Below are 56,412 nucleotides of genomic sequence, written 5' to 3'. Positions count from 1 at the left end.
GAGCAACGCGATCGACGCCGCACTGGAATCGCTCCGCGCCATGGAGGCCGAGCTGGACCGCCTGGAAGACGGGCTTGCCGGCGCCGAAGCCGACGATCTGGAGCGCTACGGAAACCTGCAGACGCAGTACCAGCTCAGGGAAGGCTACGCCGCGGAATCCCGGGTGGAGGCCGCGCTGGACCGGCTTGGCCTGGGCGGGCTGGACCGGATGCGGACACTGGGCTCGCTCTCCGGCGGGGAACAGGAGCGCGTGGCACTGGCCTGCGTACTCGCCGATCCCGCGGACATCCTGCTCCTGGACGAACCCACCAACCACCTTGACGCCAGCGGCACGGCCTGGCTGGAGGCGCGGCTGGCGGCGCACCGCGGAACCGTGGTGGTGGTCTCCCACGACCGCGTGCTGCTGCGCAAAGTGGCCTCAATCGTGATTGAGGTGGATGCCGAACGCCGGACGGTCAACCGGTATGGCAACGGCTACGAAGGCTACTTGCGGGAGAAGGCTGCCGAACGCCAGCGCTGGGCGCAGCAGTACCACGGGTGGCTGGACGCGATGGCTGCCGAACAGCTCCAGGCGGACACGGTCGCAGGGAAGATGGGCTACGCCCGCCAGCGCGACGGCGACAAAATGGGCTTCGACTTCAAGGCCGGCACGTGGCAAAAGGCGGCCACCAGCAAGGTCCGCAATGCCCAGGAGCGTCTGCGCCGGCTGGAGGCAAACCCCATCGACCGTCCCCCGGTGCCCCTGAAGCTGGCGACGGACCTGCGGGCAGACGTTGCGGCGGGCCCCGCCCTTGAGGCGAAGGGGGTGGCAGTGCCCGGCCGCCTGGAACCCACGGACTTCCGGGTGGAGGCGGGCCAGAAAATCCTCATCACGGGCCCCAACGGTGCGGGCAAGTCCACGCTGCTCTCCGTCCTGGCGGGCACACTGGAACCGGCCAAGGGCAGCGTGGTCAGGCACGGCCGGATCGGCTACCTGCAGCAGGAGCTGGAACTCTCGCAGCGCCCGGCGCTGCGTCTTTTGCCCGCTTTTGCTTCGGGCCTGGGCGGCAACATCGATGAGCACGCCGAGGCGCTGCTGCGCCTGGGCCTCTTCCGGACCAGCGAATTCCACGTACCGGTGGGCAGCCTTTCCGCGGGGCAACAACGCAGGCTGGCGCTGGCCCGGCTCCTGCTGGGCGGCTTCGGGACGATGCTGGTGGATGAGCCCACCAACCACCTGGCGCCCGTACTGGTGGAACAGCTTGAGGCGGCCCTTTCCGACTTCGAAGGGACATTGGTCATGGTCAGCCACGACCGCGCGCTGGGGGAGTGGTTCAGCACCTGCGCCAAGCGAAGCGAAACCGGGCACGGGGCCGGCGCCGGAAACTGGGTCCGCTACGCCATGCGGGACGGCGCTCTGGCGTAGCAGGACGATAGGCCAGGATTTGCGGAGCCCCCATAGAACATTGTTCGGCCATTTTCCAGATCAGACGCCATTAATTAGGCGTAGTACCCATCTGGTGTTGCCCGCGTCACGGACAAGTCAGGAATTCTAGTACGATGGATGAGCCGCGCGAAGCTTTCACTTTGTGAGGTTCGGTACACGTTGCTACCCCACCGGGGCAATAGCCGAATGCTGTGTAACCGAATCCCGGTCCCGTCCCGGCCATAATTCGACCTACAAGGAACCGTTGTGCCATCAATTACCCCCACAGAACTTAAGAGCGCGCCGGCGGAATCCGCCGTTGACTCGACCCTCAGCGCCGAGGGCTACAAGAAGACCCTGAGCGGCCGTCACGTGACCATGATTTCGATGGGCGGCGCGATCGGCGTCGGCCTCTTCATGGGAGCCGGCGGGCGCCTGGCGTCGACCGGCCCGGCGCTGATCTTCTCCTACGCCATCGCGGGCGTCATCGCATACCTGCTGATGCGTGCCCTGGGCGAACTCATCATGTACCGCCAGACCTCCGGCTCCTTCGTCAGCTATGCGGGCGAGATGTTCGGCAAGAAGGGCGCCTTCATCTCCGGCTGGATGTACTTCATCAACTGGGGCATGACCGGGATCGCGGAACTGATCGCAATCGGCCTTTACTTCCAGTTCTTCTTCCCCAACGTGCCGGTCGAAGCGTCCGCCATTGCCGCGCTCGCGCTGTTGGTCGCCGTGAACCTGCTCAGCGTCAAGGCGTTCGGCGAGTTTGAATTCTGGGCCTCCTGCCTCAAGGTCGGCGCCATCGTGATCTTCCTCGCCGTCGGCACCTTCATGGTGGTCACGAATGCCCAGGTCGGCAACGGGCACGCCTCCGTGGCGAACTTGTTCCACGACGAAGGCGGCATGTTCCCCAAGGGTGCCCTCGTGATGGTGCTCGTCCTGAACGCCGTCATCTTCGCCTACAACGGCATCGAACTCGTCGGAATCACCGCCGGTGAGATGCAGAACGCCAAGCGTGAAGTGCCCAAGGCAATCCGCGCCGTCGTCCTGCGCATCGTGGTGTTCTACGTCGGTTCCGTCCTGCTGCTGGCCATGCTGCTGCCGTCCGACCAGTACAAGGCCGGTGTCTCGCCGTTCGTCACGGTGTTCGGCCAGATGGGCCTCGGCTGGGTGGGCGACGTCATGAATATGATCGTCATCACCGCCGCGCTGTCCTCCTGCAACTCCGGCCTCTACTCGATCGGCCGCGTCTTCCGCACCATGGCCAACAATGGGCATGCCCCGCAGTGGCTGACCAAGATGTCGTCGCGCCACGTGCCTTACATGGCAATCCTCGCCATCGCCGCGTTCTACCTCGTGGGCATCATGCTGAACATTTGGCTGGGCGGCTCGCACGCCTTCGACCTCGCGCTCAACACGGCGTCCATCGGCGTCATCTTCACCTGGGGCGCCATCTTTGCCAGCCAGATCGCGCTGCGGCACCAGAAGGGCAAGGTCTCCAGCCTTCCCATGCCGGGTTCGCCGTGGACCAGCTGGGCCGGGCTCATCGCGCTGCTGGCCATCAGCGTGCTGATCGGTTTCGACACGATGACCAGCAAGACCGGCGAGGTGTTCCACCTGGGCCTGTGGACGCTGGCCACCATCCCGTTCTTCGTTGTCGTGCTGTGGCTCGGCTGGCAGAAGGTCAAGAACAACGAGCCCAAGAGCGAGCTCTTCAGCTAGCTTCTGGAACCACGACGACCGCGGCGGTCACCTTCTGCAAGGTGGCCGCCGCCGTCGAATAAGCCTCAGGCCAACAGGAACTTGGCGAAGTGGTCCTCGATCCGCCGCCACGCCTCCGGGGTGGACTGTGGATCCGGGCCGATGCCCATGACCCGGAAGAGCGGTCGGAGCACCTTGGGTCCCGTCTCCACATCGTTGAGGAAGGCGTGCCCGGCCTGCGGGAACTCCTTGACGTCGTTCTCCACGCCCATCCCGCCCAGGACGGACTCAAGCTTGGCTGCGGCGCCGGGCAGCGTGCGGTCCTTCGCGCCGAAGTTTGCCACGATGGGGCAGGCGCCGGACAGGGCCTGGACGGGGTTCCGGGGGAGCCTGCCATAGTTCACGGCGGCGGCATCGAAGCCGTCGTTCGCGAGGAGTAGGGCGAAGCCGCCGCCCATGCAGAAACCGATGACGCCGATCTTGCCCGTGCTCCGGCCGGAGTCCTGCAGCCAGGCCCGGGCAGTGGACAGATCGGTGAAGGCACGGCCCTCACCGGCGGCAAGGGACCGCATCGTCGCCACGAGGCAGCGGCGCGCCCCGCCGTCGCTGAACAGGTCCACGGCCAGCGTCAGATACCCGGCGGCGGCCATCCTGTCCGCGTGGCGCACCGTGATGTGGTCCAGGCCGAAGGCCTCATGAATCATCAGGACCGCCGGGAATGGCCCCTCGCCCACAGGTTCGGCGAGGTAGCCGCGTAGGGTGTGCGAGCCGCCGGAGGCGACGCCTTCCGCGCTGAGATCGACATTGCTCACACCGGCATTGCCTAAGGCAGTACCGTCGCGGCCGGTGCTGTTGTGATCGGCGCTGTCGGGCCTGCCGGATCCTGCATTCTTGCTGGTCATTGCATCCTCCCGGTTGGTGTCTTCCGGTCAGTCTTGCAAACCTTTCCGGAATCCCGAGCTGAACGGGCGGGATTCAGGCACAAAAAAGCGGCGTCGACCATCCCCCAAAGGAAAGTCCGACGCCGCCATCTGCAGGAAAATTAATCCTTCTTGAAGGCGTCCTTGACGTTTTCGCCGACCTTCTTGGCGTCCGCGACGACCTGGTCCTTCTGGCCCTCGGCGCGCAACTGATCGTTGTCAGTGGCGTTTCCGGTAGCTTCCTTGGCCTTGCCGCCGAGGTGCTCCGCTTCGTTCTGAATCTTGTCTCCGATACCCATGGTGTGAACCACCTTTCGTTTCCGACTGAAATTCAATGTATTTCCAGCCTAACACAAAGCATGCTTACTACTTTAAGGGTTCCTAAGGGTTCCTAAGGGTTCCTGAGGGTCCCAGGGGGTTCCCAGCGGGGATCTTCCCGATAGGCTCGGAAGTATGGACCACAAAACCACCCTGATCCAACACATCAACGCCCCGGCGGACAAGGTGTGGGCCGTCATTTCTGACATCCCGGGATCGGCCGCGACGCTGTCCGGCGTTGACTCCATCCAGATGCTCACGGAGGGGCCTTACGCCGACGGTACCCGCTGGAAGGAAACCCGCACCATGATGGGGCGCGCGGAGACCGTGGAGATGTGGGTATCCCAGTCCGAGCCGCCATCGGAGAACCGTGGCGGCAGCACGACGGTCAAGGCCCTGCAGGGCGGCGCCGATTACACCAGCCGCTTCGCCTTGACCGAGCGCGACGGCGGGACGGACCTTACCCTGACGTTCGGCGCCGAAGTGCTCAAGCCGTCGCGGCTCAGCAAGGTCATGATGGCGGTCTTGGGCCCCATCGGCATGCGCATCACGCGCAAGGCCCTTGCCCGGGACCTGGCGGAAATCGCGGCCAAGGCCGAGTCGCTCTGATGGCGCCGCCCACACCGGCACCGCGGGCCGCGAGGGCGCCGAAGGTCACGCCGCCGCGGCTCGCACCCGTCCGGCTGCAGGAGCTGCGGGAGGACCCGTCCCCGGATTTCCAGCGCGGGGAGCGCTACGACGGCGTCCGGTACTGCCGGGCGGCCGCCGACGGGCTGGAACTGAGCGCAACGGATTTCGCCGAATGCGAGTTCGCCGGCGTCTCCTTCAATGACACGCAGTTGCGTGGCGCCACCTTCCGCGACTGCATCCTCTCGGAGATGTACGCCCCGGTGTTCACCGCGGCCAGGAGCAGCCTGCGTGACGTTGAGATCGGCAATCCCCGCTGGGGCTCCGCCGAACTCTATGAAAGCGGCTGGCAGTCGGTCCGGATCGACGGCGGCAAGCTCGACTACGTCAACCTGCGCGGCTCCAAACTGACCGACGTCCAGATCAGTGACTGCATCATCGGCGAACTGGACCTCGGGTCCGCCACGGCAACCCGGGTGGCGCTGAAGAACTGCACGATCGGCACCCTAGACGTGAGCGGCGCGAAGCTCAAGGACGTCGACCTCCGCGGCACGGATTTCCGGATTATCAGCGGGCTGGGCAGCCTCGCCGGCCTCGTGATCGACGACTACCAGCTCACCCTGCTGGCCCCGCTGCTGGCGAGCCACCTCGGCGTCGTCGTCGTGTAATCCGGCGGATTGGTTGACCCCCTTGCCGCGCCGTGTAATCTTTATAGAACGAACGGTCGGTAAATTGGTGCTCCCGAAGCCTGGTGCCGCCCGGACGGAAGTTCTTATCGATGACAGCGACGTGTATCGCGTGAAGGGTGTACCCATGGCATCAGCAGTTGCAGGACCACAGGCATTTCTCGTAGGCGGTGCCCGCACTCCCGTCGGCCGCTATGGCGGCGCCCTTTCCGCGGTCCGCCCCGATGACCTGGCCGCCCTCGTGGTCCGCGAGGCTGTGGCCCGCGCCGGCGTCGACCCGGACAGCATCGACGAAGTGATCCTGGGCAATGCCAACGGCGCCGGCGAGGAAAACCGCAACGTCGCCCGGATGGCCACCATCCTGGCCGGGCTGCCCCTGCGCATCCCCGGCATCACGGTAAACCGGCTCTGCGCCTCAGGCCTGAGCGCCATCATCATGGCCAGCCAGATGATCAAGTCCGGTGCCGCTGACATTGTGATCGCCGGCGGCGTCGAATCCATGAGCCGCGCCCCCTGGGTCCAGGAGAAGCCGCAGACCGCCTTCGCCAAGCCCGGCCAGATCTTCGACACGTCCATCGGCTGGCGCTTCGTCAACCCGCTGTTCGCCAAGGGCGGGTTCTCCCGCGACGGCAAGATGACGTACTCCATGCCGGAAACGGCGGAGGAAGTCGCCCGGGTGGACGGCATCTCCCGGGAGGACGCCGACGCCTTCGCCGTCCGCTCCCACGAACGCTCGCTGGCCGCCATCGCGGCCGGCCGCTTTGCCGGGGAAATCGTCCCCGTGACCGTCAAGACCCGCAAAGGCGAAACCGTCGTGGACACCGACGAAGGACCCCGCGCCGGCACCACCATGGACGTCCTGGCCGGGCTGCGGCCCGTCGTCGCCGGCGGTTCGGTCGTCACGGCGGGAAACTCCTCCACCCTCAACGACGGAGCCTCCGCGATCATCGTCGCGTCCGAAGCCGCAATCAAGCGCCTCGGACTCACCCCCCGGGCCCGCATCATCGATGGGGCCTCCGCCGGCTGCGAACCGGAGATCATGGGCATCGGCCCGGTCCCGGCGACCCGGAAGGTACTGGCCCGGACCGGGCTCAGCGTCGACGATCTCGGCGCCGTCGAACTCAACGAAGCGTTTGCCACCCAGTCGCTCGCCAGCGTCCGCCGGCTCGGCCTGGACCCGGAGATCGTGAACCGCGACGGCGGCGCAATCTCCCTGGGGCACCCGCTCGGTTCGTCCGGCTCCCGGATCGCCATCACATTGCTGGGGCGGATGGAACGCGAAGACGCCAGGATCGGCCTCGCCACCATGTGCATCGGCGTCGGCCAGGGCACCGCGATGCTGCTGGAGCGCGTCTAGTGGCGGCCGCCGGCTCCGGGCTCAACCCGGGCGAGTTCAGCACACTGAAAATCGAAGAGCGCAGGGACCGGCTGGTGGTCCTGCTCAACCGCCCCGAGGTCCGCAATGCCATCGACCAGCAGATGGTCGACGAACTCCACCTGGTCTGCGCCTACCTCGAGCAGACCCCCAAAGTGCTCATCATCGCCGGCACCGACGGCGTCTTTGCCTCCGGGGCGGACATCGGGCAACTGCGTGTTCGCCGCCGCGACGACGCCCTGCAGGGCATCAACTCCACCATCTTCGTCCGGATCGCCAAGCTGCCGTTGCCCGTCATCGCGGCCCTCGACGGCTTCTGCCTGGGCGGCGGGGCCGAGCTGGCCTACGCGGCGGATTTCCGGATCGGCACACCCGGCGTGCGGATCGGCAACCCGGAGACGGGACTGGGCATCCTCGCCGCGGCCGGTGCCAGCTGGCGGCTCAAGGAACTCGTGGGGGAGGCCGTGGCCAAGGAAATCCTGCTGGCAGGGGTTGTGCTGCGGGCCGAGCGCGCCCTCGCCGTCAACCTCATCACCGAGATCCACGAAGCTCCGGAGCTGATGGACGCGGCACACGTCCTTGCTGACCGGATCTGCCGGCAGGATCCGCTGGCCGTACGCATCACCAAGTCCGTGTTCCACGCCCCGGCGGAGTCGCATCCCCTGATCGACCAGCTGGCCCAAGGCATCCTCTTTGAGTCCCAGGCCAAGTTTGACCGGATGCAGGCGTTCCTGGATAAGAAATCAGATAAGAAATCAGATATGGCGCCAGCCGAAAGGCCAGCCGCGCATCCATCAACCACGTCAGACCGGAAGAAGTAGCCATGAGCACCTCCGCACTCCCCGCGAACCTTCCCGACGCTGGCCTTCCCGACGCTGTCGGGGTGCTCGGCGGCGGCCGCATGGGGGCCGGCATCGCCCACGCCTTCCTGATCAACGGGGCCAACGTCCTGGTGGTCGAGCGCGACGAGCAATCGGCCGAGGCTGCCCGCGAACGGGTGGAATCGGCGGCAGCCAAAAGCATCGAGCGCGGTGCCACGGACGGCAACCTCGACGAGATGGTCTCGCGGCTCTCGGTGACGGTGGACTACGACGATTTCAAAGACCGCCAGCTGGTCATCGAGGCCGTCCCCGAAGACTGGGACCTGAAGGTCTCCTCCCTGCAGGGGATCGAGCAACGACTCGCCCCCGACGCCTACCTCGCCTCCAACACGTCCTCCCTGTCTGTCAACGGCCTGGCCCGCGAGCTGAAGCGGCCGCAGAACTTCCTGGGCCTGCACTTCTTCAACCCGGTGCCGGCATCGACGCTGATCGAGGTGGTCCTCGGTGAACACACGTCCGGGCCATTGGCCAGCGCGGCCCGCGGCTGGGTCGAGGCGCTCGGCAAGACCGCCGTCGTCGTCAACGACGCCCCCGGCTTCGCGTCCTCGAGGCTGGGCGTCGCGATCGCCCTCGAGGCGATGCGCATGGTGCAAGAGGGAGTGGCCTCGGCCGAGGACATCGACAACGCCATGGTCCTCGGCTACAAGCACCCCACCGGCCCGCTGCGCACCACCGACATCGTGGGCCTCGACGTCCGCCTCGGCATCGCCGAATACCTTACTTCTACCCTGGGCGAGCGCTTTGCGCCGCCGCAGATCCTGCGGGACAAGGTGGCGCGCGGCGAACTGGGCCGCAAGAGCGGTCAGGGCTTCTTCGACTGGACCGACTGACCCCTCACAGGCACCTAAGATGGGTCCGTGACTTCCCCGAACGGATCCGTCCTTGAACCCATCACCCTCACGGGACGGCACGTCGTCCTCGAACCGCTGAGCCAGGACCACCACGACGGCCTGGTGGACGCGGTCCGGGACGGTGAGCTGTGGAGGCTCTGGTACACCGGTGTCCCGGCCCCGGAGCAGATGGCCGCCGAGATCGGCCGGCGCCTGGCGCTCCAGGAACGCGGTTCCATGCTGCCCTTCACCACGAGGCTGATCGATCCGGCGACCGGCGGCCCCGGCAAGGTGATCGGCATGACCACCTACATGAACATCGACGCGGAAACGCCCCGGGTGGAGATCGGCTCCACCTGGAACGCGGCCTCGGCGCACGGCAGCGGCAGCAACCCGGACTCCAAACTGCTGCTGCTCTCCCACGCCTTCGACACGCTCGGCTGCCCCGCCGTCGAGTTCCGGACCCACTGGCTCAACCACCAGTCCCGCGAGGCCATCGCGCGCCTGGGTGCCAAGCAGGACGGGGTGCTGCGCAGCCACTCCAGGACCAGCGACGGCGCGCTCCGCGACACCGTGGTGTTTTCCATCCTGGAACACGAATGGCCGATGGTCCGCAACGCCCTGGAGTTCCGGCTCGCCAAGCGGGGATAGCCCCCGCTTGGCCGCACAGCACGGTCCGCCGGGCTACGGGACCCGCGCCGCCGCCAGCGCCGCCGCGTAGCCGTCGGAATAACCGGCCGCGGTGGGGTGGAAGGCGTCAAACGGGCTCAGGCTGCAATTGGCCAAAGGACTGCACAGCCCCGCCGGCGCCACGATCCACGGGGTAGCGGCCCCGATTCCATGGCCAACGAACCGCTCCGCGACACTGACGTACCCGACCCGGTTCGCCAGCGCCGAATAGGCGATGGTGGCGTTCAGCAGGTCGGCCGCTGAATTCATCGTCCTCGCCGTCTGGGCCTGCTGCGCAGTGAGCCCGGCGCTGACGGTGAAGAGACGGGGATACCCGGTGAGTACGATCCTGGCGTTCGGGGCAATGTCCTTGACGGCTTTCAGCATCTCCTTGATCTTGCCCGGCAGCTCGGGGAGCTTCACCACAAGGGAGTCATACAACGCAGCACCACACGTGGGGGTGCTGCCTGGGACGGTGCAGGACACGGCCACCTGGCCGGTGTTGATGTCGTTCCCGCCGACCGTCACCGTCACTACTGTGGCACTCGCCAATTCGGCGGCGTACAGACCGGCGACGGCGGTCACATCCGTGGTCTTTGCGCCAAAGCAGCCCAGGTTCCGCACCGCGCCGCGCAGCACCGGATAGGACATCTGCGTCTGCAGGCACTCCGCAGGGAGGCCGACCGGCGGCGCTGAGTATGCCCCGCCTCCGGTGCCCGCTGCGTAGGAGTCGCCCAGGGCGATGTAGACGGGGTCGGGGCGTGCTGCGGTGGCAGGCGCGGCGGTGAAGCCGGCCACCAGCGCGATGGCGGCCACGGCGGCGGACAGCCGGCCGGACCAGCGTCTGAATGGCACATTGTTCATGATGGAATCCCCTACTGAGTCGATGCGGCGGGAGAGACCAGCGGGCGCACCGATCGGCGGCGGCCAGCGGAGCCTCCCGGGAATCCGGCTGGCGGACAGACCGCGGGGGCGACAGCCTTCCGCCCCGGAACGGTCATGCGGCCACCGTACGCGCGGGCGCCCCGGCCGAACCGGGTGGCCGCTACCTGTTTGTTGCAGCGCGTAGCCGGACGGACTACCTTGCCGGCCCCTGTCGGTTGCCCGGTCCCTGTGGTTAGCTGGCGGGGTGGAAGAGCTGGGGAGGGCTCCGGGCTGGCACGGAGCAGTCAACGCGTGGCACGTAGCCGGCGGCGTATTCCGCATGGGCCGCCGCGAGTGGCTCACCGAGGCGGGCTGGCAGCAGGCTTACGACGCCGGCATCCGCACGGTCATTGACCTGCGCAATGCAGACGAGCGGCAGCGCCGGGACACGGACCCTCCGGTGGGCGCGGCGGCGTTGGCCGCGTTCGACGTCGTTTTTGCACCCACCGAAGACCCGGACAACAGCGACTTCCGACAGCTCTGCGGTCCGTACCTGAATGATCCTGCTTCCTACCCCGACAATGCCAGGCTTTTCCCCGACAAGCTGGCCGGAGTCTTCAAGGCGGTGGCCGCGGCGCGTGGCGGCGTCGTGATCCACTGCTCGGCCGGGCGGGACCGCAGCGGGATGATCGCAGCCATGCTCCAGGACCTCGGCGGGCACAGCGAGGCCCAGATTGTCGGGGGCTATCAGCGCTCCATGAGGGGGATCAACGAGCACCACCTGCGGACGGCAACCCCGCATCCGCACGAGCGGTACCTGCCGGAAGAGACGCTGGCGCCCCTGCTTCAAGTGCGCGGTGCGAGCCTGGTGCAGTTCCTCCGCGCACTGGGCACGGAGGCGTTCCTGCGTGGCAACGGCGTAACGGACCAGGAGCTCGCGGCCATCCTGGTCAAACTGGAAGATAAAGTAACCAGGTGATGACTCCGAAGATTCAGCTGGTACTGCGGGCAGTATCTGCCGCCGCCCTTGCCCTCACCTGCTCGTTCTACGCTGTCCCGGCGCTCGCCGACGCGGAGCCTGAGCCGGCGACGGCGGCCGCTACCCCTGCCGGGCGTGCGACGGAGTCCGCGACTCCGGCCGCGACTGCGGCAGCGTCCGCGACCGCTGCGCCGTCCGCGGCAGCTTCACCTTCGGCGTCCGCTGCACCGCCCGCCGCGCCTGCTGTCCCTTCGGCGGCTGCTGTCCCGAAGGGGGACACTGCGCCCAGCGACGCCGGACTTGCGGAGGCTATCCGCCGGGATCTCGGCATGACGGTCGATGAATTCAACGCAGCGGGGGACCAGGCCAAGCGGGCTGCCGACGCTTTGCCCACCCTGCGGGTCCTCCCCGGCTATGTGGGGATCAGGCTGGACGGCGGCAAGATCCGGGTCGAGGGCGCCGGCGCCGGGCTGCAGTCCCGGGTGGACGAGCTCAACCAGACCGGTCCGGCCGAGTTCGAGCTCGTCGCCACCGCGGCCGTCCCGGAATCCACTCCGGCGCCGTCGGAAGCGCCAGGAACCGGCGCCGGGGAGTCCCGGACGGCATCGGCCGCGGAACTGGTCGCGTCCAGCACCGAGCAGCTCTTCCGGGCCTACGTCCGCGAAGTCGGCACCGACGGGTTGCAGGCCGTCGCCTACACAGACGGCCGCTTCGTCATCCGCACCGGGGGAGCGAACTCGGCCGAAGCCAAGACTCCTGCCGAAGCCGGCACGCCGGCCGAAGCGATCCCGGCCGGCGAGCAGGCCCGGCAGGCGGCGCCGGCGGCCCCGGCCCCCGGGAAAGTCTCACCGGCCGACTTTGTTGCCCGCTACGCCAACGTGGCGCTGGAACAAGGCTCGCCGATTGCCACGGAAGAGGACCTCTTCGGCGGGCAGGGCTACGTCACCGACCGGAATATCTTCTGTTCGGCAGGATTCGGTGCTTTCAATCCTGCCGGCAAGCCGGTGCTGCTGACTGCTGGCCACTGCGCCCAGGACGGCGGCGCCAAGACCGCGAGCGTCGAGCCCCGGAGCGCGGCGCCGGCCTTCGGAGCGGCCACGCCCCCGGCTCCTCCCTACGCGGGCCTCGGAACTTTCGGGTTCAGCCAGTTCGGCGGTCCCCGGAACTCCTGGATCACGGGCGAGGAGAGCAGCCCCGGCAACGTCGGCACCGACATCGCCGTCGTGGAGTCCCTCCGGAAGGGCCTCAATGTCCAGGCCGCCGCCACGGTGTGGGGCTCCGGCTCCGCCGACGACCCCGGCGCCACCGCCGTGAAGATCGTCGGTTCAGTGTCCCCCTTCCAGGGCCAGCAAGTGTGCCGCTCCGGACGGACCACCGGCTGGTCCTGCGGCACGGTGCAGGAGCTTGGCATCTACGTCGTGGGCGGCACCACTCCTGATCCGGCCGACCTCCGGGCCTTCCGCGGATTCCTGTCCAAGGATGTCCAATCCAGCGGCGGTGACTCGGGCGGTCCCTGGATCAGCGGCAACTTTGCGGTCGGGACACACTCCGCGGGAGAGGGCGTGGGAGCTGCCGAAAACTTTGCCATTGCCACCACGCTGGAGGACTCCCTCGCCCGGATCCCCGGCGGTGTCCAGCTCCAGCTTTTCCTGAACCGGCCCCAACTGCTGGCACCCGCGGTCCAGACCGTCACGGCCGGGCAGCCCGTCACCGGGCGCGTTCCGGCGGCACCGGCCTCTGCCGTTGCGGCCAATTCGAAAGTCCGCATCACCCTCGCCGGCGACGCCCCGGAACCGCCCCTCGAGGTCCCGGTGGACGCCTCCGGAAACTGGTCCTTCCCGGCGCCTTCGTCCACCGGAGCGCTCCGGTTTTCGGCCGAGACCGTGAACGGCTTCAGCCGGTCAGGAGCGGTGTCTCTCTCGGTGAACGTCTCGGACCTGGACGCACCGGTGATCACCACCCCGGCCGAGGGCGCGGCGCTGAAATCCGTCACCCGCATCGACGGCACCGGAACCGCCGGGCTGACCGTGAAACTCAACGGCGACTTCAGCGGCTCAGCAGTCGTCGCAGCGGACGGCCAGTGGACCATACGCGTCGATGAACCTGCCCCCGGCCGGTACTCCATGCGTGCCGTCCAAACGTCCAAGGGCGAGGCGGACAGCCCCGCCGTCACCCGGAACTTCGCCGTTGATGCGCCGGCCGTTGTCCCGGCAGAGCCCGCTGCGCCGACTGTGGAAGCGGCGGCGCCCGGGAACACGGCCGCCCAACCGCCCGTCCTGCCGGCCGGCTCCGGCCAACTGCCGGACACCGGCGCAGGTTCGCTCCTGCCGACGGCGGGGCTCGCTGGCGGCGCGATCCTCCTCGGCAGCGTCCTGCTGGTTGCGGCACGGCGCCGGACGGCCAGCTGACTCCCGTCCTTACTGGCCAATGGCCGTGAGTTCGCCGGAAAGCTGCGGGATCGCCGTATGGCTGCGGCGACCCCGCAGCTTTCCGGCGAACCCGGTGGCTTCGCCCGATCAGGCCTTGCGGTCCAGCAGCAGGTTGGTAATCCGCAGGGTGCACAGCCGCTGGCCGGTCTCGTTGGTGATCACAACTTCGTGGGTGGTCACGGTCCCGCCGAGATGGATGGGCGTGGCCGTGATGGTGATGAGCCCCTCGCGGGCCGACTTGTGGTGGGTCGCCGAGACGTCCACGCCCACCGCCGTCTTCCCGAGCGTGCTGGCGTGAATGACGGCGGCCCAGGAGCCCACCGCCTCGCCGACGGCCAGCGAGGCGCCGCCGTGCAGGAGGCCGAAGGACTGCCGGTTACCTTCCACCGGCATCGTCGCGACAACCCGCTCCACCGATTCCTCGACGATTTTCACGCCCATCTTCTCGTCCAGTTCGCCGAGCGTGATTTTCCAAAGCTCGGCATTCCGCGGCTCGGGTGTCATGGGTTCTCCTCTGTGGCCGGATGATCCAGGCTGGTCTGTGCCGCCGCAACTAGTGTGCGGCAGGCCTCATTCATGTACTGTAGACATATTACCGAACGGACGGTCAGTAATGCATTGGCCGTGTTGATCTTGCCCCGCGTTGGAAGGACCCGTCAACGATGACCACCACTGCAACTGCTCCGGAATCCACAGTAGACACTGTCGAGATCGTTCCCAGCTTCGTCAGGGATTCCTGGTGGACCCCCGACGCCGGCTCCGCGGCCGGCGCGGCGCCAGTCCTGGATGCCAGCACGGGCGAACTCCTGGCCAGGGTCAGCACCGAAGGACTGGACCTCGCCGCCGTCGTCGACTACGGACGCACCACGGGGCATGCGGAACTGGGCAAACTGACCTTCCACCAGCGCGCGCTCAAGCTCAAGGAACTGGCGCAGTACCTCAACGGCCGCCGCGACGAGTTCTACGCGCTCTCGGCCCAGACCGGTGCCACCAAGATCGACTCGATGATCGACATCGACGGCGGCATCGGAGTGCTGTTCACCTTCGGCTCCAAGGGCCGCCGCGAACTGCCCAACTCCCAGGTGGTGGTGGACGGCCCCATGGAGGTGCTGTCCAAAGACGGATCGTTCGCCGGTGAACACATCTACACCCGCATCCCGGGCGTCGCCGTGCAGATCAACGCCTTCAACTTCCCCGTGTGGGGCATGCTTGAGAAGCTCGCCCCGGCCTTCCTCGCCGGCGTGCCGACCATCGTCAAGCCTGCCACCCCCACCGGCTATGTGGCCGCGGCTGTGGTCAAAGCGATCGACGAATCCGGCATCCTGCCCAAGGGCTCGCTGCAGCTGATTTCCGGCTCCGTCCGCACCCTGCTGGACCACCTCGACTACCGCGACCTCGTGGCCTTCACCGGCTCCGCCTCCACGGCGAACACGCTCAAGTCCCACGTCAACGTGGTCAAGGGCGGGGTCCGATTCACTTCGGAAACCGATTCCCTGAACGCCGCGATCCTGGGCCCCGACGCCGTCAAGGGCACGCCGGAATTCGACGCCTTCATCAAGTCCCTCGTCACCGAGATGACCGCCAAGGCCGGCCAGAAGTGCACCTCCATCCGCCGCGCGATCGTGCCGCAGGAACTGGTCTCCGACGTCGTTGCCGCCGTGGGGGAGCGGATCCGGGAACGTGTCGTGCTGGGTGACCCCCGCGCCGAGGGCGTCACCATGGGCGCCCTGGCCTCCCGCGAGCAGCTCGCCGACGTCCGCGCGGCCGTCCGGACCATGCTCGACGCCGGCGGCGAACTGGCGTACGGCACCCTCGATTCGCCGAAGGTCACCAGCGCCGACGGAAGCATCGGCGTCGTCGAGGACGGCGCCTTCATGTCTCCCGTGTTGCTGAGCTGGGCCGATCCGGAAGCCGACGAGGTCCACTCACTCGAGGCGTTCGGCCCGGTATCGTCGGTGATCGGCTACACCGACCTGGCCGACGCCGTCCGCCTCGCAGCCCGCGGCGGCGGCTCCCTCGTGGCCTCGGTCTGCACCAACGATCCCGAGGTTGCCCGCGAGCTCGTCACCGGCATCGCAGCCCACCACGGGCGGGTGCTCATGCTCAACCGCGAGGACGCGCGCAGCTCCACCGGCCACGGCTCCCCGGTCCCGCACCTGGTCCACGGCGGCCCGGGGCGGGCCGGCGGCGGCGAGGAACTCGGCGGCATCCGCTCCGTGATGCACCACATGCAGCGCACCGCCATCCAGGGCTCGCCGAACATGCTGACGGCCGTCACCGGCCTCTGGCACACCGGTGCGGACCGCAACTTCACCCTGGACACCGAGGGCCAGCACCCGTTCCGGAAGTCCCTGGCCACTCTGCACATCGGCGACGCCATCCGTTCGGAGCTGCGCGAAGTGAGCCTCGAGGAGATCACCAAGTTCGCCAACTCCACCGGCGACACCTTCTACGCCCACACCAACCAGGAGGCTGCCGCGGCCAACCCGTTCTTCCCGGGCATCGTGGCGCACGGCTACCTGCTGCTGGCCTGGGGCGCCGGACTCTTCGTGGAGCCCGCGCCGGGCCCGGTCCTGGCCAACTACGGCCTGGAGAACCTGCGCTTCATCACCCCCGTGGCGGCGGGCGACTCCATCCGGGTGACCCTGACGGCCAAGAAGATCACCCCGCGCGAGACCGACGAGTACGGTGAGGTGGCCTGGGACGCCGTCCTGACCAACCAGGACGACGAAATCGTCGCGGCCTACGACGTCCTCACCCTCGTGGAGAAATAGACCACCACCTGTGCACTGCGCGTATAGTGGCAGACTCTTTCTGCCGCGCTCCGGCGTAAAATCTTCATCGTAGGAGGTGGCGATATGACCCTAGTACTCAACAAAGCCACAACAGTCCTGCCAGTAGATGATGCAGAACGCGCCCGGCGTTTCTACGCCGAGACGCTTGGTCTCCCGCACCGTGGAGTGGCAGACGACGGAAGCGAACTATTTGGCAGCGGCGACGGCCCCATGCTGCAGCTGATGCCGGTCAGGGACGGAAAGCATTCCGAGCACACGACCCTGAGTTTTGAAGTTTCTGAGATCGAACGGACCGTCCAGGAGATGGAATCCAAGGGAGTCCAGTTCCAGGACTACGACCTCCCTGATCTCAAGACCGAGAACCACATTTGTACAACGGATTCGGAGAAGTGCGCCTGGTTCATGGATTCGGAGCGCAACATCCTCTGCGTGCACGAGAACATCACCACGCAGGCTGACTACCAGCTCTGAACCCGGCCCTGAGCGCAGGGCACATTTAGATCACGGTGTAACCCGGGCGGGGGCACATCGGCGCGGACACGCCGGAATTCGCCGGCACAACACGTGCCGCGGCCGTCAAAGTGCCACCGCACCGCTCGGACGCGACCATGGCGTGACGGGGTGGGGCTGCAACACGCCATCGACCCTCACGTCGACGCGCTCAGTGAAGAAACTGATGAGGCCGTGGATCTGGGCCGCATCCGGGAACCGCCGGTCATAGCTCCACGCGATGTTCAGGCCCTGCCCGGACTCCGGGTAGCTCCAGTAGCTGGCCTGGCCCTTGTATGGGCAGACGGTCCGCTTGGGGCTCTCCTCCATCAGATCCAGCCGCACATCCGTCGGCGGGATGTAGTACCGCACCGGCAGCAGCGTCTCGTAGAGCAACTGCGCGCCGGTGGTGCTGGCGAGCGTCACGCCGTCGAGCGCCACGTCCACGTCCCTGGACGACGCGCGGATATCAACGCGGTGGAACGGATCGCGGGGGTGGCCGATGATTTCCTCATCGTCCTCCAGCCAGTCGAAGGCGGAGAAATCCAGCACCACATAGCCGGCAAGGTCGGGGTCCTCGGGCCGGAAGGCAGCCCGGGGAACCGTTGCCCCCGCCAAGACAACGTCGAGTTCCTCGCCGGCGCACGTGTGCTTGCCAAACGCCGTTTTGGGGTCGAGCGATTTCGGTGCCTCGCCTTGGCGCAGGGCGAAGGCGTGTTCCTCGACGGAAGCCGCCGGCAGGGGCGGCGGGGCGAGTTCCGCCAGGAGTTCCTGCTCCGGCACGGCAAAGATGGGGGTGATCCGCCGAGGTTCCCAAATCAGAAGGGCCCGCGCCGTGTCGACCACAACGCTGCCGTCGTGACTCGCACGGACCCTTTTGGCGGTGGGTTCGTAGCGCAGCTGGGGGAAAGTGCCAATGAGCACCTTCGAGAGTCTGGTGGCCATCCTTCCAGCGTGGACCCGGCGCCCCGCGCCGTCAATGACTGCACCACTGACAGCGCCACTGACAGCGGGAGGCGGGGAAGGTCCCGCCTAGCGGGGGACGTGCAGGCCGTGGAACGCCATGGTGATGACGTCGTCGGCCAGCTTTTCCGGAGACAGCGACCCGCCGGGCTTGTACCACTCGACAATCGAGTTGACAGTGCCGAACAGCAGGCGGGTCACGGTGCGGGGATCGATGTCCTGGCGCAGGGAACCCTCGTCCCGGGCCTCGGAGATCAGGGCGGCGACCTTGTGGTCGAAGGTGCGTCGCCGTTCCAGCGCGTTCCGTTCGATCTCCGTGTTTCCGCGCAGGCGCAGCAGCAGCGTCACGAACGGCAGCCGCTCCACCAGCACCGAGATGGTCTGGCGCACCACAAACTCCAGCCGGGCGTCGGCCGAACCGGACGTGGCCCCGGGCTGGTCCAGGATCGACTCGAGCCCGCCCAGTGCGTGGTCGAGGGCGAGCTTCAGCAGGTCGCCCTTGGACGGCACATGGTGGTAGATCGCGGACTTGGAGATGCCCAGGTTCTCGGCAAGGATGCCCATCGAGGTGGCGTCGTAGCCGTGGCGGTTGAAGACGTCGACGGCGATCACCAACACCGACTGCTGGTCATAGCCGGGGCGGCCGCGCTTGGTGGTGCTTGCTGTGCTGGGCATAGTCGCTAGTTTCTCACGATCAGCTAGTCACTCAGGCCTTCGGGCGCATGTCGTAGATCCGGCGGAGCTTGCCATTGGAACGCTCCAGCGATCCGGGCTCGACGATATCCACAGCGCACGAAGACCCGACGTGGATCTTGATCTGCTGCTGCAGTACCTTGGCGGCCGAGGCAGCGCCCTCGACGGTGACCGACTCGCGGCGTTCGATCTTCACCGTGAGCTGGTCCATGCGCTGGCCCGCGGGGCGGGTCAGCTCGAGCTGGAAGTGCGGGCTGAGCTCCGGGATGCGCAGCGCAATTTCCTCGATCTGCGACGGGAACAGGTTCACGCCGCGCAGGATGATCATGTCATCGCTGCGGCCGGTGATCCTGCCCATGCGGCGGTGCGCGGGGCGGGCCGTGCCCGGCAGCAGCCGGGTGAGGTCCTTGGTGCGGTACCGGATGATCGGCAGCGCTTCCTTGGTGAGGGAGGTGAAGACCAGCTCGCCGTGTTCGCCGTCGCCGAGGACCTTCGAGGGATCGAAGGCGTCGACGATCTCGGGGCGGAAGTGGTCCTCCCAAATGTGGCTGCCGTCCTGCGTTTCCACAGCCTCGCCGGCGACTCCCGGGCCCATGACCTCGGAGAGCCCGTAGATGTCGCAGGCCTTGATGTTCATGGTGACCTCGAGCTCGTGCCGCATTTCCTCGGTCCACGGCTCGGCACCGAGCACGGCGTACTTCAGCGAGGTCGAGGCCGGGTCGATGCCCTGCTTGACCATGGCATCGGCGATGGTCAGCAGGTAGGTGGGCGTGGCCAGAATGGCGTCCGGCTTGAAGTCCTGGATGAGCGTGATCTGGCGTTCGGTCTGCCCGCCGGAGATGGGGATGACCGTGCAGCCGAGCGCCTCGGCGCCGGCGTGGGCACCCAGGCCGCCCGTGAACAGGCCGTAGCCGTAGGCGTTGTGGACCTTCATGCCGGGGCGGACACCGGAAGCGCGCAGCGAACGTGCCACGAGCTTGGCCCAGTCGGCGAGGTCCTTTTTGGTGTAACCGACCACCGTGGCGCGGCCCGTCGTGCCCGAGCTGGCATGGATCCGGGCCACCTCGTGCTGCGGTACGGCGAACATGCCGAACGGGTATTCGAGGCGAAGGTCTTCCTTGGTGGTGAAGGGGAACTTGCCGAGGTCGGCGAGCTCGCGGAGGTCCGTCGGGTGGATGCCGGCGTCGTCGAATTTGCGCTTGTACAGCGGAACACGGTCATAGGCGTAGGCCACGGTGTGCTGCAGCCGGCTGAGCTGCAGCGCCTCGAGCTCGTCCCTGGACATGGTTTCTTCGCGGTCCAGGACGGCATCACTGGTAGCGGCGACAGTTTCTTGGGTCATCTGGTTTGCCCGTTTCTATTTCTTGGAGATGGTGCGGCTGCGGCCGCGGAACTCGGCGACGAGTTCGCCCGCAGGGGCGCCGGTGGCGTTGTCGGTGGGGAGCTGGCCCGGAAGCGTGGGGGCCGCGCCGGCCGGTGCCGCCGTCGGAGTGCCCGACTCGGGGTCGGCGGCGTAGATCTGGATGTCGTACAGCCCGCTGCGGCCGGTGCTGGCGCGGCGGTTCGCGACGGCGGTCAGCACTTGTCCGCGGAAGGCGGGCTTCAGGAAATTGATGTCGACGCCGGCAGCGACTGTGATGTTGGAGTCCTCACCCGGAAGCGGTTTGGCCGGGTTGCAGGCGAGGGCGAATGCGGTGTCGCCGAAGGCGAAGATCATTCCGCCGTGGGCCATGCCGAAGCCGTTGAGCATTTCCTGCCGGAGCGTCATGCGGATCGTGGCGTGGCCGTCCTCCAGCGCCACGACTTCGATGCCCATCCACTCCGAGGCGTAGTCGTCTTTCAGGATGGGGTGAATGTCCCCGGAAACCGTCAGTTCAGCCATGCGTCATTGCCTCCAGCTTTATTTACCGAATGTTCATTAGGTAATCCCATTCCGATGCCCGCTGTCAAGAGCGGACGCGGGATTACGCCGTTTCCGGACACGTAAAATCCGGGCAGGATCGGCGTTGCGGACCGGAGAAAGTAGGGTGGGAAGGAAGTAGCACTACTTCACAGCAAAGGGCGGGCCATGGCTAAGGGAATCTACGTCAGTGCGACCACTCCGGGTTCCGGCAAGTCACTGATTGCCCTGGGCCTGGCGGACACCCTGCACCGGCATGCGGATCGGATCGGTTTCTTCAAACCGGTGGTTCATGGCAACGATGCCGCAGCGGACCCCATGGTGGCCCTCATGAAGGCGAGGTTCGATCTCGATGACCAGCGCTGCCGCGGCGGCCTGACGTTTGCCGAGGTCCGTGCGCTGCTGGCCGAGGGAAACAGGGCGGAGATCGACTCCCGCTGCGTGGAGATCTTCGCCGAGATGTCCCGCCACTGCGACGTAGTGATCGTGGAGGGAACAGACCTCACCGGCCAGGACGCCGCCGTCGAATTCGACCTCAATGCCCGCCTCGCGAACAACCTCGCCGCGCCCATCGTGGCCGTGGTGGGCGCGAAGGGTCTCACGATCGCGGAGGCGGCCGACGCCGTCGAGGTTGCCCGCAAGGAACTGGCGGCGGAACGCTGCAGCCTCCTGGCCATCATGGTCAATCGTGCCGACCCGGACGCCGTGGACGGGATCGCGGCCGCCGTGAAGCCGGGGGCGTCCGGCCGCCCCGTGTACGTCTTCCCGGAGCTGGAGGACATTGCCCGGCCCACCACCGGCGAGGTGGCCTCGGCCCTCGGGATCCGCCAGGTGGCCGGCCGCCCGGATATGGAACGCGACGTCCATTCCATCAAGGTGGCGGCGATGAACGTGGCCAACTTCCTGCACGTGCTCGACGACGGCGCCCTGGTGATCGTCCCGGGTGACCGCGCGGACGTGATGGTCGCGTGCCTCGCGTCGTCGTTCTCGCCGGAATTCCCGGTGCCGTCGGCGCTCATCCTCACCGGCGGCCTGGCCCCGGACCCCAACATCTACTCGCTGCTGGCGCAGGCCCCGTTCCCCGTATTCGCGGCCCCGGGCGACACCTACACCACCGCCAAGCGCGTGTCCGAAGTCCGCAGCGAGATATGGTCCGGGCACCGCCGCAAGGTGGCCTCGGCCGTGGGGCTGTGGGCCAAACGCGTGGACGAGGCCGAGCTGGTGGAGCGGCTGCACCTGCCGCGGCTGGAGCGGATGACGCCGCTGCGGTTCCTGCACGACCTAATTGGACGGGCACGGCTGCAGCGCCGGCACATCGTCCTGCCCGAGGGGAACGACGTGCGGATCCTGCGTGCCGCTGAAATCCTGCACCGGCGGGACGTTTGCGACCTCACGATCCTGGGCAACGAGTCGGAGGTCCGGGAACTGGCGTCCACCCAGGGCATCGACCTCGCCGGCATGAGCATCGTGGACCCCGCGACGTCGGAGCTGCGCCAGCAGTTTGCCGAGACGTATGCGGAGCTGCGGGCGCACAAGGGCGTGGACCTGGCCCGGGCACTGGAAGTGATGCTCGACGGCAGTTACTTCGGCACCATGATGGTGCAGCTGGGCGTGGTGGACGGCATGGTCTCCGGTGCCGCACACACCACTGCGCACACCATCCGTCCCGCGCTGGAGTTCGTCAAAACCCGCGAGGGCGTCAAGATCGTCTCCTCCGTGTTCCTGATGCTGATGCCGGACCGCGTGCTGGTCTACGGTGACTGCGCGGTGAACCCGGATCCGAACGCGGAGCAACTGGCGGACATCGCACTGGCCTCGGCCGAGACTGCAACCCAGTTCGGCGTGGAACCGCGCGTGGCCATGCTGTCATATTCCACCGGCGGGTCCGGCACCGGCGAGGCCGTGGACAAAGTCCGGCAGGCCACCGAAGCGGTGAAGGCCCGCCGCCCGGACCTCGCCGTCGAAGGACCCATCCAGTACGACGCCGCCGTGGACGCCGCGATCGCCGCGTCGAAGATGCCGGGCTCCACAGTGGCCGGTCAGGCCACCGTCTTCATCTTCCCGGACCTGAACACCGGCAACAACACCTACAAGGCCGTCCAGCAGTCCTCCGGCGCCGTCGCCGTCGGACCCGTGCTGCAAGGGCTGCGCAAACCGGTGAACGACCTCTCCCGCGGCTGCACGGTCGAGGACATCGTCAACACGGTGGCCATCACCGCCATCCAGGCCCAGTCCGTCGACCACCCGTCCGAAAAACAGTCCGCCCCACTCCAGTCCACGGAAGCCAAGGCTTAGGAGGCCGCATGCTCGTGCTCGTCATCAACTCAGGCTCGTCGTCGCTCAAGTACCAGGTCCGCGATGTTGAAGCCGGCAGCGTGCTGGCCGAGGGGCTGGTCGAAAGGATCGGCATGGGCACCGGCGGCGAGGGCGACGGCGAAATCGTGGGCCCCCGCGACCACGCCGAGGCCCTGGAGCAGGTGGACGCCGAGATCCACGCGGCGCTCGGGGACCGGATGCTGGACGCGGTGGGACACCGTGTGGTGCACGGCGGGGAGCGCTTCTCGGAGCCGGTGCTGGTCAACAACGAAATTGCCCGGGCCATTGAACGGCTCAACCCGCTGGCGCCGCTGCACAACCCCGCCAATGTGCTCGGGATCCGCGCCATCTCGAAGAAGTGGCCCGAGTTAGCGCAAGTGGCCGTGTTCGACACCGCCTTCCACCGCACCCTGCCGGAGTACGCCTGGCGCTACGCAGTGCCGGACGAGCTGTACACGAACCATGGCATCCGCCGCTACGGCTTCCATGGCACCTCCCACGAGTACGTGGCGCACCGGGCGGCGGCGCTGCTGGATGTACCGGTGGAGGAGTTCGACGCCGTGATCGCGCACCTGGGCAACGGTGCCTCAATCACGGCGATCCGCGGCGGCGAGTCAGTGGACACGTCCATGGGCTTCACCCCGCTGGAAGGTCTTGTGATGGGAACGCGTTCCGGTGACCTGGATCCGTCCATCCTGGTGTTCCTTGGGCGGGCGGGCTGGTCGCCGGAAGACCTCGATTCCATGCTGAACCGGCAGTCCGGCCTCAAGGCTCTGGCCGGGAACAACGACATGCGCTCAGTGGTGGAGGCCGCGGAAGCCGGCGATGCCAAAGCGGCCATGGCCCTCGCCGTCGCCTCCTACCGGCTCGCGAAGTACATCGGCGGCTACCATGTGGCCGTCGGCGGGGCCAAGGCGCTGGTCTTCACGGCCGGGATCGGCGAGAACTCCCACCAGTTCCGCGCACTGGTCGCGGAGCGGCTCGGCGCGCTGGGCGTGCAGCTCGACGCCGGCCTGAACCGGCAGCGCTCCAAGGAACCGCGGGTGATTTCCACGCCCGTCTCTGCTCTGCCGGTGCTTGTGGTGCCCACGGACGAGGAACGCGCTATCGCGGAGGCGACCGCCGCCGTCGTCGGCCAGGCGTCGGTTGCTCCGTAACCGCCCTTTTGAGGGCCCATAACGGCCCCTGCGGAGCAATCGATGGGTAGCGTGGGGGCATGACGGAACTCAACCTGCCCATCCACACCGAACGGCTCGTGCTGCGCCGCTTCGAGGGCGCTGACCTGGACGCGTACCACGCCTACCACTCGCTGCCCGAAACCGCCCGGTTCCTGCCCGGGGAGGCGAAGAGCTACACCAAGTCCATGGAGTCCGTGGGCAAGTACGCCAACTTCGTCTTCGAGAAAGAGGGCGACTGGATCTGCCTGGCCATCGAGGCCGCCGACGCCCCCGGACAGCTGCTCGGCGAGGTGGTGCTCAAATGGCTGCCCGGCTGCGGCCAGGCCGAGATCGGCTGGAGCCTGGCCCCGGAAGCGCGGGGCAAGGGCGTCGGCACGGAAGCCGCCGAAGCCCTGTTGAAGCTCGGCTTCGAGGAACTGGGTTACCACCGGATGGACGCCAAGCTCGACGCGCTCAACACTGCCTCGGCCGCGCTGTGCGAACGGCTGGGCATGCGGCTGGAATCGCGGCAGGTGGACAAATGGCACTACAAGGACCAATGGGCCACGGAAGTCGTCTACGCCATCCTCGACGACGAATGGAAGTCCCGTCAGCCCGTGAAGGGTTTAACGGACTGACGGAGATGGCCGGAATGACGTGATCATTCCGGCCATCTCCGTCGGGTGCTGTACGCCTAGGGCGTCGGCGATGCCGTGGCCGTCGGCGAAGGCGGGACCTGGCCCGCGCCGGTGCCCGGCGCGGGCGGGGCCGGCGTTGAAAGTCCCGGTTGCGCCGTCGTGGTGTCAGCGGGCGGGGTGGCGGGCTGCGATCCGGACGCCGCCGTCCCCCCGGTGGGCGCCTGAACCGGAGCGGTCTGGGCAGGGCCGCCGGCCGGCTGCGGTGTCCCGGTGGCCCCCGGGGACGGTGGCTGCGTGCCCGACGGCGACGGGCCCGCCGTCGTGGGCGGTGCAGTCGCCGAGCCCGACCCAGCCCCCGGGCTCGCGCTGGGATCGCCGGCGATCACGTCCATGACCTGCTGTTTGAAGGCGCTCAGCCGTCCCTGGATTTCCGACAGCGGCACCTTCTGCAGGTTCCGGCCGAAGTCCGCGATCTGCTGCCACAGCTCATTCAGCCTGGCCGCTCCGTCCGCACTCAGCGGCCCGTCCAGGGTCAGCACCAGCTGGTCCGCCAGGGCGTAAGTCAGGCACCGGAGGCAGTTGTAGTTGGCGGCCGCCGAGAGGTTCTCCGGGACGATCACATCGGTCTGGCCCACGATCAGGACCACCTGGAAGCCCACCGCGACGGCGGTGCAGTCCGCGCAGCTGGCAAAGGCGTAGGCCTCGTTGCGGGTCTGGACGTCCTCTCCGTCGTCGGCCCAGACCAGCGCGAAGGCGACGTCGTAGACCACCGAGCCGTCCGTGGTGTTGACCGCGAGCGAGAAGTTGCCGTCCGCCTCGGGCGCGGCGGGCTGGTCGAAGGGAAACACCCAGGAGGGGGCCGTCGCCGGTCCGCTGCCGGATCCGGCGGCCTGCCGGGGCACCAGCACCATGCTCAGCTGGGGTTCGTCCCGGGTCGGCTTCCGGGCACCTTCGGGCCAGAGCGCCACGGTCCTGCCGGCCCGGCCCTCCCGCATCCCGGATCCCGGTGCCGCCGGGAAGACGGCGGTGGTCGCGTCGGCGAGGGTGCCGCGCTCGTAGGGCTGGACGGGACGGTAGCTCTCCGTCCCGGGCCACCAGGCCCAGGCCAGCCCGGCCAGCACGGCGCCGATCACGGCGATTGCGGTCCCGCGCTGGAGGGCTTTGCCCCGGGTCCTCTGCCAGAGGCCCGTCAGGACCTGCCGCCCCAGACGCAGCAGGATGTAGAAGACCGCGAGCACGGGAAGCGCGACGGCGGCAATGGCCAGGACGCGGACGGAGGCGTCAAGGAAGTCGCCCTTCCCGAAGCTCGCGACGAGCATGGCGTACTGGTTCACTGTGCTGGCCCAGGCGGTGCCAAGGAGGCGCGGCAGGGACAGGACCATCATGACCATGCTGAAGAGCAGCAGTGGCACGGTGACCAGCACCCAGATGGTCACGACGGCGCGCGCCCACGGCTTGAGGGCCTGCGCTTCGGGGTCGTTCCAGCGCCACGGCAGGAGGCTGAGCAGGGTGGGCTTGATCCGCTGGAAGAGGTCCGGTACCCCGGTGGCGTCCGCGAGGATGTGGTATCCGTCGAAGCGGACCAGCGGAAGGAGCTGGCGGACCATCTGCAGGAGCTGGGTGACGATGACGAGCAACAAGGCGTCATAGCCGGTGGCCCACCAGATCCCCATCATGGCCACGGCCACGATTGCGTTGAAGTACAGGCCGCCGAGGTCGGTCCGGAGGCGGCCGGCGCGGCCCAGCCGGTAGGAGTCGGTCACATCGGTGTAAAAGGCGGGCCAGATGAGGTACAGGCCGGTGCCCATCGCTCCCGGGGTGGCACCGCCGCGGCGGGCCCCGGCCGCGTGGCCGAACTCGTGTAACCCTGCGGACAGCGCGGTGACCAGCAGGATCAGCAGCACGAGGCCGGGGTTGGCGAAGGCCTCATGCGTGGCCGAGGCGAGGCCCTTCACCATCAGCACCCACCAGCAGGTCGCGACGAAGGCCGCGGTAACCGCCGCCACTACCAGCGGGTTGAACAGGACCGTGAACGGCGCCGTCAGTTTGCGCGTGCGCTCCGGGTCCGTCACCGAATAGCGGAAGCGCATCCCCAGCAGGGGATCGGATTTGCGGACCTCGGGCTGGGTTCCGTCCGCCAGTTGCAGCAACCCGAGCGGCAGCAGCTGGGACTCGATCAGGGTCCGGACGTTGTCGGGGCTGACCAGCCGGCCGGAGCGGGCACTCGCGTGCGCTGCGATTTCCTCGAGCCCCCGGGTGCCGTCAACCGCTTCGAGAGTGAGGTAGAGCAGCCCGGTGAGCTGCAGCGTCTGCCCGTCGGCGCGCCTGACCAGCGACGGCGCCTCGCGGTAGCCGGAGCCCTTCGTCTCGCCGAGCAGCTGGACCCCGTCAGCCCGGACGGGGATCTGCAGGGTGCAGACGGCGGGAGCTGGCGCAGGGGAAGCCGGCGGGCCGTCCGCTGTGGACGGCCCGCCGTGCGTGGTACTCATTCAGGAACTACTGACGGAGGTCGGACTGCTGGTCGGCGGTGGCCGTGGCCTCACCTTCGATGTCCTGGTTGATGATCGCGTCCTGCTGGGCCACGGCGAAGGCGTCGCTGTCGATCGAGCCGATGTTGGCGGCCACTGCAGCATCGATCGGTGCGGCCACGTTCGCGTTGGCCGCCACGGCGCCGTTGATCGGGGCCGCAATGTCGGCGTCGGCGGCGAGGTCCACGTTCACATTGAGCAGGTTCCCGTTGACGGCGCCGGCGGCGTCGGTGGGCACAGCGCCCAGGTCGGGAGCCGTACCGGCCGTACCGGCGTCGGTAGTAGTGCCGGTGCCGGTGCCGTCCCCGGCGGTGCCGGTGGCCTGGTCGATGGTGCTGTCCTGGGCGGATTCCGCGGTGGCGTCGGCCGTGATGCCCTGGTTGATGATGACACCCTGATCGGCGAGGGCCTGGGACTCGGAGCCGAAGGACAGGATGTTCGCGGAGGCCGCGGCGTCAATCGGGGCGGCGACGTTGGCGTTGGCCGCGACGGCGAGGTCGATCGGAGCTGCCGCGTTGATGCCGAGGTCCAGATCGGCGTTGAGGTCCAGCACGGACGCCACTTCCTTGTCCGGAAGGGCGGTGCCCGACTCTGCCATCAGCTCATCGTCGGTCAACGGGGTCATTCCCTGCTCAACGCTCATAGCAAATTCCATCTCTGGCGCACGCGGCGCCCGGTCATGGTTCAACGACGCCCCGCCCCCAGCGGCCGGGTTCCACGTCGGTGAGCCCATCATGCCAGTAAATACTAAGCATGATGACCAATTATCCGGTGGTGGACTCCCGCCGCCGCGCCGGGCTATTTCAGCCCGGCACCCGGGAGCAGCGCCGTGGCGCCCAGGGAATCGGCGACGAAGGCGTAGTCCCAGGCCCGTTCCTTCCACTGCACGTAGCGGCCGGAGGCGCCGCCATGGCCGCCTTCCATTTCGATCTTCATAACGATCGGCTCGCTGCCGGTGTTCAGTTCGCGCAGCCGCTGGACCCATTTCGCCGGCTCCACATAGAGTACGCGGGTGTCGTTGAAGCTCGTCACGGCCGCGATCTTGGGGTAGTCCACCGCGCGGACGTTCTCGTACGGGGTGTAGGACTTCATGTACGCGTAGACGTCGGGGTCCGTGATGGGGTTTCCCCATTCCTCCCACTCCAGCGCTGAGAGCGGCAGTTCCGGGTCCAGGATGGTGGTCAGGGCGTCCACGAACGGGACGGCTGCCACGATCGCGGCATACTTTTCCGGTGCCAGGTTGGCGACGGCGCCCATCAGCAGGCCGCCGGCGGAGCCGCCCATCGCCGCAATCCGGGCCGGGTCCACCCAGCCGGATCCGGCAAGCCAGTCGGTGGCTGCGATGAAGTCGGTGAAGGTGTTCTTCTTGTGCAGCTTCTTGCCGCTGTCGTACCAGTGCCGGCCGAGTTCCCCGCCGCCGCGGATGTGCGCGATCACGAACACGATGCCCCGGTCCAGCAGCGAGAGCCGGGGGATGCCGAATCCGGGGTCCATGCTCAGCTCGTAGGAGCCGTAGCCGTACACGAGTCCGGCTGCCGTGGCGTCCTGCTGCACCGATTTGTGGCGCAGCACGGACAGCGGGATCCGGGTCCCGTCCCCCGCGACAGCCCATTCCCGGGTGGCGACGTAGTCCGTGGCGGAGTAGCCGCCCAGCACCGGGCTTTCCTTGCGCAGCAGCAGTACACCGGCGGGCTTCTCCGCGGTGGGCAGCACGAAGTCGTAGACCCGCGACGGGGTGAAGTAGGAGGTGTAGCCCATCCGGATCACCGGAGCCTCGTAGTCCGACCCGGCAACGCCGGCGGTGTACAGCTCCTCATCGAAGGCGGGTTCGACCGGTTCGCCCTGCTCCGGGGTGCCGAGGCCGGCCAGGGCCAGGACCTGCACACGTTCGATCGTGTCCTTGCGGACCGAGACCACCAGGTGGGTCGCGGTGACGCCGGCGCCGTTGACGCGCACGTCGTCCGAATGCGCGACGACGGTGGTCCAGTGCTGCCCGGCGAGCGGTTTGTCGAGTTCGGCCGGGTCCACGAGGGAGACCATGGAGTTGATGGCGTCCTTGTTGTGGGTCAGCACAATTGCCTCCGCCGGCCGGCCGGCCGCGTCGGCGAGAAGGAACGGCTCTGCCTCGTAGAGGATGCGTTCCTGCCGGGAGATCACGGTGCGCAGTCCGGCGTCGGGGTCCTCGAAGCGCAGCAGCCGTGTCTCGCTGAACTCGGAGCAGCCGATGCTCAGCACGAGGTGGCGGCGGTCAGCGGACAGCTCGAAGCCCAGCCACATGGCGACGTCGTCCTCCTGGTAGATCACCTCATCGTCGGTGACGGGCGTGCCCAGCGTGTGGGCCTTCACCTGGTACGGCCGCCACGAATCGTCCACCACGGTGTAGAAGATCCGGGTGCCGTCAGGGGAGAACGAGATGCCGTAAAAGACGTTCTCGATCACGTCGGGCAGGAGTTCGCCGGTCCGGAGGTCCTTGACGCGCAGGGTGAAGCGCTCGTCCCCGGCGTTGTCCACGGCGTAGGCGTAGAGGCTGCCGTCCACGGTCACGGCGGTGCCGCCAACGGCGAAGAACGGCTTCCCTTCCGCTTCCACGTTGCAGTCGAGCAGGACTTCCTCGCCGGACAGTCCGACGCCGGCCTCCACTGCGGGGGGCGTCCAGTCCGCCACAGGATCCCCGGTGTCCAAGGCCTTGACGCGGCACTGGATGCCGTACTCCTTGCCCTCGACGGAGCGGGTGAAGTACCACCAGCCATCTTTGCGGTTCGGGACAGACAAGTCTGTCTCCTGGGTGCGTCCCTTGATCTCCTGGAAGATGGCCCCGCGCAGCGGCTGCTGGTGGGCGGTCACCGCTTCCTGGTAAGCGTTTTCGGCCGTGAGGAGGTCGACGACGTCCGCCGATTCCTTGTCGCGCAGCCACTCGTAGTTGTCCTCGAAGGCGTCGCCGTGGTGGGTGCGGAGGGCGGGGACCTTCCTGGCGACGGGAGGCTGCGGGGAGGGCTGAACAGGAATCTGGGTCATAGACCCAATCTACCGAACGGCAGCGGCTCAGTTGCCGTTCTGCAGGTTGTTCGCCGCCACGTACTCGGCGAGGCGCTGCCCGGACAGTGCGGCGGACACCGCGGCTGTCGCGGCGGGATTCTGCCTGATGATGGACTGGCCGTCTCGGCTGGTGCCGGGGCCGGCCGTCGGAAGCGTGAAGAACACGCCGCGCCCCGGGACCGCGTTGCGGAGGCTGAAGCCCAGGGTTTCCAGCGACTCCAGGGTGAAGCTGGTGTCCAGCGTGACGTGCGGAAGAACGGTCCTGACGAGCTGCCGGACGGTGTTGCGGTCCGCCAGTCCGCCTTCGGCCGCCATTTTGGCCATCACGGCCTGCAGGAAGGTCTGCTGGTTGCGGACCCGCTGGTAGTCACCGTCCACAAAGGCGTGACGTTCCCGGACGAACGCCAGCGCCTGGGCGCCGTTCAGCCGGTTCACGCCGGGCCGGAAGTAATACCGGGTGTCGACCGTGGACGTGAACGGCCGCCGCACGTCCACGTCGACGCCGCCGAGGGCGTCGGTCATGGCGGCGAACCCCTCAAAGTCCAGCATCACCGTGTGGTCGATGTGCTGGCCGAGCAGCGCCTCGACTGTCCGCGTCATCAAGGGAAGTCCGCCGAGTTCCAGCCCGGCGTTGATCTTCGCCGCGTAGTACCCGGGGATGTCCACCCACAGGTCGCGCATGATGGAGATGCCGTAGATTCCCTGGCGGTCCGCCGGCAGATGGATGAACACCAGGGCGTCGCCCCGCTGGTCGGAGGCGGCCCCGACGGCGGCCGGCTGGCGGGCGTTCACCCGGCTGTCGCTGCCCACCAGGAGGATGTTCAGCGCGACGGCGGGAGGTTCCGGCGTCGGGGTCGGCGTCGGAGTGGGGCTGGGGGAGGGCGACGGCTCCGGAGCGGCTGCCGGTGCCGGGCCGGCGGTCCCGGCGGGGGCGGACGCCTCGCCCCGCGGTCGGCTCAGGAAATAGGCGGCGGCTGCCACGGCCAGAATCAGCAGGGCGGCCACCGCGGCAAAGACGATGGCACGCCGGGGGCGCCTTCCGCCCGGAACCGCCCGCCCTTCCACGTCAGGCCGCCGCGGGGGCTGTCAGCCGGGCGTAGCGGAGGATGGCGAGCACGGCGGGCGCCAGCTCGTCCTCCATCCGCCGGTAAGCCTCCGGGCCGAGTCCGTAGGGATCCGCGACGTCGTTGTCGGCGGGGACGGTTGCCAGGGCGAGGTGACGCACGGAGGCAGCCCGTGCGGGGAGCGCCTTCCACCACGCGGGCAGGTCAGCCACGGGGCCGGGGGAGGGCTGCCGTTCCGCCAGGATCCCCACCATCCGGGCAAACTCGCGGATCGTGAAGGTCCGTTTGAGTACGGACGGGTCAGTCTGCACCACTTCGGCGCGGTGGCCCGCCGTCATGGTCAGGACGAGGTCCACATCGTGCAGGACTCCCGGTGCCAGCTGCCGTGCCGCAAAGCCAGCCGGCGAGCCCCCGTAGGCCGCAATGATCCGGGCCGAGAGGGGCTGGACCGGGTCGCCGGCCATTGCCCCGGTTCCGGCGCTCCGGACCTGGAACGTCCCGGGGCTGAGGTCGTCGAGGCCGGCCTGGAGCAGGCGTTCAGCGACGGGTGAGCGGCAGATGTTTCCGGTGCAGACCGTGAGGATCCGGATGGGTAGGGAATTTTCCACAGTTCCTAGTTTCCGTTGCCGAGGTTCGTGGTGGCCACATAGTCACCGAGGGTGTCCGCCGTGACTGCGGCCGTGATGTCCGCGATGGCGTCGACATCGGGCAGGACGATGGACTGGCCGTCCGCGGAGGTCCCGACGCCGGCAGTCGGCAGGGTGAAGAAGACGGCGTCGTTGGCCCGGATATCGCGGAGGCTGAAGGCAAGGCGGCCCACCTCGAGCGAGTCCAGGCCCTGCCCCACGCTGAGGAAGGGCGAGACAGCTGAGACTACATTGTGGAGCGTGACCGGGTTGGTGAGCTTTCCGGCGTCGAAAGTCCTGGCGATGACCGCCCGGAGGTACGCCTGCTGGTTCTTCACGCGCTGGTAGTCGCCATCCGGGAAGGCGTAGCGCTCACGGACAAACGCCAGGGCCTCGGTCCCGTCCAGGGCGTTGGGTCCCCTGCTGAAAATGTAGCGCTTGCCCCCGGTGTCTGAGGTGAAGGGGACCTTCACGTCCACTTTCACCCCGCCCAGCGCATCCGTGAGGCCCTTGAATCCCGCAAAGTCGATGCTGACCACATGGTCAACCCGCTGCTGGAGCAGGGACTCCACGGTCTGGACCATAAGCGGAACGCCGCCGAAGGCCAGGGCGGCATTGATCTTGGCTTCGCCGTGGCCCGGAAGGTCCACCCAGAGGTCGCGCATGAGCGAGATGCTGTAGACGTTGGCGCGGTCCGCGGGAATATGGAGCAGCATGAGCGTGTCGGCCCGCTGGTTCGAGGCTGTCCCTGCAGAAGCTTTGGCACCACTGTCTTCCGGCGCCTCCCGGCTGTCGCTGCCCATGACCAGGATGTTCAGCGGTTTCGCGGCGCCGGCCGGGACCTGGGCGGCCGGAACCCGTACGGCTTCCGGCGGGAACGCATCCTCGATGGTCCTGGTCCCGGAGTCGTAGACCGCTGCCAGGGAGAACAGGTACGCGCCAACGGAGGCGGGTACCAGCAGCACGAGGATCATCAGGACCAGCACCAGCGGCCTCTTCCGACGCTTCTGCCGGGCGGGGCCGGCATCGGAGCCCTGCTGGGCCGAAGGCCGGCCATCGGCGTCCGGCGGAACGACCGCCTGCCGGGACCCGCGCCCCGGTGCAGTTTCGCGATCTGCTTCGAAACGGTTCGGCATGCGGGGTCCTAGGAGTCTGTGCAGCTGACGGCGCCGAACACCGCACTGGCGCCCGCTGCAGTCGGCGGCGTGTTCCAGAGGCTACCACCAGGGACGCAGTAAAACTTGAATTTCCCTGTGGCCGCCCCCAGCGCGGTGCTTGACGCATCTCGCGCCTTCCGCATATCCTGAACGAACGGTCGGTAATTATTTATCGGAAATGCATAGGAGCAACCATGGCATCGCAGACCCTGCAGTCAGTGCCCGCAGAGCCAACGCCGGCAGGAGGAGGCGCCAGCCTCGAAGATGCGGCCCGGCGGGACGCGGAAGGCCAGGCCTATTTCGACAAGGTCATGGCGGACGATTCCCGGATCGAGCCCCGCGACTGGATGCCCCCTGCCTACCGCAAGACCCTGCTGCGGCAGATCTCCCAGCACGCGCACTCCGAGATCATCGGTATGCAGCCGGAAGCCAACTGGATCTCCCGCGCCCCGAGCCTCAAGCGCAAGGCCATCCTCATGGCCAAGGTCCAGGACGAGGCCGGCCACGGCCTGTACCTGTACTCCGCGGCCGAGACCCTCGGCCAGCCGCGCGATGCCATGATGCGGGACCTGATGGACGGCAAGGCCAAGTACTCCTCCATCTTCAATTACCCGGCACGGACGTGGGCGGACATGGGTGCTATCGGCTGGATGGTCGACGGCGCTGCGATCGCCAACCAGGTGCCGCTCTGCCGCGCCTCTTTCGGGCCCTACGGACGGGCCATGGTCCGGGTGTGCAAGGAGGAGTCCTTCCACCAGCGCCAGGGCTTCGAGATCCTGCTGGAACTCTCCCACGGCACCCCGGAACAGAAGCAGATGGCCCAGGACGCCGTGAACCGCTGGTACGCGCCGGCCCTGATGATGTTCGGGCCGCCGGATGACGATTCGCCCAACTCCAAGCAGTCCATGGCCTGGAACATCAAGCGTTTCGGCAACGACGAGCTGCGCAACCGCTTTGTCGGCATGATGATGGAGCAGGTCAAGGTCCTGGACCTCACCCTTCCGGACAAGGACATCCGTTTCAACGAAGAGACCAAAAAGTGGGAGCACGGCCCGCTGGACTGGGACGAGTTCCACGAAGTTCTGGCCGGCCGGGGCCCCTGCAACGCCCAGCGCCTGGAGCGGCGCCGCGAAGCGCACGAGAACGGCGCCTGGGTGCGCGAAGCCGCGGCGGCTTATGCCGACAAACAGCGCAGCAAGCAAGCAGAGAAGGAATCCGCAGCATGACCAACGACACCACGACCCCCGAACCGCACAAGGGCAACGTCTGGCCGATCTGGGAAGTGTTTGTCCGCTCCAGCCGTGGTCTCTCCCACGTCCACGCCGGATCCCTGCACGCCCCGGACGCGGCCATGGCCCTGCGCAACGCCCGTGACCTCTACACCCGGCGCAACGAAGGCGTGTCCATCTGGGTTGTCCCGGCGGACGCCATCGCCTCGAGCGATCCCGACGCCAAGGGCTCGTTCTTCGAATCGCCCCAAGGCAAGGACTACCGGCACGCGACGTATTACACCAAGAGCGAGGGCGTGAAGCACCTGTGAGCACCACACCTGAAACTGCGGCCCCCGAGCAAACGGCAGAAACGTCCGGCCACGGCGACATTTCCGTCGGCGTCGCCGGCGCCGGCGGAGACGGCGCGGCCAGCGCCACCCGCATCACGCCAGGCAACGCCCTGCGCCCCGAAGACATTGCGCTGGCCGTCAGCCGCGGCACCGCCAAACCGGGCGAAGACGCCGCCGAACTCGCCCTGCGGCTGGGCGACGACGCACTGATCCTGGCGCAGCGCCTGAGCCACTGGATTTCCCGGGCCCCTGAGCTGGAGGAGGACGTCGCCCTGGGCAACATAGCCCTGGACCAGCTCGGACATGCCCGCTCGTTCCTCAGCTACGCCGGCGGTTTCTCCGGCCGGAGCGAGGACGAGCTCGCGTACTTCCGCCGGGAACCCGAATTCCGGTCCATCCAGATCTTCGAAATCCCCAACGGCGACTTTGCTGTCACCATCGCCCGGCAGTTCGTGGTCAGCTACTACCAGTTCGAGCTCTACCGCCGGCTGGCAGAATCCACCGACCCCACCATCGCCGGCATCGCCGCCAAGGCAGTCAAGGAAGTGGACTATCACCGCGACCACAGTGCCCAGTGGGTCCTGCGCCTGGCCCTCGGGACGGACGAATCCCGGCAGCGGATCATCCGCGCCTTCAAGGGAATCTGGCCGTACGTCGACGAGCTGTTCCGCGACGACGAATTCACCGGCCGCCTCAGCGCGTCCGGCACCGCCGTCGAGCCCTCCAGCCTGCGGGCCGACTTCGACCGCCTGACCGGCGAGGTCCTCGCCGAAGCGGAACTGGACGTTCCGCAGGTCCAGCCCGCCCCCGGCGGCGGCCGCCGCGGACAGCACTCCGAACACCTCGGCTACCTCCTTGCCGAGATGCAGGTGCTCGCCCGCGAGTACCCCGGAGCCAGCTGGTAGCCATGTACGTCAGCCACCCCACCGCCGCTGCCGGCAGCGAACGTGCCGCCGGCCACCGGACCCCGGAGCAAAAAGCCTGGGACCTCGCCGCCACCGTCTGCGATCCGGAGATTCCGGTCCTCACCATTGCCGACCTGGGGATCCTCCGGGGCGTGCGGATGTTCGACGACGGCGGGATGGTCCCGGCCGTCGAGGTCACCATCACGCCGACGTACTCGGGCTGCCCCGCCATGGACGCCATCCGCGATGACCTCAAGACGGCCTTCGCCAGCGAAGGCTATCCGAACGTCCATGTCGCGCTGGTGCTCTCGCCGGCGTGGACCACGGACTGGATGAGCGAGGCCGGCAAGGCCAAGCTGCAGGAGTACGGCATCGCCCCGCCCTCCGGCCAGACAGCTGTTGATGGAAAAGCAGTCCGGCACGCCGGCCCGGTCCGGCTGTCCCTCGCCGTCAAATGTCCGCAGTGCTCGTCGTTGAACACCAAGGAACTCACCCGCTTCGGTTCCACGTCCTGCAAGGCCCTCTACGTGTGCCAGGACTGCAAGGAACCGTTCGACTATTTCAAAGTCTTGTAAGGAACAGGTGTCCCCCATGAAGGTTGTCCGCCAGACCGCCGCGGAAACGGCCGCAGCCACCGGCCGCCGTCGTGCGTCCTTCCACACCCTGACCGTGGACGAGGTCCGCCGGCTCACCGAGGACGCCATCGAAGTCACCTTCGGTGTCCCCGCGGAGCTGGCCGGGCAGTTCGACTACCTGCCGGGCCAGTACGTCGCCTTGCGCACCACCCTGCCGGACGCCGACGGTCAGCCGCACGAGATCCGCCGCAGCTACTCGATCTGCGCCGAACCGCGCAGCTTCGCGGACGGCAGCAGCGAGATCCGGGTCGCCATCAAGAAGGACCTGGGCGGCCTGTTCTCCACGTGGGCAAACGCCGAGCTTAAGGCCGGCGACGCGCTGGACGTCATGAGCCCGATGGGGGCCTTCGTTTCCAAGCACGGCCGCGACGGCAAGACTGTCGAGCAGAACGTTATGAACTCGATGAACCATCCGCAGGATATGGCAGGGGAGCTGGCGGGGGAACCCGGCACCTTCGTCGCCATCGCCGCCGGTTCCGGCATCACCCCGGTGATCTCGATCGCCCGGACGCTGCTCGCCGCGCACCCGGAAACGCGCTTCGACCTCGTCTACGCCAACAAGGCCGCGATGGACGTCATGTTCCTCGAAGAGCTGGCGGACCTGAAGGACAAGTACCCGGCCCGGCTGGCGCTGCACCACGTGCTTTCCCGCGAGCAGCGCATCGCGCCGCTGCTCAGCGGCCGGATCGACGCCGAGAAGCTCCAGGCCCTGCTGGGCACCGCCATCCACAGCGCAGACGTCGACGAATGGTTCCTCTGCGGGCCGTTCGAGCTCGTCCAGCTGTGCCGCGACACCCTGGCCGCCCGTGGCGTCAAGCCCGAGCACATCCGCTTCGAGCTCTTCACCTCCGGCAAGCCGGACCGCCCGGAGGGCAACATCGGCCGTCCCGTGATCGCGGACGAATCCAAGGAGACCTACAAGATCACGTTCAAGCTGGACGGGCTGCGGGGCGAGGTTTCCAGCCCCACCCACGCGCGCGAATCCATCCTCAACGCAGCCCTGCGCGTCCGGCCGGACGTGCCCTTCGCCTGCGCCGGCGGCGTCTGCGGAACGTGCCGCGCGAAGGTGGTCACCGGCGCCGTGACCATGGACGAGAACTACGCGCTGGAGCAGGATGAACTGGACAAGGGCTACGTCCTGACCTGCCAGTCCCACCCGACGACGCCGGAAGTCACCGTCGACTTCGACGTCTAAGCCTCAAGGAGCCCCATGATTTCCCTCATCATCGCCGACGGCATCGCCGAGATCGTGCTCGATGCACCGCACAAGCTGAACTCGCTGGACGAGCGGGCCCTGGCCGATCTGGCCCAGGCGTATGACGACGCCGCGGACGCCGCCGCCCGCGGCGAGGTCCGGGCGCTGCTGCTCCGCGGCGAGGGGCGTGCCTTCTGCGCCGGGCGGGACATCTCCGCGGTCACCCCGGAGAGCGACGACGCGCAGGCTTACCTGGGCGGGCTCGTCCAGCCGCTGCTGAAGAAGATGAGCTCCTTCCCGGCGCCCACCTTCGCGGCTGCGCACGGTGCCTGCCTCGGGGTGGGCCTGGGGCTGCTGCTGGCCACGGACGTGGTTTACGTCGCGGAGAACGCGAAGTTCGGGTCACCGTTCGCCAAGCTCGGGGCCACGCTGGATTCCGGCGGGCACTGGTACTTCACTGAGCGCCTCGGTATGCACCGGACTTTGGACCTTATCTATACGGCCGAGCTCATGACCGGCGCCGAGGCGGTGGCGCAGGGGCTCTTCAGCCGGGCCATGCCTGCGGCGGACCTGCTGGAAAACACCAGGGCCATCGTGGCGGCTGTGGCCACCGGCGCCACCGGGGCATTCAACGCCAGCAAGGAACTCGTGGCACACATCCGCGACCAGCGCCTGGGGCTGTGGGAAGCCATGGAAGAGGAAAACACCGAGCAGGCGCGGCTTTGCAAGAGCGAGGATTACGCCGAGGGATTCCGCGCTTTCCAGGAAAAGCGGCCGCCGGTTTTCAAAGGCTGAATACGGAGGCTGAATATCCGCGCGGGCGGCGCCAGGGGAGACCAAGTTGTCTCGGTACTCGTCTTTTGCTAAAACCATTCTCATTTTGAAATGCCGCTTGTATGGTTCGGATATGACCTCGGGGAAACGCGTAAATAAGGCTGTCATTCCGGCCGCCGGGCTGGGAACACGTTTCCTGCCGGCCACAAAGGCGATGCCGAAGGAAATGCTGCCGGTAGTGGACCAGCCGGCCATCCAGTACGTCGTGGAGGAAGCCGTCCGGGCCGGCCTGACCGATCTCCTGATGATCACGGGACGCCAGAAGCGCGCCCTCGAGGACCACTTCGACCGGGAACCCAGCCTGGAACGCGCCCTGGAGCTGAAAGGCGATCTCGACCGGCTGGATGCCGTCAGGCACGCCTCCAGCCTGGGCCCGCTGTACTACGTCCGGCAGGGCGACCCCAAGGGCCTGGGCCATGCGGTCCTGTGCGCCCGCCAGCATGTGGGCGACGAGCCCTTCGCGGTCCTCCTGGGTGATGACCTGATCGACGAGCGTGATGAGCTCCTGAGCACCATGATCGACGTACAGGCCCGGACCGGGGGTTCCGTGATCGCCCTGATCGAAGTGTGCCAGGCCGAAATCAGTGCCTACGGATGTGCCGACGTGTCAGCCATTCTGGGGGAGGACCATGTCAGGATCAACGGCCTCGTCGAGAAGCCGGACATCGCGGATGCGCCGTCGAACCTGGCCGTGATCGGGCGATATGTGCTCCACCCCGGCGTGTTCGACGTCCTGGAGGACACGCCCCCCGGCCGCGGCGGGGAGATCCAGCTGACCGACGCGCTGCACACCCTAGCGGTGTCCGACTGCGAGGGCGGCGGCGTCTACGGGGTGGTCTTCAAGGGCCGCCGCTACGACACGGGCGACAAGCTGAGCTACATTAAGGCGGTCATTTCGATTGCCGCGGAGCGGGTGGAATTCGGCGAAGAACTCAGGTCGTGGATGAAGGGCTTCCTCAACTAGACGCCAGGATCATTCCCTGATGTGATCGATATTCTCCCGGTACCATTCGACGGTGCTTTTGACACCGTCGCTCAGACTAATGCGCGCCGACCAGCCGGCCCGGGCAAGCCGGGAAACGTCCAACAGCTTTTGTGGCGTGCCATCGGGTTTGCTGGAATCCCAATGGACCTGTCCGTCGTATCCAACGGCCTCCGCCACAATTGAAGCCAATTCCCGGATCGTGACGTCGCTTCCCGTCCCCACATTGACCTGGGCGGCGCCGTCGTAGTTCTCCAGCAGATGCAGGCACGCCGACGCCATATCGTCCACATGCAGGAATTCGCGTCGCGGCGAGCCTGTTCCCCAGTTGGTGACGCTGCCGGCGCGAGTCCGGGCTGCCTCGTCGTAGCGCCGGATCAGGGACGGCAGAACGTGGGAGCCCGCAGGGGAGAAGTTGTCCCCCGGACCATAAAGGTTCGTTGGCATGGCCGAGATCCAAGGGAGCGAATACTGGCGACGAATCGCCTGGACATGCATGATTCCGGCAATTTTGGCGATCGCATAGGCATCGTTGGTGGGCTCCAGGGCGCCGGTCAGCAACGATTCCTCCCGAATCGGCTGCTCGGCGAACTTGGGGTAGATACACGACGACCCGAGAAGAGAAGCCGCTCCACCCCGTATTCGCGTGCCGCGTCGAGGACATTCACCTGGATGCGCAGGTTGTCGCTGAGGAAATCGACCGGGTACGTGCTGTTGGCCAGAATGCCGCCCACCTTGGCTGCGGCGAGCACCACATAGCGCGGCCCGGTGGCCGCAAAGAAGTCGAAAACGTCGCTGCGGTTCTTCAAGTCGAGTTCCCCCGACGTGCGTCCGATGAGCATCGTGAACCCTTCGTCCTCCAGGTTCCGCCAGATCGCCGAGCCGACCAGCCCCCGATGGCCGGCTATGTAGAACGGCGATGAACGGTCGAGGCCGGCGGGCAAGAAATCGACGTAAGGACTCACCGGTCGTTCCAGCTCTCAAGGTCGACGCTGTCGATCCAACTGTCACCAGCGTGCCGCAAAGCTTCGATATCGGCGTCCACCATAATCCGGGCGAGCTCCGGGGTATGGACCGATGCCTTCCAGCCGAGCTTTTCCCGGGCCTTGGCGGCATCGCCGATCAGGGCATCAACTTCGGTGGGCCGCAGGTACCGCTCGTCGAACCGGACGTGGTTCTCCCAGTTCAGGCCGGCGTGGTCGAAGGAGATCTGCAGGAAGTCCCGGACAGTGTAGCTGCCGCCGGTCGCGAGCACGAAGTCCTCCGGTTCATCGGCCTGAAGCATCCGCCACATGCCTTCGACGTACTCCGCGGCATATCCCCAGTCACGGATGGCGTCAAGGTTTCCCATGTACAGCAGGTCCTGCTTGCCGGCCCTGATGGCCGCCACAGCCCGGGTGATCTTCCGGGTGACAAATGTTTCGCCGCGGCGGGGAGACTCATGGTTGAAAAGAATGCCGTTCACGGCAAACATGCCGTAGGCCTCGCGGTAGTTTTTGGTGATCCAGTAGCTGTAGACCTTGGCAGCGCCATAGGGGGACCGCGGGTAAAAGAGGGTCTCCTCGTTCTGGGGAGGAGGTGTGGCGCCGAACATCTCGGACGAGGACGCCTGGTAGAACTTCGTCCTAATGCCGGACATCCGAACGGCCTCCAGGAGGCGGATGGTACCCACGCCGGTGGTGTCGGCCGTGTGCTCGGGTTCATCGAAGGAAACGCGGACGTGGGACTGGGCCGCCAGGTTGTAGACCTCGTCAGGCTTGATGTCGGCCAGCAGCGTGACCAGCCGGGCACCGTCACTCAGGTCGCCGTAATGGAGAAAGAGGGTGGCCTCGGGATCATGCGGTCAACGTAGAGGTGATTGACCCTCGCCGTGTTGAATGTCGATGCCCGGCGAATTAGCCCATGCACCTCATACCCTTTGTTCAGGAGCAGTTCCGCAAGATAAGAACCGTCCTGACCCGTGATGCCAGTGATAAATGCGCGCTTTTTCATTTGGCCCCCCAAAGATGCGAAAGAATGATTTGCGCGGGCTTAAGCCCGCCCGCTGGTGCAAAACTTTGAATCAGGTCATCGTATTGGGCAATAGCTATCGCTTCAGAAAGCGTCATCTGCCGGAACTTTATCCCGTTTTGTCCGAGCTTCCTGGACAATATTTTGTCTGTTCCAAGAGCTTCGGCGGCCTCAAGCAGCGCCGTCGGATCGTCCGCATCCACCCGTACCCCGGCATTTGCGGAAGCGATCTCTTCGGCGGTGACGCTGCCGGCATCCGTCGCCGCGAGGACCGGCACGCCCGCATTGAAATAGGACGTGAGTTTACTCGGCACCGACATTTCCCTGACCCCGGGCAGTTCGTTCACGAGAAGCACATCAGCAGCTGTGAGCGCTGTTTGGAAGTCCGCGTCGGGCAACGAGTCAACGAACGAAATGTTGCGCAGTCATTTGGCGGCCATTTCCAGAACAGCCCGCTGATTGCCATCTCCCATCATGACAAACCGCACCCGGCTATTGCTTGCTTCGGCGACGCGGGCGGCCGCAACGACGTTCTCGAGGCCTTGCTTCTTCCCCATGTTCCCGGCGTGCAGGACGATGGTCTCGTTTGTTTCCCAGCCGAGCCGTTCCCGAAGTTCACTCTGTCCGGTCGCCGGGGCCGGCGGGAGGTGCGTCCAGTTCCGGATGACCCGGACATCCCGGGCGGAAACCTCCAGGGTGTCAGTGATGTAGGTGCGGAACCGTTCATGGATGGCCACCACACCGTCCGCACGGCCCAGGATTGCCGACTCCAGCCGGATGGCCAGGCGTGCGAGCGGTCCCGTTGCCAAGCTTGTTTCCACAACGCCCCGGCTGTACAAATCCTGGACCCAGATAAGGCAGGGGGTCCTTTTGATGGAGAGCCGTGCCCTTATGGCGGCGAGGCCCGTGGAGATCAGCGCCGGGCTTACGAGAAGAATGACGTCCGGTTTATCCCAATCGGCGGCCAGGGCGCGCACCCCGAAGGTCAATTCCATAATGATTCTGCGCAGGCCCGTGGGCTTGCGGGGGATGTAGTGACGGAGTCTCGTAACCGAGACGCCGTCAAGGGACTCGGCTTTCTGCCAGCCGTCATATCCCTCTTGGCGCCGCCACTCGGGGTAATGCGGAAAACCAGTGACGACCCGGACTGTGTGGCCGGTTGCGGCGAGGTTTTTGGCCAGGCCGGTGGTGTAGGGGGCATTGCCGGATCGCTCCGGAGCGTAGTTAAGCCCGATGATAGTGATTCTTGTCATTGAGACCGCCAAATACTGGATAAGAATTACCATGCCTGCTGTACCAGTTACGATCTTCATTCGAATGCAACCGGGTGCTGCTGATGATCTTATGAACGGCCCGTCAGCCCCGGCACGAGTATCGGCTACTTGTCTTTTCCGGCCGCCCTCGTATCCGCGGGCCACGCCTGATCGCATTGCTTTTCCAGCTAATGCACAACAGGCGGCGAAATGTGTTACCGCGTATCCACGTCTTCAAAGACGAGGAAAGTCTGGGTGTCGAGGACGCCCGGCATCGACTGGAGCTGGTCGAAGATGACGCGTCGCAGGTCGATGTTGTCCACCGCGCGCACCAGCAGGATCACGTCGAAGTCTCCGCCCACAAGTGCAATGTGGTGCACCTCGGGGATAGCGCGCAGCAGTTCCCGCAGTTCCCGCCAGGAATGCTGGCGGACTTTGAGGGTCACATAGGCAGAGGACTTCAGGCCCGCCTTGATGGGGTCCACAAGAGCCGTGAACTTGGTGAGGACACCTTCGTCGGTCAGCCGGGCAATCCGGGTATAGGCGTGCGCGCGGGAAATATGGACATTCTCGGCCACCTGGGTCACGGACATCCTGCCGTCCCGGGTCAGCTCCGCGATGATGTTCCGGTCCACATCGTCGAGCGGCACCGCGGCCTGTTCCTCGTCGAGCTCTGCCATTTGTCTACAACCCCCGCCGGTAATCCAGCTCACACTTACGATTCGTCTTCCAGATTAGGGCATTTTTGGGGACATCTCCACGATTTTGCCGACAGGTGGATACGAAACATCGCCCGGCAGCATACTGGGAGCGAATAGTGGCTACAGAAGGACGGACCAATGACGATCTCCGCAGACCACACTGCACAGCACGCGGCCGCTGAAAAGCCGGCGACCGGCGCAACAGTGGCGGACCAGGCAGCCCCGGCGGACCAGCCGGACGGGCAGGCATCCGTGCCGGAAGACGCCGCGAGCGAGGCAGTGCGCAAGTTCGGCATCACGGTCGAGGACTACATGCTGCCCGCACGGCACCAGATCCAGATGGTGGGGCCGGACGGCGCCTTGAATCCGCACACCGAGCAGGGCACCCAGCCCGGCCACGAGTACAGCGTCCCCGGCGATGTCGAACTGATGGCCGCCTACGAGCAGCTCGTCGTCGGACGCCGCGTCAATGACCAGAACTCCGCCCTCGTCCGCCAGGGCCGGATGGCCGTCTACCCGTCCAGCCACGGCCAGGAAGCCTGCCAGGTCGCCGCTGCCCTCTGCCTGTCCGACGGCGACTGGATGTTCCCGACGTACCGCGACTCCGTGGCCGTGATGGCGCGTGGCGTGGATCCCGTCCAGACGATGACGCTCTTCCGCGGAGACTGGCACGGCGGCTACGACCCCGCCAAGCACAAGGTCGGCATCCAGTGCACGCCGCTGACCACCCAGCTGCTGCACGGCGTCGGCGTTGCCCATGCCGCCAAGCTTCGCGGCGAAGACACCGTGGTCCTGGCGATGTGCGGGGACGGTGCCACGAGCGAGGGCGACTTCCACGAGGCGCTGAACTTCGCCGCCGTGTTCCACCTGCCGGTGGTCTTCTTCGTCCAGAACAACCAGTACGCGATCTCCGTTCCGCTGGCGCAACAGTCCGTCGCGCCGTCGCTGGCCCACAAGGCCGTGGGCTACGGCATGGCCGGGGAACGCGTGGACGGCAACGACATCGTGGCCCTGCTGGCCGTGCTGGGACGTGCCGTCAAGCTCGCCCGCGAAGGCTCCGGGCCCCTGCTGGTGGAGGCCCACACATACCGGATGCAGGCCCACACCAACGCTGACGACGCCACCCGCTACCGCCAGGACAGCGAAGTTGCGCAGTGGGTGGCCAAGGATCCGCTGAGCCGGATGAAGACCTATCTGACGGACCGCGGACTGCTCGACGACGACCGCGCCGCCATGATCGCCGAAAAGGCCGAAGCCGTCGCCACACAGCTCCGCGAGGGCCTCGGCGAAGAAGTCCCGGTTGAACCGCTGGACCTCTTCAAATACGTCTTCTCCACGCCCACGCCGCAGTTGAAAGAACAGTCCGCCATGCTCGCCGACGAGCTCTCCCGGGAAGAGGCCGCGAAATGAGCCCCACCATCACCACTTCCTCCGAGGCGAACGGCAACGTCAGTGCGGCCACCGCCCGCGCCGCCGCCAAGGCAGCTGACGCCGCTGAACAGGCCGCGGCAAAGGCCGGTCCGCAGACCATCACCCTGGCCAAGGCCCTCAACGCGGCCATGGCCGACGCCATGCACGCGGACCCTTCGGTCCTGGTGTTCGGCGAGGACGTCGGCATGCTCGGCGGAGTCTTCCGGATCACGGACGGGCTCACCAAGACCTTCGGGACGAGCCGCTGCTTCGACACCCCGCTGGCCGAATCCGGAATCGTCGGCATGGCCGTGGGTATGGCCATGAACGGCATGCGCCCGGTCATCGAGATGCAGTTCGACGCGTTCGCCTACCCCGCCTTCGAACAGATCGTCAGCCACGTCGCGAAGATGCACAACCGCACCAAGGGCGCCGTGAAGCTGCCCATGGTCATCCGTGTTCCCTACGCCGGCGGCATCGGGGGAGTGGAGCACCACTGCGACTCCTCCGAGGCCTACTACGCCCACACCGCCGGGTTGAAGGTCTTCACTCCGGCCACCGTTGCCGACGGCTACCGGATGCTCCGCGAGGCCATCGACTCCGACGACCCGGTCATGTTCATGGAACCGAAAAAGCTCTACTGGTCCAAGGACCAGGTGGACCTGGACGCGCTGCGGGCCGAGCACGCGGCGAACATCGAACGCGGGACCTCCTCCGAAGGCCGCGCCGCCGTCGCCCGGCCGGGAACCGACGCCACGCTGATAGCCTACGGTCCCTCGGTCCCGACGGCACTCGCCGCCGCCGCGGCGGCCGCCGAGGAAGGACGCTCCCTTGAAGTGATCGACGTCCGCTCGATCGTGCCCTTCGACGACGAGACCGTCTGCGCTTCGGTCCGCAAGACCGGCCGCGCCGTCGTCATTGCCGAGGCGCACGGTTTCGCCTCCGTGGCCTCCGAGATCGTCGCCCGGGTCCAGGAACGCTGTTTCCACCACCTGGCCGCGCCGATCCGCCGCGTCACGGGCTTCGATGTGCCGTTCCCGGCGCCGAAACTCGAGCACTACTACCTGCCCGGCGTGGACCGCATCCTCGACGCCGTTGACGACCTCCAGTGGGAAGACTGACCATGAGCGAACCGAAAGTATTCCTTCTGCCGGACCTCGGCGAAGGACTCACCGAAGCCGAACTCGTCAACTGGCTCGTGGCCGTGGGCGACGAAATCCGCGTGGACCAGCCGATCGCCGAGGTCGAGACCGCCAAGTCCATGGTCGAAGTCCCCTCGCCGTACGCCGGCACCGTCGCCGTGCTGCACGGCGAGCCCGGGCAGACGCTCGACGTCGGCAAGCCGCTGATCTCCGTGATGCCGGTTGGCTCAGTTGGTGGGGCCAAGACGTCTGCTTCCTCGCCGGCCGCTGTTGCTGCCGAGGCTTACCGCGAGGAGGAGAAGGCCGGGTCCGGGAATGTCCTGATCGGATATGGGACTCCGGGCGGGCACGGGGTTGCCCGGCGGACGCGGTCTCCTAAGCGGGCCGCCGGTACTTCGGTCGTCGAACCGGTTGCTGAGTCTGCCAGTGGCGTATCTGCTGCCGAGAAGGCTGCCGATGACCTGGTGCTGCTGCGGACGCGGGTGCCGGGGAAGCTCGGGGCGGTTATTTCCCCGCTGGTTCGCAGGATGGCGCGCGATCATGGAGTTGATTTGGGGGAACTCCAGGGATCGGGGGCAAGCGGGCTCATCATGCGGCGTGATGTCGAGGCCGTCATCAAGCCGGCGCCGGTGGTGGCGCGCCCGGCCGTGGTGCCGGCTGCTCCGGCCCCGGCGTCCGACACGGACGCGCGCACCGGGCTGGGCATTTCCGGACGCACGGCGGTCCGCGGTGTGCGGAAAGCCGTTGCGGCGAACATGTCGCGCAGCCGTTCGGAGATCCCGGAAGCCACGGTCTGGGTGGATGTGGACGCCACAGCGCTCGTGGAGATGCGGGCCGTGCTGAAGAAGGCTGACCCGCACAACACGCCCGGGCTGCTTGCTTACATCGCCCGTTTTGTCACGGCCGGGCTGAAGAAATTCCCGGAACTGAACACCCGGATCGTGACCACCGAGGACGCCGCGGGCGGCACGATGCAGGAGATTGTGGCCTTCGACGGCGTCAACCTCGGCTTCGCGGCCCAGACGGACCGCGGACTGATGGTGCCCTCGGTGCGGAACGCGGACAAACTCAGCGCCCGTGAACTGGACGCCGAGATCCGCCGGCTCACCGCCGTCGTGCGCGAGGGCAAAGCGACCCCGGCGGAGCTCGGCAGCGGCACCTTCACGCTGAACAACTACGGTGTGTTCGGGGTAGACGGTTCCGCCGCGATCATCAACCACCCCGAGGCCGGAATCCTGGGCGTTGGGCGGATCATCGACAAGCCCTGGGTGGTCAACGGCGAACTCGCGGTCCGCAAGGTCACCGAGTTGACCCTGACCTTCGACCACCGCGTGTGCGACGGCGGAACGGCGGGCGGCTTCCTGCGCTACGTTGCCGACGCCATCGAGAACCCCGGGTCGGTGCTCGCGGACATGTGAGGCGGCCGCGGCCCGTGGTCAGGAAGGAAGACGGCGGGCCGCCCAAGACGCCGGTATGAGCAGCAGCCACAGGAACGGTGTGTTGGAGGTGAGGACAAAGGCCGCCGGAATCGCAGGAAGACCAGCGCCCCGGCCAGCCGGATGTTGAACACCTTCCCGTGACCGTCCGCGGCCCCTTCCCGCTCCAGCAGGCCTGCGTGCTTGGAGTACCCCCAGATGGCCGCCATGGTCAGGTAGACCGCGGCGATGTTGGCGGCGTACAGGACACTTGGCCAGGGCGTGGGGTCATCCCCGTACTCGCTGAGCACGGACGTCGGGCCGGGCAGCATGGCGATGAAGAACAAAAGGGCCAGATTCAGCCGGCCCAGTGTCACATTGAAACCTCGGATCCTGGTGAAGTCGGAACGGTGCGACATCCAGGTCCTGGCGATGATGAGGAACGACAACGCATACGCGAGCAGTTGCGGCAGCGCCGCGACAAGGGCATCGTCCAGCCCCTCCGCCGGAATTCCCGCAGGCAGCTTCAAGTCCAGGGCCAGGAGCGTCAGCGCGATCGCAAAGACGGCATCGCTGAAGAACACCATCCGCTCCAGAGACGTGCCGGATTCCATCAGAAGCCACCTCCGATCGTTCGGTGGAGCACGCGGCGGAACAACTGAAGTAGCCATAGGCTACACGGCGGCGCTGCCCCGGGCGATGGCTTCCCGCAGGGCACCCGAAGACGGCCGTGCCTCCGGGACTTGTCAGCCCGGCATGCGTACAATCGAGGGCAGTACATTGCACCAAACGGCGCCGGAACAGTGTCGGAATACGGAGATTTAATGTCACGATGGCTCGAGGTTGGCCCGGACAACTACGTCCTGACAACCCAAGGTTCCCTGCTCAACACCGGCCTCGTTGTCGGCACCGAACGCGCCATGGTGATCGACACCGGCGGCGGCCCACGGCAGGGACGCGAAATCCTCGACGCCGTGCGGACCAAGACCAGACTGCCGCTCGTCGTCGTCAACACCCACGCGCACTACGACCACTTCTTCGGCAACGCCGTCTTCGCCGACGACGGCGTCACGGAATTCTGGGCCCACGAGAACTGCGCCGCGGAGATCGAAGAGAATGGGGACCTCCAGCGCCGCGCCGTCACGGCCTATGAGCCGGAAATGGCCGCCGGCGCCGGCAGCAACGTCGAACTGGTGGTTCCGAACGCGATCGTCAAAGACCAGCCCGTCCTGGTGGACCTCGGCGGCCAGACCGCCACGCTGTTCTACCTGGGGGCCGGCCACACCGACGGGGACCTGCTCGTCGGGACAGCCACGACGCTATACGCCGGGGACCTCGTGGAACAGGGCTCACACCCGTCGTTTGAGGACTCGTACCCCGAAGAATGGGCGAACGCCCTCCGGCACCTGTCCGCGCTGCGTCACCGCTATGAATTCCTGATTCCCGGACACGGTGCACCGTGCAGCGACCAATTCGTCAAGACCATGGCCAACACGATGAGCACCGCCGTGCGGCAGGCCATCCAGGCCACCAGGGAAACCCCCGACGACGCCACCAAGGCCATCCCGATCCTCCCGTACGGCCCTGAGCAGGCACGATGGTTCATCAAACGACTGCAGGAGACGCGGGCGCACCACTAGGGCAAATTTTTTCCCGCGATGATAAGGGTGCTCACGACTGCGCCTAGACTTGCCCTTTGAACGACGTCCAACAAGCGCCGCAGCGTGCCCCGCTGTGAGTCCTGGGAGAAATCAAAGATGCCCGAATCGGTGGAAGACAATTCAGCTGCCACTACTGACAACTCAGGGCAGCCTGAAATCCGCCGTCGGCGAGACTTGCGTCGCGCCGACGGTGAAGAAGCTGCCCGGACAGGAACCATGCCGGTCGTCAATCCCCGCACCAGCCCCGCCGAAGCCACCGACCGCGCCGTCCCCAAACGCCGCACCTCGTGGGCCGAGGCGGCCGAAGCAGCCGATGAACGCAATTCCGAGCCCGACACCGGCCCGGCTCCGGTGATCAGCAAGGTCCCCGCGGCTCCGGGAGTTCCCGCCGGAGCTCCGCCGTCCCCGGAGGCCACGGAACCTCCGGACTCCGAGACCGGCGCCGCCACCTCCCGGCGATCGGCCTTGCCGGCCGCCCCGGAGACTGCGCCCAGCGTCCCCGCCCAGCCGCCCCGTTCCACCCGCACCGCCAGCCGGGCAGCGGCCCTCTCCGCGGCCCCTGTTCCGGACTTCATCAGTTCGCCGGGCCTGTTCGTCCGCGAGCAGAAGCCGAAGCCGGTAGGCGGCTTCCGCGGCGCCCTGTACAAGATGACCGGCGGTGGCCTCAATCTCGGCCCGAGCGCACGTCAACGCGAAGAAGACGAGTTGGCCCGGCGCATCTCCCGCCAGCTCCAGGGCAGCTACAACACGGCCGTCCTGAGCCTCAAGGGCGGCATCGGCAAGACGTCGACGACCGTCGGCGTCGGCCTGACCTTGGCAGAATTCCGCGGCGACCCGCCCTGCGCGATCGACGCGAACCCGGACTCCGGTGACCTCGTGGAGCGCGCCCTCGGCGAAGGCATCTATCAGCAGCAGAGCCCCCGCACCATCACGGACCTGCTCAAGAACGTCGAATCCGTCGATTCCCTTACCGCCCTGGCCCGGTACATGCACCACGCCGGCCGGCTGCACCTGATCGCCGGCGAGCAGGACCCCGAGGTCTCGGACTCGCTCACGGCCGAGGAGTACCTGCGGATCCGCAAACTCATCTCCGGCTACTACTCGGTGGCCCTCACCGACTGCGGCACCGGCGTCACCCACAACGCCATGAGCGGCATCCTGCAGTCCGCGGACAACCTGATCATCGCCGCCGGTTACGCCGTCAGCGGTGCCAAGCGGGCCCGCAGCACCCTGCACTGGCTGGCCAGCCACGGGTACGAGGAACTCGCGCGCAACGCCGTCGTCGTCATCACGGACAAGGACGAAGTGTCCTCCCGGGTGGACAAGGACGCGATCGAGGACCACCTGTCCGGGATCTGCCGGCAGCTCATCGCCGTCCCGCACGACCGCGGAGTGGCCGACGGCGACCTTGTCACCCTGGATGTGCTCCGCCCGGAAACCCGGCGCGCCTACCGGGAAATCGCCGCCGCGATCGTGGACGGTTACGTATAGGCCGTGCCGTTGGCGGCGCGGCTGAATCAAGTTGTGCCGCGCCGGGACGCGACTTACATTTAGGCATGACCAACAACAGCGCCGGGGACGAAGCCGCCATCCAGCTCCAGGACCTCCTCCTGGGCACGGAAAACGTGGAAGACTTCCTCGACCAGCTGGCCGTCTTCGCAGCAGGGGCGCTCACCCGGCTGGTCGGTGCCGAAGTCGAGTGCGGCGTGACGCTGCAGCGCCGGAGACGGACCATGACGGTGGCGGGCAGCAGCCCCCGGGCGGTCATCCTCGACCGCATCGAACAAAGCCTCGGCGACGGCCCCTGCATCGAGGCGCTCCGGACCAAGTCCGTGGTGCTGCTGGCCGACGTGGACACCGACCCGCGCTGGCCCGGCTACCAGCTGCAGCTCGCCGCGCAGGGCTGCCGCAGCACCCTCGGCGTCCCGCTCGAAATCGGTGCGGACTCGGCTGCCGCCTTGAACTTCTTCGGCTCCGACACGGGACTGTTCACCGATGAAGTCATCAAGGAGGCCGCGGGCTTCGCCGACCTCGCGGGCCGCTCGCTCCGGCTGGCCGTCCGGATCGGAACCGCTCAGTCCCGCGCCGAAGACCTGCAGGCCGCGATGGAGCACCGCACGTCGATCGACCTGGCCTGCGGCGTCGTCATGGCCCAGAACCGCTGCTCGCAGGAGCAGGCCATGACCATCCTGACCAGGGTCTCCAGCAACCGGAACCAGAAGCTCCGGGACGTGGCCGCGGATATCCTGGCGAATATCACCGCAGGGGACGTCCGGACGCACTTCGAAGCGTAAGCGCGCGGCGGCCCTAGGATGAAGGGGATGACCACCACACGCACCGCACCCTTCAGCCTCCGCAGCATCGCCGTTCCCGCCTTCGGCCCGGCCCTGCTGTTCAGCGTCGGTGAGGGGGCGATCCTGCCGGTCGTGGCGTTGTCCGCCCGGGATCTCGGCGCCTCGGTGGCCGTGGCCGCCCTGGTTGTCACGCTGATCGGGCTCGGATCCTGGTTTTTCAATCTCCCGGCCTCGCTCATCACCCTGAAGTTCGGCGAGCGGTGGGCGATCGTGGGGGCCGCCGCTGCGAGCGCCGTCGCGCTGGCCGGCGCTGCCGTGTCCACAATGGTGCCGGGCGGGCTGTGGCTCCTCGCCGCGGCGATGCTCGTCATTGGAATGGCCGCCAGCGTCTTCAGCCTGGCCCGGCAGAAGTACCTGACCGAGGCGGTGCCCGTCATCCTGCGGGCGCGGGCACTGTCCACCCTCGGCGGCGTCAACCGGATCGGCATTTTCATCGGCCCGTTCATAGGTGCCGCGGTGATGCAGTTCGCCGGCATCAGCGGCGCCTACTGGGTCGGTGTCGTGGCCATGGCGGCCGCGGCGGCCCTGTCCGTCGCCATTCCCGACCTCGTGGCCGCGCACGCGCCGGCCGACGGCGGACCGGTGGAGCAGGCGACGATGCGCAGCGTCGCCAGGTCCCACTCCGGGGTGTTCCTCAGCGTCGGCATGGGCGTGCTGCTCCTCAGTGCCCTGCGGGCCTCCCGCCAGGTGGTGATCCCGCTCTGGGCCGATCACCTGGGGATGGACGCCACCCACGCCTCCTTGATCTACGGGCTGTCCGGGGCCATCGACATGCTCGTCTTCTACCCGGCCGGCAAACTGATGGACCGGAAGGGGCGGCAGTGGGTGGCGGTGCCGTCCACACTGATCATGGGAACCGCCATGCTGCTGATCCCGCTCAGTGCCGGGTTCGGGGGGCTGCTGCTCGCGGCTCTCCTGATCGGCTTCGGCAACGGCATCAGCTCAGGCCTGAACATGACGCTGGGGGCCGACTTCTCGCCGGACAACGGCCGCGGCCAGTTCCTCGGCATCTGGCGCTTCATGGCCGACGCCGGCGCCACCGGCGGGCCCGTGCTGCTCTCAGGGGTGACTGCAGTGGCCTCGCTCGGCGCCGGAGTGGCGGCCACCGGAGCGCTCGGCTTCGCCGCCGCCGTCGTTTTCGCCGTCACCATCCCCAGGCTCAAGCACCGCCGGAACTACTGACGGCCCGGCCGGCCGCTTGGCGAGCTGCTGCACCATGTACTCCGCGTCCCGTCCCCGCCGCCGATCAGGCCCGAAGTGAGGCGTACTGGAACGGCATGCCGAGGAAGTACAGCCCGGGCATCCCGGGACGGTGCCCCGCTGCGTTTCCGGCCAGCCCGACGGCGGCAGCTCCAGTCCGTCGATCCAGCCGGCCGCGGGGCGGTAGCCCGTGGCCCAGACAACAGTCCGGACATTGGCGGTGGTGCCGCCGTCCAGCGCCGGCAGGCCGTCCAGGGTTCCGGTCATGCGCGGCGCCCGGACCACCCCGGCGCGGTCGAGGTCCCTCGAGGAGATCCGGATCAGGGGCGCTCCACGTTTGTGGAAATTCGCTGCGACCTTGCGCCCTACGGGGGTGCGCACCGCGAAGCCGCCTGCCGCCACAGTCACCCGGCCCACGCGTGTGCCGGTCCGCACGGGCAGCTGGAAAGCGCGCCGCGTAGCTGTCCAGGTACGCGGCAAACTCCTCTTTGGCCGGGAACGTATTGCGGGCCGCCGGAAAGGGCAGGCCGGGGAGGCCGTCATGCTGAGCCGTGGTGAAGAGCCGCAGTGAATCCCAGCGGTGGCGCCAGACGTCGCCTACCCGGTCTGCACTGTCCAGAATCTCGAACCGCAGCCCCCTGGCCGCGAGGTGGTAGCCCGCGGCCAGACCGGCCTGGCCTGCGCCGATCACCACTGCATCAAGCTGCTGATTGACCACCGAAGGCTACGTCCGGACCACCATCGACGGAATCGCCGCCGAGAGCGGCGTCGCCGTGCAGACCGTCTACAACTCGGTGGGCAACAAGTCGGCACTGCTTTCGGCCGTCCTGGACAGCGCTGCCGCGGGCGGTGCGCAGCCGGGCGTCCTCGAGTTCATGCGGGAGCGCACCCGGAAGGCGCCGGATTTCGAGTCCCTCGTCGGCGTCCTGGCGGACTGGTTTGCCGAGGTGTACCCGCGCGCGGCGGGGATCGTGGCTGTCATCGGCCAGGCCGCGGCAGTGGAAGAGTCCGCGGCGCAGCTGGAGAAGGACCGCGGGCAGCGGCGGCTCCGGCGCTACGAGGAGGCTGCCGCGGAAACACGGGCACGCGGCGGACTGAGCTCCGGAATATCCGACGCCGAAGCTGCCGCCGCCATCTGGTCCCTGGGCCATCCCCAGGTCTACCGGGCGCTCGTGCAGGACGCGGGCTGGCCTTTGCCGGCGTACAGGGAATGGCTCGCCAAAGCCCTGGCCGCAGCTTTGGCCTGACGCCTACGCATCGTGCCGGGTGCCGCTAACAAGTAACGGCTACTCGGGTGCAAACTAAGTGGGCTTAGTACGGTCGGGCCTGTGCACCGGCGCATCCAAGCCGGTCCTACGTGGGGCGGCACGAGTGCCGCTGTCAGGGTTCGCCCGTGACTATATGCCGCGCATGGTCTCCGCCCGGATGGGTGATGCGTTTCGACGTAATACATCTAGGAGATTTCCATGTTCGGTAAATCCTTGTGCTGTTTGCGGCTCCCCCCGCTGGTGCAGCTGTCACCCGGCCACCAGAGCTGTCGAACCCGGAAGCCGTTGTCATTCCTGCCGACCTGGCATGCGGCTACGACCTTCGCCTCTCCGGCGCCAATGGCAAGATCACCCAAATCAAGTTCAAGAACGGCAACTTCTTCAACGTCGGCAAGGGAGTCATCCTCACCTATACCAATTTGAGCAACGGGAAGACCTACACGGTAAACACTGCCGGATCCGTGTCCAAGTACACCCAGAACCCAGACGGAAAAACCTGGACCTTCAGCGCCACAGGCCACAATGGGTTTGTCTACTTCCCCTTGGATAGTCCTGAAGGGGGCGGGGCATACCAGTACACCGGACGACTGGTGCTCACCATTGACTCGCCAAAGACCCTGAACGTGCTCTCGGTGGACGCCAGCGCGGGCAAGGTCGTGGACGTGTGCGCACGGCTCAGGTAGCACCGCAGAATCTGGGAAGGCCCGGGCGCACTGCGGCTCCCGGGCCTTCATCTGCCCCGCTACAGTTCCTGAGCGGTCAGCGCCGTGGCGCGCCCCGCCGTCGTGCGGCATGGCCGAAAAGCCACACACCAGCAACCGTCGCGAGGTACCCGGAGATCACGATCAGCGAGCTCCCGGCCCAGAAATAATTGGTGGTGCTGACTTCCTGCCCCGGGCCGGGCGCGATCTTCAGGAGCGAGTAGCCGGCCAGTAAGGCCCAAGCGAGTCCGGCCAGCACCGGAAGCCCGAGCCAGAGCCGCGCGGCCGCCCAGTGCTCCCCGTAGCCGGGCCAGACATTCCATCGCGGTCCGGTCCGCAGGATCAGCCAGCCGGCCGGGAGCATGAACACGGCCACCACGAGGAACGCTGCCACGACGTCGGCGGGCCGGTGCCACTGGTTGATCAGCGTGGACAGGCCAGTGGCGACGGCGAAGGTGCCGCCCAGGAAGCCGGCCAGCGGCCGCCAGCGCGGCGAGACCACCAGGAACACGGCGGCTGCGGCGGAGGCCGCCAGTGTGGTGTGGCCTGAGGGCAGGGAGTTCAGCTCCAGAGTCTCGATCCCGCGGTACGGCCGGACGGGCACGAGGTCCTTGAGGATCTGGGTGGCCACGTTGGCCCCCACGCAGGCCGCCACCGCGATCCCGGCCGCGGCCCAGCGCCGCCGCAGGATCGTGATAAAGAGGGTTACGACGGTGGCGATCAGCACGGACAGGGCCGGCAGCCAGTCCAGGAGCTTGTTGGCGGCCTTGCCCGCGGTGCCATGGATTTCGACGGCCTCCACCAGGGCCGATTCGTCGATGAACTGCCCCGTGGTGGTCCGGACAAAGAAAAAGTAGGTTGCGGCCAGTGCCGCCATACAGGCGAGCGTGGCCAACAGGAAAAGCGGCCCGGTACCCTTGCCGGGACGCGCAGGCACGGGCTCCGGCAGGGTCCGGGCAGGATCCGTCAGCGGCTGGGGGTACCCCGCAGCCGGGCGGCTGCTCGGGTGTTCTTGGCGAAAACTCATCCGTATCAGGGTCCCATAGAACACTGCACGCCGCCTGTGGGCAGGCTGTGCCAATCCGGCCTCCGGGCGGGCACTTCACGGCAATGTGTCCGCCCGATTCTGCCGTGACCTGCCGTCTCGCACGCGGGTAGTCTGTGGCCATGGACACCGTGGCGAATCATCCGGACCCTGCCTTCCCCCGCTTCCACGCCCGGCCTGCGAAGGGCTGGATCAACGATCCGAACGGACTGAGCTTCGTCGAGGGCCGCTATCACGTGTTCTTCCAGTACAACCCGGACTCCGCACGGCACCACGGCATCTGCTGGGGACACCTGAGCTCGCCGGACCTGGTCCGCTGGCGGGAAGAGCCGGTGGCGCTCCGGCCGCGGCCCGGTGGTCCGGACGCGCTCGGCTGCTGGAGCGGGGTGGTGACCGACGACGGCGGCGTCCCCACCGCCGCCTATTCCGGCATCGACTCGGCGGGCGGCCACTCCCGCGTCGTCCTGGCAAGTGGATCCGGGGACCTGGCCACGTGGAGGCAGGGCGGGGAGGTGGCGGCCGGGGTGCCCCCGGACCCGCGGATCAGGGCGGTCCGGGGTCCGTTCATCTTCCGCTTCCAGGGCCGGCGCTTCGCCCTCCAGGGCGCCGGACTGGCCTCGGGACAGGCGGCCGTCCTGCTCTACAGCGTGGACGATCTCCGCAATTGGAAGTACGAGGGGATCTGGTTCAGCGCCGATGATCCGCTGGCCGCACAACACCTGCCCGCGGAGATCTGGGAATGCCCGCAACTGGTCCGCGTCGCGGACTCCTCCGGAGCAGAAACCTGGCTGCTGATGGCCTCGCTGGGGCTGTTTGCGGACCACCGCGAGCACCCCAACGGCGTCGGCTATCTCCTCGGTGCCCTGGTCCCGGGGATCGCCGGCCTGCCCGTCTTTGTGCCGGAAACCGGCGGGAAGGCCGATTCCGGCCCCGATTTCTATGCGCCGCAGATCCTGCCGCTGCCGGAGCGGACCCTGCTCTGGGGCTGGTCGCCGGAATCGACGGGCAGCCGGGACCGGCCCGGCCGCACCCCGGATGAGACCGACGCCGCCGGATGGGCCGGTGTCCTGACCTTTCCGCGGCAGCTCTCC

The 56,412-nt window shown here is 67.3% G+C and carries 53 protein-coding genes and 2 pseudogenes (2 of these 55 only partly in view); 32 read left to right on the top strand and 23 right to left on the bottom strand.

The features are described from left to right. Together ABIB51_RS04495 and ABIB51_RS04490 are read left to right on the top strand one after the other, a co-directional pair. A protein-coding gene (locus ABIB51_RS04495; RefSeq protein ID WP_354185882.1) for an ABC-F family ATP-binding cassette domain-containing protein crosses the window boundary here: on the top strand, window positions 1-1,405 show its 3' portion. 245 nt of this gene lie to the left of the window's left edge; only the last 1,405 of its 1,650 coding nucleotides appear in the window; its start codon lies beyond the left edge, outside the window; it ends in the stop codon at window positions 1,403-1,405. A gap of 267 nt (window positions 1,406-1,672) precedes the next feature. Continuing rightward, on the top strand, window positions 1,673-3,130 hold the full coding sequence (locus tag ABIB51_RS04490) for an amino acid permease (RefSeq protein WP_354185880.1): 1,458 nt from the start codon (window positions 1,673-1,675) through the stop codon (window positions 3,128-3,130). A gap of 65 nt (window positions 3,131-3,195) precedes the next feature. On the opposite strand, the gene ABIB51_RS04485 is transcribed toward ABIB51_RS04490, so the two are convergent. Beyond that, a complete protein-coding gene (locus tag ABIB51_RS04485; protein WP_354186188.1) occupies window positions 3,196-3,921 on the bottom strand; it encodes a dienelactone hydrolase family protein in 726 nt (241 codons plus the stop codon). A gap of 230 nt (window positions 3,922-4,151) precedes the next feature. Beyond that, window positions 4,152-4,328 carry a CsbD family protein gene (locus tag ABIB51_RS04480; protein WP_354185878.1) on the bottom strand — a complete coding sequence of 59 codons (177 nt, stop codon included), beginning with the start codon at window positions 4,326-4,328 and terminating at the stop codon, window positions 4,152-4,154. Between the two features lie 154 nt (window positions 4,329-4,482). Here ABIB51_RS04480 and ABIB51_RS04475 point away from each other — a divergent pair, with 154 nt between their 5' ends. From ABIB51_RS04475 to ABIB51_RS04450, 6 genes are all read left to right on the top strand, one after another. Then, window positions 4,483-4,956, top strand: coding sequence for an SRPBCC family protein (locus tag ABIB51_RS04475; RefSeq protein WP_354185876.1), 474 nt, complete (start codon window positions 4,483-4,485; stop codon window positions 4,954-4,956). Beyond that, a complete protein-coding gene (locus ABIB51_RS04470) occupies window positions 4,956-5,642 on the top strand; it encodes a pentapeptide repeat-containing protein (protein WP_354185874.1) in 687 nt (228 codons plus the stop codon). Before ABIB51_RS04475 ends, ABIB51_RS04470 begins: the two co-directional genes overlap by 1 nt. A 145-nt stretch (window positions 5,643-5,787) precedes the next feature. Then, entirely contained in the window at window positions 5,788-7,017 is a 1,230-nt protein-coding gene (locus ABIB51_RS04465; RefSeq protein WP_354185872.1) for a thiolase family protein, read from the top strand. Continuing rightward, window positions 7,017-7,856 (top strand): enoyl-CoA hydratase/isomerase family protein, encoded by an 840-nt coding sequence (locus ABIB51_RS04460; RefSeq protein WP_354185870.1) that lies wholly within the window; start codon window positions 7,017-7,019, stop codon window positions 7,854-7,856. Before ABIB51_RS04465 ends, ABIB51_RS04460 begins: the two co-directional genes overlap by 1 nt. Before the next feature lie 2 nt (window positions 7,857-7,858). After that, complete coding sequence (locus ABIB51_RS04455) at window positions 7,859-8,746, top strand: 3-hydroxyacyl-CoA dehydrogenase family protein (RefSeq protein WP_354185868.1); 888 nt, start codon at window positions 7,859-7,861, stop codon at window positions 8,744-8,746. A gap of 27 nt (window positions 8,747-8,773) precedes the next feature. After that, a complete protein-coding gene (locus ABIB51_RS04450) occupies window positions 8,774-9,397 on the top strand; it encodes a GNAT family N-acetyltransferase (RefSeq protein WP_354185866.1) in 624 nt (207 codons plus the stop codon). Window positions 9,398-9,430: 33 nt separating this feature from the next. Here the strand turns inward: ABIB51_RS04450 and ABIB51_RS04445 are convergent, their stop codons facing one another. Continuing rightward, window positions 9,431-10,279, bottom strand: a complete 849-nt coding sequence (locus ABIB51_RS04445) for an SGNH/GDSL hydrolase family protein (RefSeq protein WP_354185864.1) — start codon at window positions 10,277-10,279, stop codon at window positions 9,431-9,433. A 265-nt stretch (window positions 10,280-10,544) separates the two neighbouring features. Between ABIB51_RS04445 and ABIB51_RS04440 the strand changes: the two genes are divergently transcribed. Beyond that, on the top strand, window positions 10,545-11,258 hold the full coding sequence (locus tag ABIB51_RS04440) for a tyrosine-protein phosphatase (RefSeq protein WP_354185862.1): 714 nt from the start codon (window positions 10,545-10,547) through the stop codon (window positions 11,256-11,258). Between the two features lie 67 nt (window positions 11,259-11,325). Here ABIB51_RS04440 and ABIB51_RS04435 read toward each other — a convergent pair whose 3' ends face one another. After that, the gene (locus tag ABIB51_RS04435; RefSeq protein ID WP_354185860.1) at window positions 11,326-11,589 is read right to left on the bottom strand and encodes a hypothetical protein; all 264 of its coding nucleotides are present in this window, start codon (window positions 11,587-11,589) and stop codon (window positions 11,326-11,328) included. Between ABIB51_RS04435 and ABIB51_RS04430 the strand changes: the two genes are divergently transcribed. Beyond that, complete coding sequence (locus ABIB51_RS04430) at window positions 11,588-13,666, top strand: S1 family peptidase (RefSeq protein WP_354185858.1); 2,079 nt, start codon at window positions 11,588-11,590, stop codon at window positions 13,664-13,666. The two genes, ABIB51_RS04435 and ABIB51_RS04430, sit on opposite strands and share 2 nt — an antisense overlap. 108 nt (window positions 13,667-13,774) lie before the next feature. Here the strand turns inward: ABIB51_RS04430 and ABIB51_RS04425 are convergent, their stop codons facing one another. Beyond that, entirely contained in the window at window positions 13,775-14,191 is a 417-nt protein-coding gene (locus ABIB51_RS04425) for a PaaI family thioesterase (protein WP_354185856.1), read from the bottom strand. Between the two features lie 158 nt (window positions 14,192-14,349). Between ABIB51_RS04425 and paaZ the strand changes: the two genes are divergently transcribed. Both paaZ and ABIB51_RS04415 read left to right on the top strand, forming a co-directional pair. Further along, window positions 14,350-16,461, top strand: coding sequence for a phenylacetic acid degradation bifunctional protein PaaZ (paaZ, locus tag ABIB51_RS04420; protein WP_354185854.1), 2,112 nt, complete (start codon window positions 14,350-14,352; stop codon window positions 16,459-16,461). A gap of 84 nt (window positions 16,462-16,545) precedes the next feature. Next, window positions 16,546-16,953 carry a VOC family protein gene (locus tag ABIB51_RS04415; RefSeq protein ID WP_354185852.1) on the top strand — a complete coding sequence of 136 codons (408 nt, stop codon included), beginning with the start codon at window positions 16,546-16,548 and terminating at the stop codon, window positions 16,951-16,953. A 105-nt stretch (window positions 16,954-17,058) separates the two neighbouring features. Here ABIB51_RS04415 and ABIB51_RS04410 read toward each other — a convergent pair whose 3' ends face one another. From ABIB51_RS04410 to ABIB51_RS04395, 4 genes are all read right to left on the bottom strand, one after another. After that, window positions 17,059-17,916: a DUF427 domain-containing protein gene (locus ABIB51_RS04410; RefSeq protein WP_354185850.1), complete on the bottom strand. Its 858-nt coding sequence runs from the start codon at window positions 17,914-17,916 to the stop codon at window positions 17,059-17,061. An 87-nt stretch (window positions 17,917-18,003) separates the two neighbouring features. Then, complete coding sequence (locus tag ABIB51_RS04405) at window positions 18,004-18,609, bottom strand: TetR/AcrR family transcriptional regulator (RefSeq protein ID WP_354185848.1); 606 nt, start codon at window positions 18,607-18,609, stop codon at window positions 18,004-18,006. A gap of 31 nt (window positions 18,610-18,640) precedes the next feature. Continuing rightward, window positions 18,641-19,969: a phenylacetate--CoA ligase PaaK gene (gene paaK, locus ABIB51_RS04400; protein WP_354185846.1), complete on the bottom strand. Its 1,329-nt coding sequence runs from the start codon at window positions 19,967-19,969 to the stop codon at window positions 18,641-18,643. Between the two features lie 15 nt (window positions 19,970-19,984). After that, window positions 19,985-20,509, bottom strand: coding sequence for a hotdog fold thioesterase (locus tag ABIB51_RS04395; RefSeq protein WP_354185844.1), 525 nt, complete (start codon window positions 20,507-20,509; stop codon window positions 19,985-19,987). Window positions 20,510-20,695: 186 nt separating this feature from the next. Between ABIB51_RS04395 and pta the strand changes: the two genes are divergently transcribed. From pta to ABIB51_RS04380, 3 genes are read left to right on the top strand one after another with little or no spacing between them, the layout of a single operon-like run. Then, on the top strand, window positions 20,696-22,822 hold the full coding sequence (pta, locus tag ABIB51_RS04390) for a phosphate acetyltransferase (RefSeq protein WP_354185842.1): 2,127 nt from the start codon (window positions 20,696-20,698) through the stop codon (window positions 22,820-22,822). A gap of 8 nt (window positions 22,823-22,830) precedes the next feature. Continuing rightward, a complete protein-coding gene (locus ABIB51_RS04385) occupies window positions 22,831-24,000 on the top strand; it encodes an acetate kinase (RefSeq protein WP_354185840.1) in 1,170 nt (389 codons plus the stop codon). A 59-nt stretch (window positions 24,001-24,059) separates the two neighbouring features. Next, window positions 24,060-24,638, top strand: coding sequence for a GNAT family N-acetyltransferase (locus ABIB51_RS04380; RefSeq protein WP_354185839.1), 579 nt, complete (start codon window positions 24,060-24,062; stop codon window positions 24,636-24,638). A gap of 56 nt (window positions 24,639-24,694) precedes the next feature. Here ABIB51_RS04380 and ABIB51_RS04375 read toward each other — a convergent pair whose 3' ends face one another. The 6 genes from ABIB51_RS04375 to ABIB51_RS04350 form a co-directional block, all read right to left on the bottom strand. Beyond that, window positions 24,695-27,127, bottom strand: a complete 2,433-nt coding sequence (locus ABIB51_RS04375; RefSeq protein ID WP_354185837.1) for a hypothetical protein — start codon at window positions 27,125-27,127, stop codon at window positions 24,695-24,697. A 7-nt stretch (window positions 27,128-27,134) separates the two neighbouring features. Continuing rightward, window positions 27,135-27,809 (bottom strand): peptidoglycan-binding protein, encoded by a 675-nt coding sequence (locus tag ABIB51_RS04370; RefSeq protein ID WP_354185835.1) that lies wholly within the window; start codon window positions 27,807-27,809, stop codon window positions 27,135-27,137. Window positions 27,810-27,964: 155 nt separating this feature from the next. Continuing rightward, the gene (locus ABIB51_RS04365; RefSeq protein ID WP_354185833.1) at window positions 27,965-30,181 is read right to left on the bottom strand and encodes a S9 family peptidase; all 2,217 of its coding nucleotides are present in this window, start codon (window positions 30,179-30,181) and stop codon (window positions 27,965-27,967) included. Between the two features lie 27 nt (window positions 30,182-30,208). Continuing rightward, complete coding sequence (locus ABIB51_RS04360) at window positions 30,209-31,207, bottom strand: LCP family protein (RefSeq protein WP_354185831.1); 999 nt, start codon at window positions 31,205-31,207, stop codon at window positions 30,209-30,211. Window positions 31,208-31,268: 61 nt separating this feature from the next. After that, the gene (locus ABIB51_RS04355) at window positions 31,269-31,874 is read right to left on the bottom strand and encodes an arsenate reductase/protein-tyrosine-phosphatase family protein (RefSeq protein WP_354185829.1); all 606 of its coding nucleotides are present in this window, start codon (window positions 31,872-31,874) and stop codon (window positions 31,269-31,271) included. Window positions 31,875-31,879: 5 nt separating this feature from the next. Continuing rightward, a complete protein-coding gene (locus ABIB51_RS04350; protein WP_354185827.1) occupies window positions 31,880-33,028 on the bottom strand; it encodes an LCP family protein in 1,149 nt (382 codons plus the stop codon). Window positions 33,029-33,243: 215 nt separating this feature from the next. On the opposite strand from ABIB51_RS04350, the gene paaA reads away from it, so the two are divergent. From paaA to galU, 7 genes are all read left to right on the top strand, one after another. Continuing rightward, window positions 33,244-34,275: a 1,2-phenylacetyl-CoA epoxidase subunit PaaA gene (gene paaA, locus ABIB51_RS04345; protein WP_354185825.1), complete on the top strand. Its 1,032-nt coding sequence runs from the start codon at window positions 33,244-33,246 to the stop codon at window positions 34,273-34,275. After that, complete coding sequence (gene paaB, locus ABIB51_RS04340; RefSeq protein ID WP_354185823.1) at window positions 34,272-34,589, top strand: 1,2-phenylacetyl-CoA epoxidase subunit PaaB; 318 nt, start codon at window positions 34,272-34,274, stop codon at window positions 34,587-34,589. Before paaA ends, paaB begins: the two co-directional genes overlap by 4 nt. Then, on the top strand, window positions 34,586-35,515 hold the full coding sequence (paaC, locus tag ABIB51_RS04335) for a 1,2-phenylacetyl-CoA epoxidase subunit PaaC (RefSeq protein ID WP_354185821.1): 930 nt from the start codon (window positions 34,586-34,588) through the stop codon (window positions 35,513-35,515). The genes paaB and paaC overlap by 4 nt, the downstream gene beginning before the upstream one ends. Before the next feature lie 2 nt (window positions 35,516-35,517). After that, window positions 35,518-36,090 carry a 1,2-phenylacetyl-CoA epoxidase subunit PaaD gene (gene paaD, locus ABIB51_RS04330; RefSeq protein ID WP_354185819.1) on the top strand — a complete coding sequence of 191 codons (573 nt, stop codon included), beginning with the start codon at window positions 35,518-35,520 and terminating at the stop codon, window positions 36,088-36,090. Between the two features lie 16 nt (window positions 36,091-36,106). Beyond that, window positions 36,107-37,345, top strand: a complete 1,239-nt coding sequence (gene paaE / locus ABIB51_RS04325; RefSeq protein WP_354185818.1) for a 1,2-phenylacetyl-CoA epoxidase subunit PaaE — start codon at window positions 36,107-36,109, stop codon at window positions 37,343-37,345. 15 nt (window positions 37,346-37,360) lie between these two features. Then, window positions 37,361-38,140 carry an enoyl-CoA hydratase/isomerase family protein gene (locus ABIB51_RS04320; protein ID WP_354185817.1) on the top strand — a complete coding sequence of 260 codons (780 nt, stop codon included), beginning with the start codon at window positions 37,361-37,363 and terminating at the stop codon, window positions 38,138-38,140. Between the two features lie 112 nt (window positions 38,141-38,252). Then, window positions 38,253-39,143 (top strand): UTP--glucose-1-phosphate uridylyltransferase GalU, encoded by an 891-nt coding sequence (gene galU, locus ABIB51_RS04315; RefSeq protein ID WP_354185816.1) that lies wholly within the window; start codon window positions 38,253-38,255, stop codon window positions 39,141-39,143. A 9-nt stretch (window positions 39,144-39,152) separates the two neighbouring features. Here the strand turns inward: galU and ABIB51_RS04310 are convergent. The 5 genes and pseudogenes from ABIB51_RS04310 to ABIB51_RS04290 all read right to left on the bottom strand — a co-directional run bounded on the left by ABIB51_RS04310 (window position 39,153) and on the right by ABIB51_RS04290 (window position 43,104). Then, window positions 39,153-40,126 (bottom strand): annotated as a pseudogene (locus ABIB51_RS04310) (GDP-L-fucose synthase family protein). After that, window positions 40,123-41,153 (bottom strand): annotated as a pseudogene (gmd, locus tag ABIB51_RS04305) (GDP-mannose 4,6-dehydratase). Before gmd ends, ABIB51_RS04310 begins: the two co-directional pseudogenes overlap by 4 nt. After that, window positions 41,150-41,518, bottom strand: coding sequence for a glycosyltransferase family protein (locus tag ABIB51_RS04300; RefSeq protein ID WP_354185815.1), 369 nt, complete (start codon window positions 41,516-41,518; stop codon window positions 41,150-41,152). Before ABIB51_RS04300 ends, gmd begins: the two are co-directional and overlap by 4 nt. Window positions 41,519-41,596: 78 nt before the next feature. Continuing rightward, window positions 41,597-42,424, bottom strand: a complete 828-nt coding sequence (locus tag ABIB51_RS04295; RefSeq protein WP_354185813.1) for a glycosyltransferase — start codon at window positions 42,422-42,424, stop codon at window positions 41,597-41,599. Between the two features lie 215 nt (window positions 42,425-42,639). Further along, window positions 42,640-43,104: an Lrp/AsnC family transcriptional regulator gene (locus ABIB51_RS04290; RefSeq protein WP_354185811.1), complete on the bottom strand. Its 465-nt coding sequence runs from the start codon at window positions 43,102-43,104 to the stop codon at window positions 42,640-42,642. Between the two features lie 159 nt (window positions 43,105-43,263). Between ABIB51_RS04290 and ABIB51_RS04285 the strand changes: the two genes are divergently transcribed. Genes ABIB51_RS04285 through ABIB51_RS04275 form a run of 3 tightly spaced genes read left to right on the top strand, consistent with a single transcriptional unit; the run spans window position 43,264 to window position 47,095 of the window. Beyond that, window positions 43,264-44,535, top strand: coding sequence for a thiamine pyrophosphate-dependent dehydrogenase E1 component subunit alpha (locus ABIB51_RS04285; protein WP_354185809.1), 1,272 nt, complete (start codon window positions 43,264-43,266; stop codon window positions 44,533-44,535). Further along, window positions 44,532-45,656, top strand: a complete 1,125-nt coding sequence (locus ABIB51_RS04280) for an alpha-ketoacid dehydrogenase subunit beta (protein WP_354185807.1) — start codon at window positions 44,532-44,534, stop codon at window positions 45,654-45,656. Before ABIB51_RS04285 ends, ABIB51_RS04280 begins: the two co-directional genes overlap by 4 nt. A gap of 2 nt (window positions 45,657-45,658) precedes the next feature. Beyond that, the gene (locus ABIB51_RS04275; RefSeq protein ID WP_354185805.1) at window positions 45,659-47,095 is read left to right on the top strand and encodes a dihydrolipoamide acetyltransferase family protein; all 1,437 of its coding nucleotides are present in this window, start codon (window positions 45,659-45,661) and stop codon (window positions 47,093-47,095) included. On the opposite strand, the gene ABIB51_RS04270 is transcribed toward ABIB51_RS04275, so the two are convergent. Continuing rightward, a complete protein-coding gene (locus tag ABIB51_RS04270; protein WP_354185803.1) occupies window positions 47,044-47,706 on the bottom strand; it encodes a TMEM175 family protein in 663 nt (220 codons plus the stop codon). The genes ABIB51_RS04275 and ABIB51_RS04270 overlap by 52 nt on opposite strands. 210 nt (window positions 47,707-47,916) lie before the next feature. On the opposite strand from ABIB51_RS04270, the gene ABIB51_RS04265 reads away from it, so the two are divergent. The 4 genes from ABIB51_RS04265 (at window position 47,917) to ABIB51_RS04250 (ending at window position 52,289) form a co-directional block, all read left to right on the top strand. Continuing rightward, complete coding sequence (locus ABIB51_RS04265) at window positions 47,917-48,732, top strand: MBL fold metallo-hydrolase (protein WP_354185801.1); 816 nt, start codon at window positions 47,917-47,919, stop codon at window positions 48,730-48,732. A 237-nt stretch (window positions 48,733-48,969) separates the two neighbouring features. Next, window positions 48,970-50,244 carry a MinD/ParA family ATP-binding protein gene (locus tag ABIB51_RS04260; protein ID WP_502916068.1) on the top strand — a complete coding sequence of 425 codons (1,275 nt, stop codon included), beginning with the start codon at window positions 48,970-48,972 and terminating at the stop codon, window positions 50,242-50,244. Window positions 50,245-50,309: 65 nt separating this feature from the next. Beyond that, entirely contained in the window at window positions 50,310-51,047 is a 738-nt protein-coding gene (locus ABIB51_RS04255) for a GAF and ANTAR domain-containing protein (RefSeq protein ID WP_354185797.1), read from the top strand. A gap of 27 nt (window positions 51,048-51,074) precedes the next feature. Then, on the top strand, window positions 51,075-52,289 hold the full coding sequence (locus ABIB51_RS04250) for an MFS transporter (protein WP_354185795.1): 1,215 nt from the start codon (window positions 51,075-51,077) through the stop codon (window positions 52,287-52,289). Window positions 52,290-52,353: 64 nt separating this feature from the next. Here the strand turns inward: ABIB51_RS04250 and ABIB51_RS04245 are convergent, their stop codons facing one another. Next, window positions 52,354-52,998: an NAD(P)-binding protein gene (locus ABIB51_RS04245; protein WP_354186186.1), complete on the bottom strand. Its 645-nt coding sequence runs from the start codon at window positions 52,996-52,998 to the stop codon at window positions 52,354-52,356. 19 nt (window positions 52,999-53,017) lie between these two features. Between ABIB51_RS04245 and ABIB51_RS04240 the strand changes: the two genes are divergently transcribed. Both ABIB51_RS04240 and ABIB51_RS04235 read left to right on the top strand, forming a co-directional pair. Next, entirely contained in the window at window positions 53,018-53,554 is a 537-nt protein-coding gene (locus ABIB51_RS04240) for a TetR/AcrR family transcriptional regulator (protein WP_354185794.1), read from the top strand. Between the two features lie 236 nt (window positions 53,555-53,790). Next, window positions 53,791-54,258, top strand: coding sequence for a hypothetical protein (locus tag ABIB51_RS04235; protein ID WP_354185792.1), 468 nt, complete (start codon window positions 53,791-53,793; stop codon window positions 54,256-54,258). A gap of 76 nt (window positions 54,259-54,334) precedes the next feature. On the opposite strand, the gene ABIB51_RS04230 is transcribed toward ABIB51_RS04235, so the two are convergent. Further along, entirely contained in the window at window positions 54,335-55,303 is a 969-nt protein-coding gene (locus ABIB51_RS04230; protein ID WP_354185790.1) for a phosphatase PAP2 family protein, read from the bottom strand. A gap of 140 nt (window positions 55,304-55,443) precedes the next feature. Here ABIB51_RS04230 and ABIB51_RS04225 point away from each other — a divergent pair, with 140 nt between their 5' ends. After that, window positions 55,444-56,412, top strand: the 5' portion of a protein-coding gene (locus tag ABIB51_RS04225) for a glycoside hydrolase family 32 protein (protein ID WP_354185788.1). It continues 372 nt past the right edge of the window; only the first 969 of its 1,341 coding nucleotides appear in the window; the start codon lies at window positions 55,444-55,446; its stop codon lies beyond the right edge, outside the window.

The organism is Arthrobacter sp. UYCu712 (assembly GCF_040547005.1).
GTDB lineage: Bacteria > Actinomycetota > Actinomycetes > Actinomycetales > Micrococcaceae > Arthrobacter.
This window is presented reverse-complemented; position numbering and strand designations above follow the sequence as displayed.

Bases quoted from the DNA above. Each gene is read 5' to 3' on its own strand.
- ABIB51_RS04480 (WP_354185878.1), bottom strand. From the start codon at position 4,328: ATGGGTATCGGAGACAAGATTCAGAACGAAGCGGAGCACCTCGGCGGC.
- ABIB51_RS04475 (WP_354185876.1), top strand. From the start codon at position 4,483: ATGGACCACAAAACCACCCTGATCCAACACATCAACGCCCCGGCGGAC.
- ABIB51_RS04470 (WP_354185874.1), top strand. From the start codon at position 4,956: ATGGCGCCGCCCACACCGGCACCGCGGGCCGCGAGGGCGCCGAAGGTC.
- ABIB51_RS04465 (WP_354185872.1), top strand. From the start codon at position 5,788: ATGGCATCAGCAGTTGCAGGACCACAGGCATTTCTCGTAGGCGGTGCC.
- ABIB51_RS04455 (WP_354185868.1), top strand. From the start codon at position 7,859: ATGAGCACCTCCGCACTCCCCGCGAACCTTCCCGACGCTGGCCTTCCC.
- ABIB51_RS04445 (WP_354185864.1), bottom strand. From the start codon at position 10,279: ATGAACAATGTGCCATTCAGACGCTGGTCCGGCCGGCTGTCCGCCGCC.
- ABIB51_RS04430 (WP_354185858.1), top strand. From the start codon at position 11,588: ATGACGGTCGATGAATTCAACGCAGCGGGGGACCAGGCCAAGCGGGCT.
- ABIB51_RS04435 (WP_354185860.1), bottom strand. From the start codon at position 11,589: ATGCCGAGATCCCGGCGGATAGCCTCCGCAAGTCCGGCGTCGCTGGGC.
- ABIB51_RS04425 (WP_354185856.1), bottom strand. From the start codon at position 14,191: ATGACACCCGAGCCGCGGAATGCCGAGCTTTGGAAAATCACGCTCGGC.
- paaZ (WP_354185854.1), top strand. From the start codon at position 14,350: ATGACCACCACTGCAACTGCTCCGGAATCCACAGTAGACACTGTCGAG.
- ABIB51_RS04415 (WP_354185852.1), top strand. From the start codon at position 16,546: ATGACCCTAGTACTCAACAAAGCCACAACAGTCCTGCCAGTAGATGAT.
- ABIB51_RS04410 (WP_354185850.1), bottom strand. From the start codon at position 17,916: ATGGCCACCAGACTCTCGAAGGTGCTCATTGGCACTTTCCCCCAGCTG.
- ABIB51_RS04405 (WP_354185848.1), bottom strand. From the start codon at position 18,609: ATGCCCAGCACAGCAAGCACCACCAAGCGCGGCCGCCCCGGCTATGAC.
- paaK (WP_354185846.1), bottom strand. From the start codon at position 19,969: ATGACCCAAGAAACTGTCGCCGCTACCAGTGATGCCGTCCTGGACCGC.
- ABIB51_RS04395 (WP_354185844.1), bottom strand. From the start codon at position 20,509: ATGGCTGAACTGACGGTTTCCGGGGACATTCACCCCATCCTGAAAGAC.
- pta (WP_354185842.1), top strand. From the start codon at position 20,696: ATGGCTAAGGGAATCTACGTCAGTGCGACCACTCCGGGTTCCGGCAAG.
- ABIB51_RS04385 (WP_354185840.1), top strand. From the start codon at position 22,831: ATGCTCGTGCTCGTCATCAACTCAGGCTCGTCGTCGCTCAAGTACCAG.
- ABIB51_RS04380 (WP_354185839.1), top strand. From the start codon at position 24,060: ATGACGGAACTCAACCTGCCCATCCACACCGAACGGCTCGTGCTGCGC.
- ABIB51_RS04375 (WP_354185837.1), bottom strand. From the start codon at position 27,127: ATGAGTACCACGCACGGCGGGCCGTCCACAGCGGACGGCCCGCCGGCT.
- ABIB51_RS04370 (WP_354185835.1), bottom strand. From the start codon at position 27,809: ATGAGCGTTGAGCAGGGAATGACCCCGTTGACCGACGATGAGCTGATG.
- ABIB51_RS04365 (WP_354185833.1), bottom strand. From the start codon at position 30,181: ATGACCCAGATTCCTGTTCAGCCCTCCCCGCAGCCTCCCGTCGCCAGG.
- ABIB51_RS04350 (WP_354185827.1), bottom strand. From the start codon at position 33,028: ATGCCGAACCGTTTCGAAGCAGATCGCGAAACTGCACCGGGGCGCGGG.
- paaA (WP_354185825.1), top strand. From the start codon at position 33,244: ATGGCATCGCAGACCCTGCAGTCAGTGCCCGCAGAGCCAACGCCGGCA.
- paaB (WP_354185823.1), top strand. From the start codon at position 34,272: ATGACCAACGACACCACGACCCCCGAACCGCACAAGGGCAACGTCTGG.
- paaD (WP_354185819.1), top strand. From the start codon at position 35,518: ATGTACGTCAGCCACCCCACCGCCGCTGCCGGCAGCGAACGTGCCGCC.
- paaE (WP_354185818.1), top strand. From the start codon at position 36,107: ATGAAGGTTGTCCGCCAGACCGCCGCGGAAACGGCCGCAGCCACCGGC.
- ABIB51_RS04320 (WP_354185817.1), top strand. From the start codon at position 37,361: ATGATTTCCCTCATCATCGCCGACGGCATCGCCGAGATCGTGCTCGAT.
- galU (WP_354185816.1), top strand. From the start codon at position 38,253: ATGACCTCGGGGAAACGCGTAAATAAGGCTGTCATTCCGGCCGCCGGG.
- ABIB51_RS04295 (WP_354185813.1), bottom strand. From the start codon at position 42,424: ATGACAAGAATCACTATCATCGGGCTTAACTACGCTCCGGAGCGATCC.
- ABIB51_RS04290 (WP_354185811.1), bottom strand. From the start codon at position 43,104: ATGGCAGAGCTCGACGAGGAACAGGCCGCGGTGCCGCTCGACGATGTG.
- ABIB51_RS04285 (WP_354185809.1), top strand. From the start codon at position 43,264: ATGACGATCTCCGCAGACCACACTGCACAGCACGCGGCCGCTGAAAAG.
- ABIB51_RS04280 (WP_354185807.1), top strand. From the start codon at position 44,532: ATGAGCCCCACCATCACCACTTCCTCCGAGGCGAACGGCAACGTCAGT.
- ABIB51_RS04275 (WP_354185805.1), top strand. From the start codon at position 45,659: ATGAGCGAACCGAAAGTATTCCTTCTGCCGGACCTCGGCGAAGGACTC.
- ABIB51_RS04270 (WP_354185803.1), bottom strand. From the start codon at position 47,706: ATGGAATCCGGCACGTCTCTGGAGCGGATGGTGTTCTTCAGCGATGCC.
- ABIB51_RS04265 (WP_354185801.1), top strand. From the start codon at position 47,917: ATGTCACGATGGCTCGAGGTTGGCCCGGACAACTACGTCCTGACAACC.
- ABIB51_RS04260 (WP_502916068.1), top strand. From the start codon at position 48,970: ATGCCGGTCGTCAATCCCCGCACCAGCCCCGCCGAAGCCACCGACCGC.
- ABIB51_RS04255 (WP_354185797.1), top strand. From the start codon at position 50,310: ATGACCAACAACAGCGCCGGGGACGAAGCCGCCATCCAGCTCCAGGAC.
- ABIB51_RS04250 (WP_354185795.1), top strand. From the start codon at position 51,075: ATGACCACCACACGCACCGCACCCTTCAGCCTCCGCAGCATCGCCGTT.
- ABIB51_RS04230 (WP_354185790.1), bottom strand. From the start codon at position 55,303: ATGAGTTTTCGCCAAGAACACCCGAGCAGCCGCCCGGCTGCGGGGTAC.